Below are 57,671 nucleotides of genomic sequence, written 5' to 3'. Positions count from 1 at the left end.
CCGCCGCTGTCGAGGCCGTAGATGCTGAAATTATCGAAATAATAGCTGTCGCCGTTGAACGAGTTCGGGTCGAACAGCACGACCAGACTGTCGACCGCGTTCGAGGGTGTGCCGCCGTCGATGCGGTCGTCGAGTTCGAACTTCAGCCGCTGCCAGCCGGCCTCGGCGCCAACGTAGGCCGCGTACTTGGAGTGCCGGCCGGTGGGGTAATTGCTGGCCGTGGCCTGACTGCTGTCCTCCAGCTGCACCAGGATCTGTGTACCCGGCGCCGCCGTGGTGAACACATCCATATAGAACGCCTTGTTGCCGGACAGAAACGGCTCCGCATCCGGGATCGCATTGGTATCGGCGGCGATCACATCGTACTGGGCAGCCGCGGAACGGGTATACATGGCCACGGTGGTGGAGCCGTTGGTGGCATCCGCCTGCGGGTTGGCCGCGTCCTGCACGAAGCTGCCGTCGAAGGCGGTGTACACCAGCTCCCGGTTTGCCTCGAAATCATCCAGCACCGTCTCCGGCACCAGCGTCGGGGCGACATGGACCGGCAGGCTCAGGTCGCGGCTGCCGCAGTCGTCGGTGACGCTGACACCCAGCTCGCCGCCGCTGTCGCCCCACTGCACGGTTACGGTATCCGTACCCGCACCCGACAACAGGGTCGCGCCGGCTGGCAGCGTCCAACTGAAAACGGGATTGTTGCCGATGGCGCCGGCGACCGAGTAGCTGGCGATTTCGGCCTTCTCCACGATACGCTCGCCGGCAATGCTCGGCTGGCCGTAGTCGTAGACGCGCACATAGTCCACCTGCATCGTCTGCGGCAGCTGCGAATCGTCGACGGCGCCACCCAGTGAACCGCCCACCGCCAGATTCAGTAGGAAGTGGTACTGGTAGTTCTCGAAGGTCCAATAGGACGCATCGGTGAGGTCATTCGGCGTCAGCGTGCCGTAGAGCTGGTCGTCCACATACCAGCGCATCTCGTTCGGCTCCCACTCCACCGCATAGACATGGAAATCCGCCGACCAGGGCTCCGGCTGGCTCAGCAGGCGGTTGCCGGTGTGGGAATTGTTCGGGTAGGGCTCGCCGTAGTGCAGGGTGCCGAAGACATACTCGTCCGCCTGGCCGGTGGACTCCACGATGTCGATCTCGCCACTGATCGGCCAGCCCTCCGCCGGATCAGTCGGCAGCATCCAGAACGCCGACCACATGCCGGCCCCGTCGGGCAGCTTGATCCGCGCCTCGAAGCGGCCATTGGTCCACTCGCCGCCGTTGGGCATATTCGCCGTGCGCAGGCGCGCCGACGTATAGCCCTTGCTCTTGACCCGTTCCTTCCTCGCGGTAATGGTCAGCAGGCCATTGGCCACGGTGGCGTTTTCCGCCTGGTAATACTGCAACTCGTTGTTGCCCCAGCCACAGATTCCGTAGCTGCAGCCGTCACCCAGCATGGGTTCCCACTTTGTGGTATCCAAGGTGGTACCGTCGAAGTTGTCCTCCCAGACCGGCGCCGGGGACTGGCATTGTTGGCCGACCGCCGGCAGAGCCGCGGCCAGCGTCATCGCGCAGAGCACACCTTTATAGCTATTTTTATAATGCATTGTCGTTTTCCCTCATTGGTTGAGTCACGCGCGCAGGCGTGAGCCTCCAATCTACCAATTCGGGCAAGCGGATTTTTTCCCACTATCAGTCGGATACTGACATGGGACTATTGCCCGGGAACAGGATTCGATGAAGGTCGCGCCGGGTAGGAAAATCGGTTAGCGCTTAGACAGAAATAGAAATCGGCGAAATTGTCGTGCGCTCGGCCCAAGTCATCGGCAGCGGAAGGTGGCAGGCCGCTTCCTGGGCCGAAATAACCTGGATAAAGCGCGATGACCGGGAAAGGAATTGGAAGTTATTAGACCAGCTTTTGAGCAACATCTCACCCAAATTAGGACACCCACCCAAATAGCACCCAAATTAGAACACCCACCACCCAAATTAGGACACCCGCCCAAATAGCACCCAAATTAGAACACCCACCAAACAAGATCCCTTTCGCGCCAGTCCCAGGCACTGCTCGATGAAAGGGCTCTGGCTGCCTGCCTGGCCTATGTGGATCTAAATCCGATCCGCGCGAAAATAGCGGACACACCGGAAGCGTCGGACCACACCTCTATCCAGCGGCGCATCTCTGCGGCTAAAGGCGGCAAGCAGCCGGACCAACTCTTCCCTTTCGCCGGCAATCCTAGGAAATCCATGCCGGCGGGGCTGCCTTTCCGGTTGCAAGACTATCTGGAACTGGTGGACTGGAGCGGGCGCTGCCTGCGTGAGGACAAGCGCGGAGCCATCGAAAACACCCTGCCACCGATTCTCGACCGACTGCAGATAGACCCTCGGCACTGGCTCTACCTGAACCGCAACTTCCAAAGCCGCTTCAAGTCTCTGGTAGGCGCCGCTCACTCGGTGCGCAGTGCCTGTGAGCAGCTCGGCAAACGCTGGGTCCATGGAATTCTCGACTGCGAGCGTTACCTCTCACCGCCATCTTCTCCCTGAACTTTTATTTTTTCTGCAGAGTCATCGCCGGCCTGGCGCACAAATCTCTTTACGTCAAATACGACGTTTAGCGCTTCACTCCAATAAATCAAACGGTTTCCGCACCTCGGCAGCTTTCGTATAGCTATGCTGCTGCCTTCGAGTCAATTTCCTCTTACTTTCCCAATTTTTGGGTGTCCAGTTTTTGAGTTTCTCTGACCCCAATTATTTACAATTATCTAGTCATTCAAGTATATCTATGGAAATATTCTCCACAACATGAGAAAACATATCAAATCTTTCCTCTGAAAATTTCGACTCCCTTTTGTATCCATGACCAACCTTGTCAATACCAAGAACTGTAAAGAAAATGTAATTTCCTTCAAGAACAGTTTCATACCTTAACCCAAAAGACTGATCATGGTTAAACTCTGACAGCGTCCACTTTCGGTTATTGATTAGCATCATGCGGGAACTGACGATATTTTCTCCACCTATGCCCCCATCACCATCCCTATCGTTATACACTCCCATAGATAAGCTTGTCGCTGGCAAACTATAGGATCCAGCCCTGTAATCATAGTCCAAATAAATTAACGAACTGCTATCCCCCACCTCCCCCTTACTCAGATTTGTTCTAGTAAAGTTACCCTCCCATCCACCGGAAGGAAAATGTGCCTGAACTTGATACTTATCAAATATCGTGAATATTTTTCCTGGCCACTCCTCAACATTACGGTCAACAAAGCTAATCGTCCTAGAGCATCCCAGCAAAATAAGACATAGCGCAACCTGAAAAAAGCGAACAGCCATGTTGCTAAGGTGTCCAACCATAAGGTGCCTCATAGATTGAGTGCGGGCTGATGCTCGGCCCCATAAACAGTGTCGGGAACGCTACCGCCGACCCAATAATCTTTAACGGGTTCGCGGTTCCCCCTCCGATAATATTGGGAACGGCATCAAAGAAGTGCGCTTCCCAAACTCCAGGTGTGGCTCCTGCTATATTCGCGGCACGCTCCATAGCTGCTTTTGAAACCGCCGCACCATAAAAGTTGATGGTGGTTGAGTTTGACAGTGCACCGGGGATTGACTGTAGCGCGTTTGCAGTAATTATCCCCCCCTGGCTATGCGCAGCTACTGTCCGAAGGGTTTCCGAATTCCTCCTTAGTACTTCAGCTAAACCTTTAGACACTCTAGATTTCCCGATGTTTTTTCCGAGAAATGATTCAATAGTATCAATATGTCCACCACTTGTCGGATTGTGATATAAATGGAATTTACTTGGCCTGCCCAACTGACGCCATCCATTCCTAGCAGCCAGCTCCAAATCGTTGCTTTGCCCATTAACAAAGAGATCCTTTACTACCGTTTCATCAACGCTTACTGCTTTGATATTCAGTCCTTGGTTTTGTGGATTTTCCGTCACCTCATAGAGATCCCCACTATCGAGCTCCCAATCCTGTATTCCCAGAGAAACAACCTGCTGAAGTACGCCAGTTACCGCTCCAGAAAAGGCACCTTTAAATGCTCCTTTCAAGTTGCCCGATAAAATGGCTCCGCTCATAAAACCCGCTGCAGCACCAGATACTGCACCTGCCGCAATTGCACCCCCGGTAGTAAGAACGGATACTGTTTGGCCTCCAAGAGTCACTGCAGTTGTTGCCCACCCTCCTACTTGTGTCGCTGCCGTCCATGCAGCGCCTGCGGTATAGATACTAAGAATAACTGCAGCAACCGGCTTGACAATACTATCCCGATACTTACGCCAACTGCTGTAGCCACTCGGGTCCGTGTAGACCAACGGGTTGTTATGCACATAGGCATAGCGGTTATACCCCTGCACGCTGGTCACCCCATCAATGATCGGGTCGGCGCTCACGAACCGTGCCAAGGTCGGGTCGTAGACGCGGCCGTTCATATGGATAAGCCCGGTCTCGTCCAACATCTCGTGGCCGGTGTAACCTCGGTTGGTTCTCAGGTGGTTGAAGGTACCCACCTTGAGGGTACTGACGATGTTCTCGGGCGTGCCTAGCTGGGTCCAGGTGAACGGATTTCTTCGCTTGCCCCAGGCGTCGAAACTGAACACCTGCTTGAAGCCATTCTCCTCTGCCACCTGACCGCTGGCGGTGGTAATCACATCCAGAGAGCCCTGCAGGTCCTTGAGCAGGTACTGGGTACTGCGGGCGGTGACATTGTCACCTTGGTCGAGATCCATCTTCTCCACCACGACACCGGCGATGCTTCGGCGGTAGTAGGCCTTGACGAAGGCGCCGCCTGAGCTGCGCTGGATCACCTTCTCCACGCTGCCGACCTGCAGGGTGGTTATGGTACCGCTGCCGTTATCGTCCACGCGCTTGTAGCGGTTGCGGTCGGGGCCGTAGTAGAAGCGGGTGCTGTGCCCCCCCTTGCTGATCTCTGTAGGTTTGTCGAACACGGCGTAGCCGAGGCTTCTGCCACTGTCGTCGCCAATCAGGTTGCCGTTCAGGTCGTACCGGTAGCCAATGTCGCCGGTACTGGTATGGGTGACTGCGTGGGGGCGGCGGCTGCCGTAAGTGTAGGTACCGACACCGGTCTTGGTCTTGATATTGCCGTTATCGTAGTAGGTTACCTCCTGCGTGCTTTGCAGGCTGCCGTCCAGGTAGAGGCGGGCATAGCGCAGGCGGTTGAGGCCGTCATATTGGTAGGCCTCCTGCAGGTCCTTCTGGTAGCTGCCGTCGCCGCTCTGGTCTGTTTTCGACATCAGGTTGCCGATGGCATCCCAGTCATAGTGCAGCTTCTGCACCTGACCCACACCGGGAATGACGTCAGTGAGTATGTCCGTTAGCCGGTGGTTTTGGCTGTCATACTCATAGATGGTGGTGAGGCCGTTCCCGAGCTTGACTTCCTTCACTTGGCCGCGGACGTTCATGTCTTCGACCGTATAGTAGGGGCTGCCGGTTTCCAGATTTTTGATCTGACGCTTGTAACCGTAGGCGTTGTAGACGGTCTCGGTACCGTAGAGATAGCCTCCGCCCTGGGCTACCTGCTGGTTGGCCGCATCATAGGCCCTGTGTGCACGCGAATACTGGTCGTAGGTGATTTTTTCGTAGAAGTCGCCTTCGCTCTCGGTGAGAGCACCTATGGCCGTTGTGGTTTCTCCCAGGCGGCCATATCGGTCATGCTTGAACAGCTTGAGGTAGGTAATGTCCTCGACGTTCGGGCTGCAGCCGGCCTGGATGGGAACTTTGGCCTGGGCAACGGCGAGCAGTTTTCCGTCGAAGCGGTTCTCGGGTGAACAGGTAATATCCTGGTCGAAATACCAGCGGCTAAAGCTCTGCAGAGCGCCGCTCTGCGTCTGGCTGTCGAAGCCGGTGTAGTCTGCGCGGGTAACCATCCTGCCGAGCTTGTCGTAGCTCATGACCGTGCCCTGTCCCTTGGCATCCATCTGCCACTTCAGTTCGCCGAAACCAGTATAGCCATAGGTCCAAGTGCCCTTGTCCGGATCAACCAGCTTCGTCTTGCGCCCCAACAGATCGTGCTCGATGCTAGTCATCGAGGTCTGTTGACCGGCACTGTCCAGGACCTTGACGCTCTTCAGCTGGCCGTCCGAGTAATAGCTGTACTGCAGCTTGCCGCCGATATTGTCGGTAACTTCGGCGACCTCGCCGAGCACATTCTTCTTCGTGGTTTTACTCTGGCCACAGGTCGTAACAGTTTCATTGAGACCGCTGTATACAGTGCCGACATCGCACTGCCCGGAAGGCGCGTCCACCAGGGTGGTACGCCCCAGCCTGTCGTAGCTATAGACGATCCAGCGGGGGCTCTGGCTGGGTCCGTAGGGCTCGGACACTTTGTACACCCGCGACTGCTCATCGTATTGAGTATCCACATAGACCGGACTGCCGTGAAAATCCTGCGCCTGCTTGCGAATCTCACGCCCCAAGCGATCGTGGTAGACCACGGTTTCAGTCTGATCTATGCCTTTGGTAGTAACCTTGAAGTGAGAAGGCACGCCGGCCACGGTCACACAGCTTTCGCACAGTGCCTTGAGGGTGGTGTTGTGGCTGCCGGTTTCGTGATGCTCGAAGTAGACTTCGCCGAATTGACTACTGGCGCGGGTGGTTGATACCCCGCCCAGATCCAGGCTGATGAGTGGCTGACCATAGGCATCGGTTTCTATGACCTGAGCGGTGGTCTGATCCAGCGCATTCACCTGGCTGACAGGATAGCGTCCACGGCCATCGTAAATGGTTTTGGATGTGCGGCTGTTACCATCTGCATCGGTAACTGTGGTCTCAGTGCGGTTACCGAAGCGGTCGTGCTCATAATGGGTGTGTTGCTGCAAAGTGGTGCCCTTTTCCACCCATTCATCGGTGAGCAGACCTGTCTCCGGATCGTAAGCAAACTCCGCATGACGGGTGACTGCCGGAGAAGCCAAGCTGCCGAAGCGCTGCGTGACGACTGTGCTTTTCGTTAGGCGCGCCAGGTGCCAGCGACTATTGTCCACCACATTCTTGTAAATATTGGTCGTGGTCTTGCTCTGCAACTTTCTGCCATCAGCGTCGAAGTGTGTCACTATCACCTTGGAGACATTGCCATACTTGACGTCATTCTGGTCTCCAGATGAAGAATCATAAATGGTTTGGGTTTCCACGCGACCCAGATAGGTGCCATCGATATCGTACGATTTGTCGGTGGCCTTACTGATATAAGGCAACTTTGTCTTTCCATCGATCGGCTCCACAAATTCGAGCGTGTTGGTGGAGCAGCTGATCCGGGTAAGCCCCGAGCCATTGCAGGCCGCCGGCGTAGATATATTTGCAGCATTCGGCTCTATAACTTTTGCAGTCTCTACCGGCATACCGATATAGGGATAGTCTTGCCGATAAGTCGTCGTGGTCTTTACCTGGTTTTGCGGATCGTAACTGGTGATCTTTTCAAAGCCCAGGAAACCACGGCCACCTCCTTGAAGCCGCGCTCCTGTATAGTGGTAGTGTGCTTCCACAGTGTTGCTATCGTCATTAGCCGAAGGCGCGTCAGAGATCACTTTTTTCACCACATACATGGGTGAATAGATGTCGAATACCGGGGAGCCGCTGCCATACTCAAGTGCAGACGATCCTGTTCTACGTGTGTAGACATTCGCCGCAGAATCATTCAAGCGTGCGTATTGAATTTCTGTTTTTACGCCGAATCCATTGGTAATTCTGGTCAATATATCAACAGGATTATTTTTATGCCTGTTGTGGAATATGCGCAGATATTTGTCATTGTTACCCAGGTAGTCATCGCAATGATTTTCCCGTTCATCGGCGTTGGCACATATACCCACTAACTCCGGACGTCCATCGCCGCTGACATCCATTGTGTAATAAAAATGATCTGCCGCGCTGGCTCCGAGTACGAAATTCGTTGATATCGGCGAGCTAAATCCAGAGGTCTTATTCAATAACACTTTTAAACGATGATACTCATTGGTAACCTTATCATCAGCGTCAGGAAACAAGATATCCAGCAAGCCATCACCGTTCCAGTCGTACAACTGAAGCTTATCAGACTCTACGGGCAACATTTGGGAGTTAGCGAACCCGGTCCCCGTGAAATAGCTAACACTCCAGGCACCACTGCCACCGCTTTGGGATAGCCTATCAGTTAGTCCATCACCGTTGAGATCGACGAATCTTCGGTCAGAGTTATATTGATCATCAAACTCCTGAAGCGATGTAGAACCTGCTGACAGAAGTGTGTAGCTATTACCTCCGGCAGATAAATAGCTAGCCAGCAAGTTGTGTGTTACTTTCTGCCCGCTCGGACACGCACTGGGAGCATCGTTTACATTTTCAGTACAGGTCCATTCAATCAGGTAGATTGCCTGAAGGTCCGCTATACCATCGCCGTTGAAATCGGCAGTGACTGCGGTATCCCTCAACATTTCTGTAGTTTTTTCGTACAACACCCCAGGCTTCGATGTTGCCGGCGCCGGCAAACTAAGGGTCCTTGCACTACTCTTGAGTCTCAGCCCACCACCAGGCACCCGCTCCATGTCGTGAACTGTCACTCTTTTAATAAAATCCGGCAAGCCATCCGCGTTTAAGTCATACATCTGGCCTTTTTGATTGGCATCATAGGAAATCGAAGTAGGCATTTCCGTCGTGCTGAAACTGCTTCCAGATGAATAATTGACCGTCCAGTATCCCGCATCACCATCAGTGGGGACATGCAAAAAGTCGTCCTTGCCATCATCGTTGTAGTCGATCAAGTGCCACTCTTTACGTACATTGGAGCGCACACGAAGTTGATGAGACTGCAACGCTAAGCTGCCATTTTCCTGCCCTAGCGCTATACGGATATAACGTTTTCCGTTTCCATCTTTGCGTATGAACACCAGGTCGGCTCTACCATCGCCATTGATATCTCCCAGTTTTCCTCCCTCATACGCGGAGTGGAGCAGGCCTGTATCTATGGTATACGAGGAAAACCCCTCCCCCTCCAGATCAGCATAATCGAATCTGGTGGCCGGTCGGCAATTACTACTAACACACTCTTCTATACTGGCTAAGCGAAGGCGCCCGGTGCCACTGGTTTCATACTCCGGCACATAGCGGCGCAATTCGACACCTCCCGCCTTGGAAACAATCGAGATCAGACGGCGGGCCATGGACTTCTTGGCCCCGAAAGCGTAGCCGTATATCTTGTCTGAGCGATTGGTGTCGTAGTTGAACTCAATTACATTTGCAGTGCTGTCGTAGCCGTTGCCGGAGTAATGCACCCTTCTGATCAGGTGCTCACCGTTGTCCGCATCCTTGAGGTACTCGTACTCGATGTAATTGCCAGCACTGTCCACCTGTTTATCCAGGTGCCAAACGTTGATTGCGAATGAGTCCTCATTGAAGCCGTAGTAGGAAACTGAGCCATCCTTTCGGTAGACCTCGAAGCCCTTACCGGATCCTACGCTGGTAGAAACAAGCTTCACTCTTACGAATGAGTCGATGGAGGTTCGATACTGCGAACCCACTGCACCCTGGCTGCCGCTTACCAGTTTTAGACGCTGTCCATCCAGGCAATAACGATCAAAGGCACTTCCGTTTACTCCATCTTCTTCCTTGGTACGACGGCAAGCGCTGATCGCAGACAGACCGCTTATATTCCAGCCTATACCCAAAGGGCCGTTACCGCTCTCGCTACTGTAGTTAATAGACAGAGAGGGCACCGCGCCACCAGAGGCGGGACCGGTAACTATTGGGATGCTGTAGTTGGCGGACCCGGATTCGCTGACCTGGAAGTCTCCACTCACTACACCGACTCGATCCGAGGCCAAAACTTCAGCAGAGGCATTGAGTGGCGCGGTTTCCTGATGCGGAGAGATCTCCACCGCAACCGGCGGCTCAGAGACGGCCACCTGGACAACCTTTGATTCTGCAAAGCCTGAGCAAGTTGAATAGGAAGAAACCTGGTTACAGGCGCGCACCTTAAATGCATGGAAACCGTCGCTGAGGGTGAAGCTCCGCTTCAACTGCTGAAGATCCGTATGCGAAATCTTGTTGGCTTCGTTCCAGGTTACCGGGCCATCGACATCTTCTGCTGTGCCTGCCACTATCTCGTAGCGTTTAAAGCTTCCGCTCGCGGAATCCCAGCCAATGGCTACCGAACCAGTACGTGTGAAAAGCACCGAAGGCACAACCGACTCCGGAGCAACTGGCCGATGTGCCACAATGAGATTCATGGCACTGCTTGAGGTACAGCTTCTCAGATTACAAGCTTTTACTGTGTAGCTGTAGCTGCCGTCACTCCGCGCAGGGGTCGGCTTATAACTGTAAACAGTATTGGGGTTCTGGCTATCACTGATTAGTGTCTTGATCAGTACGCCATTCTCGCGGATCTCGTATTTGTAGACATGCTCCGACTTAAGGTCAGTCCACCTTAGAGTGAAGCTGCCATCGTCGTCGTTTGGAAGCTGCTCAAGAACTGGTGCCGAAGGGATCGGCTGATTCCATACAGCAACCGAGGCGATATTGCTCCAGTTCCCGCTGCAGCCAGCAGCGTTACAATTCCTAGTTCGGAGTTGCCAAGTGCCATTTGCTAGGCCGGTGACACTGAAGCCGCTGCTCGCTGCAGTTTGATAGCTGGTATCTGCCGGCCAGGAGCCGGTACTCAGGCGTTTTTGCCAACGTACTGTGTCAATGGGACCTGAGCCGCTAGAGGTGAGATCGGCTATGCCGTCATACGAGTTACTAGCAGTTATCGAAAGGCTGGGGCTGCCCGGCTTAAGCACTACATTAACGCTTGCGGGCCCCCTTATACCCACCGGATCAGGCTCAAAGCAACCACCATTGCTACCAGCTTGCAGGCACTCCCACCCCTGTAGCGTATAGCTATAGTTTCCGCTGGCCCCCACCGAATTAACGATTTGTCCAGCTGTACCGCCATAGCCCCAGCCGGAATCATATACTTTAGATCCATTGCGCATCAAAACAATGCGGTCGACGCCCCACGCCTTCCAAGCAACTTGCACTTGAGAGCTTCCGAGAGCCACCTGCGCGGACAAGGCAGGTACGGAAACACCGACTGTCTTGCCAGAAGACCAGCCGCTACAGGCGGTCACTCCACTATAGACATTGCAAGCCCGGACCTTGTAGGTATAGTTGCCATCGTCTGATTTGGAAAAATTCTTTCTGGTTCCGACCTGTGTCCAAGTCCCACTGCCAGCACCGCTTTCTTGGAGGGTGTAGTGGGCGGCACCGGAGACGGCACTCCAGCTTACAGCGTACCCTCCAGTAGAACTTGAAGGTGCTGTTAGCCCAGCTGGTGTCGCAGGCGCCCTGGAAACGATTACGTTTCCTGAAGTTTTGTAGCTTCCTATTATTCCATTTTCTACCGATGCCACCCGATACCTATACGTACCGGTACCCCGACCAGTGAGAGTTTTACTAGTGCTAGCGCCACTGTATACACTTGACCAGCCCCCTCCATTCTTCTGCTCTTGAAGTTGATAGCTGGCAGCGCCAGATACACCAGCCCAAGAAATCACCACGCTGCCATTGGTACTGGAAGACGGGACGGCAATGGAACCTGGCGTACGTATTACTGTAATAGTTTTGGCTGACGTATAGCTGCCACATCCACTATAGCAAGCTCTAACTCGGTAGTCATAAACACCCGTTGCCTTGCCAGATACTGATTTTGATCTCGCTGTCGAACTATGAATCTTCGACCAACTACCGCCATCTTTACGCTCTTGAAGTTCATAGCGACTAGGAGAGCCTGAAGCAGCCCCCCAGCTAATGCTGTAACTACCCGATGTGTTGCTTCCTGCAAGCGAGATTGATCCAGGCTTTGGAATATTTACGGAAACCGTAAAGCCACCATTGTTTTTCCATGGCGTACTCGGCTCTGGCTCGACACATCCACGGGGCCCCATTTGCAAACAGCCGCCTGTTTTTCTAGACCAATGCTGAACACTGTAGCTGCCTGAACCACTAACAGTGACTGTCCTAGAGCCCGCCGACGTCCCTACGCTGTAGGTGGCAATAAGGGACCCGCTTCGGATCACTCTAAGCTGGGCCTCATCATGATAAGAAGGAGCGCTTGTATAGGAAGCTGTGAACTTTCCTGTCGTATTACTGCTTGGCCCAGAGGCAGAACCCTGGGCAAAAACAGAGACAATGAGCAAAAAGCTCCCAAATACCAAAGCCCGAATCTGAAATTGCCGCTCCCTGGCCACTCTAGTCCCCACCTATCAATGGAAGTTTACGATTTGCTTTTTATGTTAGAAAAATACCGGGGCTGGAGATTAATCGGTGTTTGGCCGAACGAGAAGCTTTATGCCATTACAGGAGATTACACGCCTGACATAACTGCATAGCCTGTCAATAGCCTCGCTCAACCTGAGTAGAAATTAGACACGAAGGGAGCATTTTTAAGTATGACTCATTGTCTAACCACGCCCTTTGCGGAAGAGAAACGAATGACTATATGGTCTATCGCTCCACTGTAGCTCTGGCCACATCCAACATCCGATTCGCAAACCCCCACTCGTTATCAAACCAGATCAGTATTTTCACCAGCCTGCCGCCGGCCACGCGGGTCTGGCTGGCATCGACGATGCCGGAGCGGGCGTCGTGGTTGAAGTCGCAGGAGGCGAGGGGTTCTTCGGTGTAGCCAAGCACGCCGGAAAATCCGGTTTCGGCGGCGGATTTGAGCAGCGCGTTGATTTCGGCCTGGGTAACCGACTTGTTGAGCTGCACTGACAGATCGATTGCGGATACATTGACCGTGGGTACGCGCATGGCCTGGGCTTCGAACCTGCCGGCGAGCTCGGGCAGTATGCGCTCTATGCCGCGCGCGAGGCCGGTGTCTACCGGAATGATGGAGGTTACCGCGGAGCGGGTTTTTCTCAGGTCGGTGTGGTGGTAGGCGTCGTTTACCGGCTGGTCGTTCATCGCCGAGTGAATCGTCGTGATCACGCCGGCCTCGATACCGAAGGCCCTGTCCAGGGCCGCGATCACCGGCACGCTGCAGTTGGTGGTGCAGGAGGCGGCGGAAATTATTTTTTCCTCGCCGGTGAGGATATGGTCGTTGACGCCGTAGACGATGGTGGCGTCCACGTCGCTTTTTGCCGGCTGGGAGAAGAGCACTTTCTTTGCGCCGGCCTTCAGGTGCAGCTCGGCGCGCTCGCGCTCTGAAAAGCTGCCGGTGCACTCCAGTACTATATCGACGCTCTCCTTGGACCAGTTCAGGTCTTCCAGGCGCTGATGGTGGGTCACGGCAATGCGGTCGCCGTTGACGATCAGCGTGTCCCGCTCTACCGCCACTTCACCGGCGAAGCGGCCGTGCACCGAATCGTATTTGGTCAGGTGGGCGATGGTGGCGCAGTCGGCCAGCTCGTTGATCGCGACTATCTGCAGCTTGTCCCGCGCAGCGGATTCGTACAGGGCGCGCAGTACCGAGCGGCCTATGCGGCCGTAGCCGTTGATGGCGAGTCTTGTTGGCGTGGCAGTGGTCATTGCATGCCTGCTAAAGATGATGGGCACGGGCGCTGCGCGCCCTTTGCCCATCCTGCGAGTTCGCCTGCAAGCAGGCTCCTACGGGAAAGATCGGGGCTTACTTCAGCAGCGCCTTTACGGTCTCGGCCACATTGTCGGCGGTAAAGCCAAAGTACTTCATCAGCTCGCCGCCGGGGGCGGATTCGCCGAAGCTGCTCATGCCGACGATGGCGCCGTCGAAGCCGACGAACTTGTACCAGTAATCCCTGTGGCCTGCTTCCACCGCAACGCGGGTGCGCACATTCGACGGCAGCACCGACTCGCGGTAGGCCTCGTCCTGCTCCATAAAGACCTCGGCGCAGGGCATGGAGACCACGCGGACCTTTCTGTCTGCCAGCTGCGCCTTGGCCGCCATCGCCAGCTCCACTTCCGAGCCGGTGGCGATGATGATGGCCTCCGGGGTGCCTTCGCAGTCGGCCAGCACATAGCCGCCTTTCTCGATCGCCTTCAGTTGCGCGTCGTCGCGGGGCTGCGGTGCCAGGCCCTGGCGGCTGAACACCAGCGCGCTGGGGCCGTCTGTGCGGGCCACAGCCATCTTCCAGCTGACCGCAGACTCGGTCGCGTCACAGGGGCGCCAGGTGTGCAGGTTCGGCGTGGCGCGCAGCGCGGTCAGCTGCTCCACCGGCTGGTGGGTGGGGCCGTCTTCGCCGAGGCCAATGGAGTCGTGGGTGTAGACGAAGATCACGCGCTGCTTCATCAACGCGGCCATGCGCACGGCGTTGCGGGCGTATTCCATAAACATCAGGAAGGTCGCACCGTAGGGCACGAAGCCGCCGTGCAGGGCGATGCCGTTCATGATCGCGCTCATACCGAACTCGCGCACGCCGTAGTAGACGTAGTTGCCGGAGGCGTCATCGGCGGTCACGCCCCTGGAATCGGACCAGATGGTGAGGTTGGAGCCGGCCAGGTCGGCGGAGCCACCGAGGAACTCCGGCAGCAGCGGGCCGTAGGCGTTGAGCGCATTCTGGCTGGCCTTGCGGGAGGCGATCTTCTCGGCCTTTTGCTGGCACTCCCGGATGTACTCGTCGGCCTTGGCGAGGAAGTCCGCCGGCAGCTCGCCGTTCATGCGGCGCTCGAATTCCGCCGCCAGCTCCGGGAACGCCTCGCGGTAGTCGGCGAAGATATCCTTCCACTCCTCTTCCTGGGCCTCGCCCTTGGCGCGCGCGTTCCAGCCCTCATAGATGGCTTCGGGAATCTCGAAGGGCGCGTGGGGCCAGTTGATGGTCTCGCGCACCAGAGCGATTTCGTCCTCACCCAGGGGCGCGCCGTGGCACTCCTCGCGGCCCTGCTTGTTCGGGGAGCCGAAGCCGATCACCGTCTTGCAGCAGATGATGGTGGGCTTGTCGGTCTCGGCGCGGGCGGCCTCGATGGCCGCCTTGATGGCCGCCGGATCGTGGCCGTCCACACCGGGAATCACGTGCCAGCCGTAGGACTCGAAGCGCTTGGGCGTGTCGTCGGTGAACCAGCCCTGCACCTCGCCGTCGATGGAGATGCCGTTGTCGTCGTAGAAGGCGATCAGCTTGCCCAGGCCCAGGGTGCCGGCCAGGGAACAGGCCTCGTGGGAGATGCCCTCCATCAAGCAGCCGTCACCCATGAATACGTAGGTGTGGTGGTCGATCAGCTCGTAGCCGGGGCGGTTGAACTGGGCCGCCAGCACCTTCTCCGCCAGCGCCATGCCCACGGCATTGGTGATGCCCTGGCCCAGGGGGCCGGTGGTGGTCTCGACGCCCGGCGCATAGCCGTATTCCGGGTGCCCCGGGGTCTTGGAGTGCAGCTGGCGGAAGTTCTTCAGCTCGTCCATCGGCAGTTCGTAGCCGGACAGGTGCAGCAGCGAATAGAGCAGCATGGAGCCGTGGCCGTTGGACAGCACGAAGCGGTCGCGGTCGGCCCAGTTGGGGTTGGCCGGGTTGTGTTTCAGGTAGTCGTTCCACAGGACTTCGGCGATATCCGCCATGCCCATGGGGGCGCCCGGGTGGCCGCTGTTGGCTTTCTGGACGGCATCCATGGACAGGGCGCGAACGGCGTTGGCCAGCTCGGTGCGGGACGGGTTGCGGGAAGGCATAGGGCTCAACTCTCTGAAATCGATTTGGGGCCGGGCTGCTCCTGAAGATAGGCCACGGCGGCGAAAATGCGGCGCGCACAGGCGCAGCCACCAAAAAGGAGGCGTATTTTCCCGTAATCGGCCGCCGGGCGCAAAGGCAGAACGGACCATTGCCACTGACAGGCAACATCCGCCCGCGGTCAGCCGCGCCGGCGCCTGCATCAAAATCTTTTTATGCAGCTATATCAAAAAATTTTGATATAGAGGCAATCCACTGCTAGACTGCCGCCCATGCTTGAATCGCCGCAATCTCCACAGACCGCCGCCGACAGCCACGGCGACGATATAGCGCTGCTGGCCGCGCGCCTGAAGGCCGCCGGCGATCCGCTGCGCCTGGAGATATTGCGCCTGCTGAGCCAGGACTCCTACAGCGTGCTGGAGCTGTGCCGTATCTTCGAGCTGCGCCAGCCGGCGCTCTCCCACCACCTGAAGGTGCTGGCGCAGGCGGGCCTGGTCAGCAAGCGGCGCGAGGGCAATAACCTCTTCTACCGCCGCAGCAGTGACGACAACGGCCTGCAGCCGCTGTTCGCCGGCCTGGACCGGCTGCCGCTGCGCCCGCAGTTGGCGGAGGCCGTGGAACAGGTGGCGCGCGAGCGCGCCGAGGCGTCGCGGCGCTTCTTCGCCGATTACGGCAACCGCTTCCGCGAGCAGCAGGAGCTGATCGCCGGCTACGAGGTCTACGGCCCCCAGGTGGCGCAGCTGCTGAAGCCCGGCGCCGCGGCGCTGGAGGTCGGCCCCGGAGAGGGGGAGTTTCTGGCGGAGCTGGCGAGCCGCTTCGAGCGGGTCACGGCCCTGGACCTGTCTCGCACCATGCTCGAGCGCGCGCAGCAGTTTGCCCGCGCGCGGCGGCTGGAAAATATCGAGTTTATCTGCGGCGACACCCGCGAGGCGCGGCAGCGGCCCGAGAGCGCCGACAGCATCGTGGTGAATATGGTGCTGCACCACACCCCGGAGCCGGCACAGATCTTCGAGGATCTGCAGGCGGCGCTGAAACCCGGCGGCCAGCTGCTGGTGGCGGAGCTGCAGCAGCACCGCCAGGACTGGGCCCGCGAGGCCTGCGGCGACCTGTGGCTCGGCTTTGCGCCGGAACAGCTGAGCGACTGGGCCGGGGATGCCGGCCTGCAGAATGGGCGCAGCGTCTACAGCGCGCTGCGCAACGGATTCCAGATTCAGATCAGGGAGTTCATCAAACCCTGATCGAACGCTGTAGAAGCCTGCTTGCAGGCTTCTACAGACAACTTCGAACGAGATTTTTTTATTTTTGCCGCAGGCAAAAACAAGGAGACATTCACATGAGTGAATACAGACTGTTTACCTCGGAGTCCGTTTCCGAAGGACACCCGGACAAGATCGCCGACCAGATTTCCGACGCGGTGCTGGATGCGCTACTGGCGCGCGACAAGCAGGCGCGCGTGGCCTGCGAAACCCTGGTGAAGACCGGTATCGCCGTGATTGCCGGCGAGATCTCCACCACCGCCTGGGTGGACCTGGAGGAGCTGGTGCGCAAGGTGATCACCGATATCGGCTACACGTCTTCCGATGTCGGTTACGACGGCGAGACCTGCGGCGTGATCAACGTGATCGGCAAGCAGTCTGTGGATATCGCCCAGGGCGTCGACCGCGCCAAACCGGAAGACCAGGGCGCCGGCGACCAGGGCCTGATGTTCGGCTACGCCACCGACGAGACGCCGACCTTTATGCCCGCCCCCATCTATTACGCCCACCGCCTGGTGGAGCGCCAGGCGGAAGTGCGCAAGTCCGGCCTGCTGCCGTGGCTGCGCCCGGACGCCAAGAGCCAGGTCACCTTCCGCTACGACGAACACGGAAAGCCCTGCGCGATAGACGCGGTGGTGCTGTCCACCCAGCACAACCCGGACGTCAGCCAGGAGGACCTGCGCGAGGCGGTGCTGGAGCTGATCGTGCACCATGTGCTGCCGGCCGAGTGGCTGCACGCGGACACCAAATACCATATCAACCCCACCGGCAAATTCGTGATCGGCGGCCCGGTCGGCGACTGCGGCCTGACCGGGCGCAAGATCATCGTCGACACCTACGGCGGCTCCGCCCGCCACGGCGGCGGCGCCTTCTCCGGCAAGGACCCGTCCAAGGTGGACAGATCCGCGGCCTACGCCGGCCGCTATGTGGCCAAGAATATCGTCGCCGCCGGCCTCGCCAAGCGCTGCGAGATACAGGTTTCCTATGCCATCGGCGTGGCAGAGCCCACGTCTGTGTCCATCAACACCTTCGGCACCGGCGCCGTGAGTGAGGACAAGCTGATCGAGCTGGTGCGCGAGAACTTCGACCTGCGCCCCTACGCCATCTCCAAAGCGCTGGACCTGCTGCACCCGATGTACCAGCTGACCGCCGCCTACGGCCACTTCGGCCGCGAGCCCTTCCAGCACACCTACGAGTGGGTTGACAGCAACGGCGAGGCGCGCAGCGAGACCTTCACCGCCTTCCCCTGGGAGAAGACCGACAAGGCCGAGGCGCTGCGCCAGCAGGCGGGCCTGTAAATTCCGGAACTCGGGACCCACACGATTGTGCTGTAGGAGCCTGCCCCGCAGGCGAATGGCCACGGAGCTCCGCTCCCTTCGCCTGCAGGGCAGGCTCCTACAGGAAAAGAAACGAATTAATTTAGGTTGAACAATGAACCAGATGAGCACCGAATTCAAAGACTTCAAAGTAGCCGACATCAACCTGGCCGACTGGGGCCGCCGCGAGATAGAAATCGCCGAGGGCGAAATGCCGGCGCTGATGGCCCTGCGGGAAAAATATCGGGCCGAACAGCCGCTGGCCGGCGCGCGCATTATGGGCTGTATCCACATGACCATTCAGACTGCGGTGCTGATCGAAACTCTGGTCGCACTCGGCGCCCAGGTGCGCTGGTCCTCCTGTAACATCTTCTCCACCCAGGACCACGCCGCCGCGGCCATCGCCGCCAGCGGCATCCCGGTATTCGCCTGGAAGGGCGAAACCGAAGAGGAGTACGAGTGGTGTCTGGAGCGCACCGTGGGTGCCGACGTGGCCGGCTGGCAGCCGAACATGATTCTCGACGACGGCGGCGACCTGACCGAACTGCTGCACCGCAAATACCCGGAGATCCTCGACCAGTGCCACGGTATCAGCGAGGAGACCACCACCGGCGTGCACCGCCTGCAGGAAATGCTGCTGCGCGGCACCCTGAAAGTGCCGGCGATCAACGTCAACGATTCAGTCACCAAGAGCAAGAACGACAACAAATACGGCTGCCGCCACAGCCTCAACGACGCCATCAAGCGCGCCACCGACCACCTGCTGGCCGGCAAGAAGGCGCTGGTGATCGGCTACGGCGACGTGGGCAAGGGCTCCGCCGCCTCGCTGCGCCAGGAGGGCATGATCGTCCGGGTATCCGAAGTGGATCCCATCTGCGCGATGCAGGCGTGCATGGACGGCTTCGAGCTGGTGTCCCCGTATAAAGACGGCATCAACACCGGCGAAGCCTCCTGCATCAACAGGGAGCTGCTGGCCAACACCGACCTGATCGTCACCACCACCGGCAACACCAATGTCTGCGACGCGCATATGCTGAGCGCGCTGAAGAGCGGCGCCGTGGTGTGTAATATCGGCCACTTCGATAACGAGATAGACACCGCCTATATGCGCAAGCACTGGCAGTGGCAGGAAGTGAAGCCGCAGGTGCACAAGATTGTGCGCAATGCCGAGACCAACGATCACCTGCTGCTGTTGTCCGAGGGCCGCCTGGTGAACCTGGGCAACGCCACCGGCCACCCGAGCCGCATTATGGACGGTTCCTTCGCCAACCAGGTGCTGGCGCAGATCCACCTGTTCAAGGAAAAGTTCGCCGACCTGCCGGCGGATCAGAAGACTTCCGCGCTCTATGTAAAAGTGCTGCCGAAACAGCTGGACGAGGAAGTGGCGCGCTATATGGTCGAGGGCTTCGGCGGCGTGATCACGCGCATGACCGAGGAACAGGCCAGGTATATCGGCGTATCCGTAGACGGCCCCTACAAGCCGGAAAGTTACAAGTATTAATCTGCCCCGCCCTGGATTCCGCTGCCGGACTCGCTCCGGTGCCGGAATCCGGAAAACCGGGGACTGGAAGCAAGCACTATGACCAACCCGATTCGCATCAGCTTCGAATTCTTCCCGCCCAAGACCCCCGAGGGCCGGGAAAGGCTCTACAAGACCCGCGAGGCACTGCAGGTATTCAATCCGGCGTTCTTCTCCGTCACCTACGGCGCCGGCGGCACCACCCGCGAGACCACCGCGAATATCGTCACCGGCCTGCGCCGCGACGGTATCTCCATAGCACCGCACCTGTCCTTCGGCGGCGACAACGAGGAGACGATCCTCGGCCTGCTGAACCAGTACAGGGATGCGGGCGTCGACCGCATCGTCGCGCTGCGCGGCGATATGCCGTCCGGTATGGGCGCGGTGGCACAGCTGGTGTATGCGAACGAACTGGTCGCCTTTATCCGCCGCCACACCGGCGATCACTTCCACCTGGAAGTGGCCGCCTACCCGGAAATCCACCCGGAGGCGGAGAGCTACGACGACGATATCCGCTACCTCAAGGGCAAGTTCGAGGCCGGCGCCAACAGCGCGCTGACCCAGTACTTCTACAATCCGGATGCCTATTTCTACTTTATCGACCAGTGCGAAAAGGCCGGCATAGACGCCCCCATCTACCCGGGCATAATGCCGATCACCAACTACGCCAACCTGGCGCGCTTCTCCCGCAACTGCGGCGCCGAGATTCCGCGCTGGCTGCGACACCGTATGGAGAGCTACAGCGATCCGGAGGATATCCGCAAGCTGGGACTGGAAGTGGTTACGGATCTCTGTGAGACGCTGTTGGAAGGGGGGGCGCCGGGGTTGCATTTCTATACGATGAATCAGGTGGAGCCCAATACGACGATTCTCAAGAATCTCGGTCTCGATCAACAGGCCCAATAGCAAAGAAGCCCGGCAGTGCCGGGCTTCTTTTTCTACTCATGGAAGTTGAATTTACAGCGTATAGTTGACTCCCAGGTAGAAGTTGCGACCCAAGGTATTGTAGATGCCGGAATCGCCACCGGTACCGGAGAGCCCCACGGGTGGCTCTACGTCATCGATGTTGTTGACGCCGCCATAGATCTCGAACTCCTCGAATTTATAGCGCCCCTGCAGATCGTGGTAGCGAATGCTGGGCGTCTTGTAGGGGTCCTGCAGGTCCTTACGCTCGTCTGTTTCAATCAACAGCATATCGTCGATATAACGACTGCGCCAATTGATCTGCAGATCGCCTCGGTAGTAGGTGACGTTAGTGGTATAGCTGCGAATCGGATCGCCCAGCTCGCCGCGCTCCTCGTCAGGGTCATTCGGGTTGTCCTGGAACGGATAATCGTTGCGCTCCAACAACTCAGTACCGAGCAGGCTGAACTTCAGCGATCCCCAATCCGATTCAGTGGAAACGATATCGGCCAAATCAAAGCTGTAATCCAACTGGTAGTCGATACCGCGTGCCGTGAGACTCGCAATATTGAGCAACGGTGAAGTCAGTGATATCACCTCACCTGTGGAGTCCCGCGGCACCAGTGGGCAATAGATATTATTGATACTGGCGCTGTCGACGCAGCGCTCCAGAATCTCCTGAGCGGGGATACCGGAAATCGCGTCAGTAATCTCCATGTCCCAGTAATCAATAGATATCGCAAGACCCGGCGCAAAACGCGGTGTAATCGCCAGACCATAAGTGATGGTCTCGGCAGTCTCCTCCCTCAATTCTGGATTCCCGCCGCTGAGTCCGCTGATACGGGAGGAATCCTTCACCGAGTTGAAGTCCACAGGCACACCCAGTTCCGCACAGCGCGCTGCCCTCTGGGCGGGATCGGGCGCATCGTCGATCTTGTCAAAGCTACAGGGGTCGGTCCAAGTAAAGAAGTTTTCACCTAGCGGGGCGAACAGCTCATCGACATTAGGCGCGCGCACCGCCTCGGAACTGGTGGCACGGATGCGCACATCCTCGATTACGGCCCAATCGATGGAGGCCCCCCAGGTGGATGTCGCGCCGATGGTGCTGTAGTCAGAGAAGCGCGCAGAAGCGCCCAGGGTAAGGTTCTCTACCGCCGGCAAGCCCTCGACCAGAGGCGCGGAAAACTCGAAGAAAGCCTCGCTCACGTCGTAGTCACCCGAAGTTGGGGCCAGAGCGTTCATAAAGGTTTCGCCATCCTTAATGACCTGGTCGTAATCGACCTCGGACGTCTCCTCCCGGTATTCGATACCGAAAGCGGTGGCCAGTGCGCCTGCGGGCAGTTCGAAAAGCTCACCGGTAACACTCGCAGAGAAGACGGTCTGGGTCATCTTTTCCGTGGAGCCGGTATCCTGCAACATAAAGTAATCGATGGCTTCCTGGCTGTTGAGACCGAAACCGAAAAGATTGATCGGCTGACAGCCATTGGCACGGGCGCTTTCACTGCGACAGACGATTTCACCAGTAGCTGGATCCACGACTGCATCTACGGCCTCGAAAAAGCGTGCGTTGTGGCGGTTGTTCTTGTAGTCCACTTCGGCATCGTACTGGCCGTAAATCGCGGACACCTCATAGCTCCAGCTACCGGTAAGATCGCCCTCCACACCCAGCACATAGCGCTGTACCTCGCGTTCGGCGTCATTCCCACGCAGCCCAAGATCCGAGTGGAAACGGTGATACCAGAAGCTGTCCAGGCCGGCAGCATCCAGCTGCTGTTTCAGCTCCTCGGGTACGAAGGCATTGTCGGCAGAAATAGCCAGGCGGCCATTGTAGTCAAAGGAAGGCTGGCTAAAACTCTCGGCATTGTTGACGCTGTACTTGGCCTCGGCAAACAGGCGGGTACCGTCATTCAAGTCGTAATGGGCCTTGGCGAAATAGTTCTGGGATTCCAGCTCCGGATACAGCTGCGTGGAGCGAATAAAGTTCAGGCCATCACCGCCAATAGAGGTTGTTTCGCCGGCAGGGTGCTCGCCCGGGTTAAAGGGGACGAACTCGCCGTCGTTGGTGAAGGTATAGGGGCCACTGGGAAGGCTAGCAAACACCGGAGCAATCCAACTATCTGGATAACCAAAGACAGTAGAAATGGGATGAGCCCCCCAGATAACACCATTTTCGCTCAACAGGTTATTGGTGGTATTGAATACAAGAATCTCGTCGGGGATGCCGTCATCGCCGGTATCCTCCGGGTTGATCTGATAGCCGGGGCGGGCGGCAATCCACGGCCTGTCCTTACCGAACACCTCTGCAGTCTGGGAGTGCTGGACACTCATCGCGATGTTACCGCGTCCGTCGGCAAAGTTGCTGCCCCAGGTCACGCTGAACTCGCTGGCTTCGCCGCCACTCAGTTCCGGCTGCATATGGTGCAAGTTGACCTTAAGGCCCTCGAAGTCGTCGCGGGTAATAAAATTGACCACGCCGGTGACCGCGTCGGCCCCATAGATGGCAGATTGGCCGCCAGTCACCGTATCCACACGCAGCAGCAGATCTTCGGGGATGGTATTTACATCCACGGCAGATGTACCGACGGAGGAGCCTATGTGACGGCGACCGTCCTGCAGCACCAGAGTTCGAGCCGTGCCCATGCCACGCAGGTCCAGCAAGTTCAAACCCACGGTACCGATAAATCGGCCGGAGTTGTTATTGGAATAAGTAGAGCGCAGCGCCGGCAGCTCGTTCAGATAATCGCCAAGGCTAATATTACCGCTCAACTCTATATCTTCGGCACTCACCGAAGTGATCGGACTGGCAGTTTCCAGGTTTGCCCGCTTGATGCGTGAACCGGTAACGACAACCTCTTCCAGCGACTGGTTGTCATTAGCTGTCGGCCCCGCACTTTCGGGGCCTCCCTGCGCAAAAGTAACCGAAGCGCCCGCGGTCGCAAAGATAATAGCCGCGCTCAGGAAGTTCCTTTTGAACTTAAGCTCCATATAACCCTCCAAGGATTATTATTTTTACCTAATTCTTAATTACGCCTTACAGGCCTGTCTCCATACCACCCGCATTCCTGCAAAACATTCCGATAATAACGGGAACCAGGTTGCCTCTCGAGCGTTTACGGACAAATCACAAAAAATGAAAAGTCTATCTTTTTGCCGATGAATACCGCGCCAAATTGATTACAAATGTTACGGAATCTCGCATTATTCATCCTCGATTTCGCGCGAAGACACAATTTAAAATGCTGCCAGCCTGCACTTTCTCGGAGTTTCATGGTGTAAAGGACCACGCAATTCGAAAATATTCGACCAAACTACTCCCCTCTCCAAGCAAGTCCATCCAAGCCGGAGATACGTACGCCACCTTTCGCCGATACGGCGCCAGCGAACCATATTAAGAAGCCACTGCAGACCTCAAACGCCCCCGGGGTCCTTCACACCCTGTTTCCGGCGTTCGCCACAATGGCCAAAATTCGATCTGCTATATAAAAGATCCAATAACGACAGGAAGCCACGTATGGCCGACCACCCCCTAGTACCCGCCGAGCGCTCAATCCGCGAGCTGACCGTCAAGGCGCTGATTCTCGGCGCGCTGTTGTCCGCGGTGCTCGCCGCCGCCAATGCCTATATCGGCCTGCTGGTCGGCCTGACGGTTTCCGCCTCCATTCCCGCCGCGGCCGCTTCCATGGGCATTCTGCGGCTGTTCCGCCGCTCGACGATCCTGGAGAACAATATGGTGCAGACCGCCGCGTCGGCGGGGGAGTCGCTGGCGGCGGGGATTATCTTTACGCTGCCGGCGCTGGTGATGATGCACGCCTGGAGCGGCTATCACTGGAGCACCATGGCGATGATCGGGCTGCTCGGCGGGATTCTCGGCGTCGCCTTTACGATACCGCTGCGCCGCGCGCTGATCGTGGAGGCCGAGCTCGCCTTTCCCGAGGGCCAGGCCACGGCGCAGGTGCTGAAGACCGGCGGTATAGAGACGGACAAGGATCACCCTGAGTACAAGCCCAGCGCCGAGGCCAGGCGCGGTTTCAAGACGCTGCTGGCGGCGGCGAGCCTGGGGGGCGCCGTCAAACTGCTGGAGTCCGGCATCGGCCTGCTCGCCGGCGGTGTCGCCACGACCAAGAGCCTTCTCTCCGGCAAGTGGCTGTTCACCGGCGATATCACCCTGAGCCCGGCACTGCTGGGTGTGGGCTATATCGTCGGCCTGAATGTGGCCTGCCTGGTTTTTCTCGGCGGCGTTATCGGCACCCTGATCGGCGTGCCGCTGAACTGGCTGTTGAACGGCGACGAACTGATAGCCCAGACCGGCGTCAGCGGCAGTATGGCGGACTGGAGCGCCGGGGACTGGCAGAGCCTCGCCGGCGCCTCCTGGCAGCAGTGCCGGCGCATCGGCGTCGGCGCGATGATGGTGGGCGGCGTCTGGTCGCTGTTTATTCTCGCGCGGCCGCTGATGGACGGGGTCAGGGCCTCGATTCACGCGCACCGCATCTCCAAGACACCCGGTGGCGCTGCACTGCGCACCGAGCACGATATGCCGATTCCCTACGTGAGCCTGCTGGTGCTGCTGTCGGCGATACCGCTGTATTTTATTTTTTTGCACGCGCTGGACGGATTTCCGGGCGGCGCCTGGATAGCGGCGGTCATGTCCGCGCTGATGCTGGTATTGGGTTTCGTTTTCGCCTCGGTGGCCGGCTATATGGCGGGCCTTGTGGGCTCCAGCAACAACCCGATCAGCGGCGTCACCATCGCCACGGTCATCGTATCGGCGCTGATCCTGCTGCAGCTGATGGGCAACCAGGGGGTGGCCGGCAAGCTGGGGCCCATCGCGGTGATGTACCTGGCGGGCATGATCTGCTCCGCGGCGGCCATCGCCGGCGACAATATGCAGGATCTGAAGTGCGGCCATATCGTCGGCGCGACGCCCTGGCGCCAGCAGCTGTTCCAGATCGTCGGTGTGGTCGCCGCCGCCGGCACGATACCGCTGGTGCTGGATGTGTTGGACCGGGGCTACGGCATAGGGCGGGTGAGCCCGGTCAACCCGGAGGCGACGCCGCTGTCCGCGCCCCAGGCGAGCCTGATGCGCGACCTGTCCACCGGCATCTTCGGCGCCGGTATCGAGTGGACCTATATCTTTATCGGTTTCGGGCTGGCGGCACTGCTGATCGCGCTGGATGAGGTGCAGAAGAAGCGCGGTTCCAGCTTCCGCTTTCCGGTGCTCGCGGTGGCGGTGGGGGTCTATCTGCCGCTGGGTCTGTCGGTGCCGATTTTCTTCGGCGGCCTTCTGGCGCACTGGCAGCGCAAGCGGCGCCGGTCAGCGGAGCACGACGGCCGCGGCCTGCTGCTGGCTTCCGGACTGATCACCGGCGAGGCGCTGATGGGGGTCATAGTCGCGATACTGGCGGTGAGCCTGCCGGGGCAGGTGCCTTTTATCAGGGATTTTGCGCTGGCGCCCTGGCTGGGACTGGCGGGGCTGTTACTGTGTTTCTGGTATCTGGCCAGGGGCGCCAGGCCCAACGCCTAGGGCGGTTCGCGCCGCTGCGATTGCGGCGGGCGAACACGTGGTCGCCGCTACAGTTCGGCCAAGCGGCGCTGTAGAAATCTGATTTCGGGTTCCTGGCGCGCCAGGGCCAGTGCCTGTGTATAGGACGCCCTGGCACCGTCAAAATTGCCCAGGCGCCGGCACAGGTCGGCGCGCGCGGCGTGGGCCAGGTGGTAGTCGTCGAGTTCGCCGCCGGCGAGAATATCCTCCACCAGCCGCAGACCGGCCTCGGGGCCATCGCGCATCGCGACGGCTACGGCGCGGTTCAGGGCCACCACCGGGCCCGGGGCGAGCCGCTGCAGCACATCGTAGAGGCCGACGATCTCCCGCCAGTCGGTTTCGGCAGCGCTGGGGGCCTCGGCGTGCACGGCCGCGATCGCCGCCTGCAGGGCGTAGGGGCCGAAGCGCCGCGAGCGCAGTGCGCCCTCGACCAGTTGCACGCCTTCGGCAATCAGCGCCCTGTCCCACAGTTTGCGCTCCTGCTCCTCCAGCAGCACCAGTTCGCCGGCGGCGTCGGTGCGCGCGTCGCGGCGGGACTCGTTCAGCAGCATCAGCGCCAGCAGGCCCTGCACTTCCGCATCGGGGAGCAGGTCACACAGCAGGCGGCCGAGGCGAATGGCCTCGCCGCTGAGGCTCTCGCGGGTGAGCGCCTCGCCGGAAGAGGCGGAATAGCCCTCGTTGAACACCAGGTAGATGACCCGCAGCACGCCGTCGAGCCGCTCCGGCAGATCGCGTCGCCCGGGCACCCGGTAGGGAATGCCGGCGCTGCGGATCTTGTTCTTGGCCCGCACTATGCGCTGGGCGACGGTGGCGGGGGCGCTGAGGAAGGCGCTGGCGATTTCCTCGGTGGTGAGACCGCAGACTTCGCGCAGCGTGAGCGCCACGCGCGCGTCCATTGCCAGGGCCGGGTGACAGCAGGTGAAGATCAGGCGCAAGTGATCGTCCCCGACCCGGTCCTCGGCCCAATCGGCGGGATCGCCGCTGGCGGATTCCAGCTGTTGCGCCATATCCTCGGTGAGCGGGTCCTGGCGGGCCTGGCGGCGCAGCCGGTCTATGGCCTTGAAGCGGCCGGCGGAAACCAGCCAGGCGCGCGGGTTGTCCGGGATGCCCTCCTCCGGCCACTGTTTCAGCGCCGCGGCGAAGGCCTCGTGCAGTGCCTCCTCGGCCAGTTCGAAATCCCCCAGCAGGCGGATCAGTGTAGCCAGCACGCGGCGCGATTCCGCAGCGTAGATCGCCTCCAGTTTTTGCCGCACCTGGCCGGACTGGGATGACATCGGTATTCCGCCTCAAATCACTGAATTGTCGAAGCGGTTATTCAATCACCGGACGCCGGCGGAGAACAGAGTCCGCGCGCAAAAAAAAAATCTGCGGGGCGTCACCGCCTCCACAGATCGAAAAAATTTCGCCAACGGACTGAAGTTTATTGCGAGTTACGGCTGCGGCTTGTCGCAGTTGACCATCCAGGGCGTGCCGAAGCGATCGGTAAACATCGCGAATCTCTGTGCCCAGAAGGTCTCCGCCAGTGGCATGGCAATCTCGCCACCCTCGGACAGCGCCTCGTAGATGCGCTCCGCCTCCGCCGGAGTGTCGACGCCGATCGCGATATGGAAGCCCTGTGCCTGCTTAAAGCTCTTCGGCGCATCGGAGGCCATAAAAATCTGCTCGCCGACTTTCAGTTGCGCGTGCATCACCTGATCGCCCACCTCCGGCGGCATGTCCGCCTCCGGGGGCGCCTCGGCGAAGGTGTTCAGCGCGATTATCTCGCCGCCCAACACCCGCGCGTAAAATTCAAAGGCCTCTTTGCAGTTGCCGCTAAAGTTCAGATAGGGGGAAAAATGCATGGTGTATCTCACTGGTTGCTGTTGGCATTTTTACCGCGGCAGCGGCAGGGAAATGTGTTGATGGTTGATAAGCCAGCGGCCGTCGCGGCGCACCAGGCCGAAGGTCGCCCGCACCCGGTCGTCCAGCTCGCGTCCGTCTTTCAGGCGGCCCCGGCAGTGCAGCACGCCGTGTGCGAAGGCCACCCGCTCGCCGGCGTGGATTTTCAGGTCGGGAAATTCAAACAGCGGCGGTTCTGCAAACGGCGGCTGCCAGCTGTCCCAGTTGTCCCTGTAGGCCTGCAGGTCCGCGTACTGGAACGGCGGCAGTGCGTCGAAGATGCGGGCCGACGGGTCGTGGTTGCGCCAGATGGATGCCTTGTCGTTGTGGCGCACCGCATCCGCCCACTGCGCCAGCAATGCCCGAATCTGCTGTTGCGCGTCCGTTTCGCTCTCGGCTGACAGCATTGTGTTCCCCCTACCCCTGCAGATCGCGCACCGGGCGCACTTCCACGCTGCCGACGCGGGCGGCGGGAATACCGGCCGCTATCTCCAGCGCTTCGTCCAGGTTCTGCGCGTCCAGCAGATAGAAACCCGCCAGCTGCTCCTTGGTTTCGGCAAAGGGTCCGTCGGTAATCGTCACCCTGCCGCCGCGCATACGCACCGTGGTGGCACTGCTGACCGGCTCCAGCGCTTCCGCCGCGACCATGCGCCCGCTGGATGCGACCGACTCGGCGTAGGCCTGGCACTCGCTGTCTTCCGGACTGTCCGGCAGCGAATGCAGCTTGTCCTCCTCGCTGTACACAAGACACAGATATTTCATATTGATCTCCCTTTTTATGACGGCGTTTCCGGCGCGGGCCGGCGATAGGCGCCGAATCACGACAAAATGATGCTGCAACAAAGCCGCCGCGCGACCAATGGCCATATTCAGGTCCCGCGCCTCGATCAGCACCGCCTCGACAGGCGGCACCCTCCGACCAGTGGGGGGCTGCGGGTAGATCAGGCACAGGTATTTCACCGGGACCTCGCAGCGGCAGTTCGTATACCGGTTAGTCGAGGCCGGTCTGCGGATTTCGACAGGGTCGGGAAAGTTTTTTTACTCCGGCGGGAGAGCGGCCGGGTTCGTGAACACGAGAAGCTGTTTCATAACGCAGCGAGCGGGTGACTGGTGGTGGCCGCCGGAGCGGAGGCACCGCAGTGTACAAGTAGTACATGAGGATGCCGAGCACCGCCGGACGCCGCCAGGCGCCCGCGTAGTAGCTATGAAACAGCTTCTAAGGCGATGTGGCGGCGGGCTGGCCTTCGAAGTTCAGGACGCGGACCACCAGGCGGCGGTTCTTCTGCTGCCCCGCGGGGGTGCCGTTGTCGGCGATGGGATCGCTGTCGCCATACCCTTCCGCCTGCACCCTGTCCCCGGCGATACCGCGCTCGAGCAGGAAACTGCGCACCCAGTCGGCGCGCCACCGGGATAGTTTCAGATTCTTCTCCGGGTCACCCTCGTTGTCGGTATGCCCTTCGATCGCGATCTGCAGCTCGGGGAAATCCCGCATGATCACCAGCAGCGCCTCCAGGTCGCCGATGGTATCCATGCGCGGCGCAAAGCCGCCGGGCTCGAACTCCAGTTGCAGCACGAACTCGCCGCCCCCCTCCCGCGGCGCGCCGCGCAGATAGCGCACCAGCTCGTCGGCAAAGGGCGCGGCCGCGCGCGCGGCCTGCTCGCCTTCGCTGTCTTTCACTTCGCTGAGCGGGTCCAGCGTGTATTTCTTGTGCGGATCGTAACAGCCGGCCAGGGCCAGGGCGGCGCCCAGCAGCAGGGCCGCCAGAGACGGAGAATAACAGCAGCGGGGGCTGCGCATGGCGGTACTTCCGGGTGGCTGGCGTCGGCAGAATTCTAGTGTCGCCGGCGCCCATTCCCACGGGAACGGAAACTACAGGAAGTCCAGCACCGCCATCAGATCGCCGACCACGCGCGCACCGGCGCTTTCCAGCTGTGGCTTGCGCACCGGGTGCCTGCTGTAGCCGACCACCGGCATGCCGGCGCTGACCGCGGCCCGCACGCCGGCGATGGAGTCCTCCACCACCAGGCAGCGCTGCGGCGCCACCCCCATGGTCTGCGCCGCGTGCAGGAACAGATCCGGGTGGGGCTTGCCGCGCGGCACATCGTCGGCGCTGAAGATGCGCCCGTCGAAATACTCGTAGAGCCCGGTCTTGTTCAGGGTCAGCTGCATCTTCTCGTGGGAGCCGGACGAGGCGACGCAGCTTCGCAGGTTGATCTGCAGCAGGTGGTCGAGCAGATCGCCGATGCCGGCCACCGGTTGCAGTTCGCTGTGGAAGGCCTCGCGGATGCGTCGCTCGGTGTTGTGGAAATAGTGCTCCGGCAAGGGGCCGCCGTAGCGGGTCTCGATTTCCAGGATGCAGTCCTTCGCCGGGCGGCCGCTGAACTGCTCGTCGAGCTCCTCGGCGCTGGTTTCCATGCCGAGCTTGCCCATCTCCTCGGCGAGGATACGGCAGACGATACTCTCGCTGTCCACCAGCACGCCGTCGCAGTCGAAAATCACCAATTCAGTAGCATGCATGGCGCGATTCTTCTCAACTCGCGGATATAAGCAACAGCCCGAGCAGCACGCCGACGGCGCCGCTGAAACGCAGGAAATTCTCGTTGCCCTGGGCGATTCTCAGAGCCAGCGCCTTGCTGCGCTCGAAGCCGATATGCAGCATATAGGCGCCGGCCAGCACCAGCAGTACCCCGAGGGCGTTGAAGAGGATATTCCACGCGCGGGTGTCGGCGATCAGCAGCAGTATCAGACCGATCGCGATACGCGCCCAGGCGGAAACCGCGTAGCCGGTTTCGTTCAGGCGCTCGCTGATGGAGCGCGCCAGCTGCGGTTGCACGATGATGGCGACGGACAGGGCGATAATCGCCAGACCCAGCAGCCAGAGTATCAGTTTGACCATTTCGTTCTCCCTGAAGTGGTTTAGTGTTGGGGCGGACATTTGCCAAGGCCGCTACAGGTCACCCCACTGGAACTGCAGTAGCGACAGCGCGGCCACCGGTGCCGTCTCGGTGCGCAGCACCCGCGGGCCCAGGCGCAGGGGCACAAATTCCCGCGCCATCGCCGCGTCTATTTCCGCCTCGGACAGGCCGCCCTCGGGCCCGACCAGCAACAGCGCCGAGCGGGGTACACCGCGCGTCCTCTCAAGCTGGCGCAGATCCGACTCGGTGCGGTGGTGCAGCACCAGTTTCAATTCGCTCTCCGCCCGCTCCAGATACTGAGCCAGCTTTAGCGGTTCGGCAATAGCCGGCAGCAGGTTGCGCTGGCACTGCTCACAGGCGCTGGCGGCTATCTGGCGCCAGTGGCCGAGTTTTTTCTGCAGCCGCGGGCCTGTGAGTTTCACTTCGCAGCGCTCTGTAAACAGCGGCTGAATATCCGTCACACCCAGTTCGGTGGCCTTCTGAATCACCCAGTCGAAGCGGTCGCCGCGGGAAATGCCGATCGCGAGGGTCAGTGCCAGCGGCGACTGGCGGTTTTCCGCAGCGAAAGCCCCCAGATGCACCCGCGCCCTTTTCCCCGCCTCGATCAGTTCTGCGGCGTATTCGCCGCCGCTGCCGTCGAAGAGCACCAGCGGGCGGCCGGGCGTGAGGCGCAGCACCTTGACCAGGTGGCGGGAGGCGGCCTCGTCCAGTTCTATTTCATCGCGGCCGGCCAGTGGTTCGGGAGAGTAGATACGCGGGATGCGCATGGACGGGACAATCCTATAAAGCTGGATACAAAAAAGCCGACGTTGAGTCGGCATTGCATTAGTTTAGGCATTTTGCGCACCGCTGCGCAACGCGCAGCTTCCTACCGGGCCCTCTCCCGCAAGCGGGAGAGGGCAACAAGAGGCGTCAGGCCTTTTCCAGGGAGACCAGTATTTCCGCCTCGCCGCCCTTGCGGCCGCCCACCTTCTGGCGCAGCACTTCGATCACCTTGTACAGGTTCGGCACCAGAATCAGCGTCACCGCGGTGGCGAAGAGCACACCGAAGGCAAGGCTGATCACCATCGGGATCAGGAACTGGGCCTGGATAGAGCGCTCGAACATAATCGGCACCAGGCCGATAAAGGTGGTGATGGAGGTGAGGATGATCGGGCGGAAACGGTCTCTGCCCGCCTGTATCACCGCGTCCATAATGGCCATACCCTGGGCGCGCAGCTGATTGATGCGGTCCATCAGCACCAGGTTGTCGTTTACCACCACACCGGCCGCGGCCAGGAAGCCGAGCATGGACATGATGCTGATGTCGTAGCCCATCAGCAGGTGGCCGACAATGGCACCGAAGAAGCCGAAGGGCACCGCGGTCAGGATCAGCAGCGGCTGCGAGTAGGAGCGGAAGGCGATCGCCAACAGCGCATAGATGGTAAACAGCGACAACACGAAGAAGGCGACGATGGCACCGTTGAATTCCTCCTCTTCCTGCATTTCACCGGCGGTCTTCAGGGAGAACCCGGGGAAGCGCTTCTCCCACTCGGGCACCTGCTCGTCGCGCAGCTGCTTGAGGATTTCATGCGCATTGACCGAGCCCGGGGTCAGCTCGGCGGTGATCTGCACTGTGCGTTCGCGGTCGGTGCGGCGGATGGTGGTGTAGCCGGGCACATAGACGGCATCCGCCACGGCGCTGAATGGAATCTCGCCCTGGCTGGTACGGATGCGGATGCGGTCCATCTGCTCCTCGCTGGCGCGCTCCTCCTCGGGGTAGCGCACCATCACGCGCACATCCTCGCGCCCGCGGGGAATACGCTGCACCTCTTCACCGTAGAAACCCTGGCGCACCTGCTTGGCCACATCCGCCAGGGTGATTCCCAGATTGGTGGCATGGGGCTTCAGCTGGATTTCGATATCCTTGCGCGCACTGGTCAGGTTGTCACGCACATCGTAGACACCGGCGTAGTTGTCCAGCGCCGCCTTCACCGCGTCGGCGGCGGCGCGCAGCTCGTCCATATCGCCGGAGGCGGTGCTCAGGTTCAGGGACATGCCGGCGCTGTCCTCGCCAATAGTGGCGGAGATGTTCATCTCCTCGACACTGGCGGGCAGTTCGCCAATATATTCACGCCAGCGCAACGCCAGCTGTTCGGAGGTAACATCGCGCAACTCGCCGTCGGTCAACTGCAGCAGCACATAGATATTGCCGCGCCACAGGAACACCATGGTGTTCTTCACGAAGGGCTCGCCGTTGTTCAGCGCCAGCATCTCCTCGTCTTCCGCGAGTTTTTTACCGGCGCGCTCGAACTGCTCCATGACCCGCTTGGCCTCCTCGAAGGATTCGCCCGGCGCCATGACGGTATTCAGCTCCAGCAGATCGGAGGGTACCTTGGGCGAGAAAGAGGAGCCGATATAACCGCCTTTGAATACCGCGAAGGAAAGCAGCAGCGACATCAGAAAGATCATCACCGTCGCGCGGCTGTTGCCGAGGGATTTCTCCAACAGCGGCATATAGTATTTGTCGCCCGCCATCTTCATGGCGCCGGCAAACTTGCCGCGCAGCGTCTGCAGCTTCACCCCCAGGCCGGACGTGGCCTTCTTTTCCGGCTTCAGGGTCACCAGGTGTGCCGGCAGAATCAGCAGCGATTCGATCAGCGAGAAGGACAGCGCCAACAGCACCACCACCGGCAGGGACAGCATCATCTGCGCGGTGACGCCCGGCAGGAACAGCATCGGGATAAAGAACACCATGGTGGAAACCACGGCGAAGAGTACCGGTGAGGAAACCTGCTTCACGCCCTCCTCCGCCGCGGCCAGGCCCGTCACGCCGCGGTCGTGGGCCGCGTGCACCGCCTCGCCGACGATGATCGCATCGTCGACGACGATCCCCAGGATCAACAGGAAGGCGAACAGCGACAGCATGTTCAGAGTCACGCCGGTCACCGGCAGCAGCCACAGGGCGCCCATAAAGGCAGTGGCGATGCCCACGGTCACCCAGACCGCCAGCGCCGGGCGCAGGAACAGCATCAGCAGCACGAACACCAGCACCAGGCCGCCGAGGGCGTTGCCGGCCAGCAGGTTCATGCGCCCCTCGTAGGCCTTGGAGAAATCGAACCAGATATCGAACTCCATGCCCGGCGGCAGCTGCTCGCGGGCCTCGGCCATAAATTCCTTGATCGCGTCGGCGGTGGCCACCACGTCCAGCGGCTCGCCCTGCAGCACGCGCAGGTTCATGGCCGGATTGCCGTTGAAGCGGATTACCGAGCCCTCCTCCTCGAAGCCGTCCTCGATCTCGGCCACGTCGCCGAGCAGCAGCTGGGTACCGTCGGCGCGGCTCACCAGCGGAATGCGCGCGAAGTCGTCGGCGGTGTAGGCCTGGCCGCGGGTCTGCACCTGGATGTCGCCGCGGTCGGAGCGCACCATGCCCGCGGGCAGGTCCAGGGATGAGCGGCGCACCGCATTGGCGACATCGTCGAAACTCAGGTTGTAGCGGCGCAGGTCCAGTTCCGAGACTTCGATGGAGACCTCGTCGGCGCGGTCACCCCACACCTCCACCTGGCGCACGCCGGGGAGCAGCAGCAGCTTGTCGCGCAGATCCAGCGCCGTGTCCTTCAGCTGACGCGGGGACACCGGGCCGCCGATGGCGATATGCATGATCTGGGTGGACCACTCCTCCAGCGACACCACCGGGCGCTCGATATCCGCCGGAAAGGTGTTGATGGAGTCCACCTGCACCTTGATATCGTTCAGCAGGCGCAGCTCATCGTAGCCGTCCACCGCCTCCACCCGCACGGTGCTGTGGCTGCGTCGGGAGAAGGAGGTCACCTCCTTGATGCCCTTGACGTCGGAGATGGCCTGCTCCACCCGCAGGGTGACCTGCTGCTCCACTTCCGCCGGGCCCGCACCCGGGTAGCTGATATCGACGCGCACTATGCCCGGGTTGATGGCCGGGAAGACCTCGCGGCCGATCTGGAAAATGCCAAACAGCCCGCCGATGATGATCATGACCATCAGCAGGTTGGCGGCCTTGCTGTTGCGTACGAACCAGGAAATGATGCCCTGCATAATCAGCGCGCCCCCCGCTTGCTGGCACCGGCGCTGACGGTGTCGATCGCCGCGCCGGTATCGCCCTCCTCACTGATCTGCAGGCCGGCGGGCTTTTCGTTCAGCGGATTGGCGGTGATCACCATGCCCTCGCGGGAATAGCCGAGGCTGGACACTATCACGCGCTCGCCGGGGGTTATATCCCCGCGCAGCCAGACTTCCTCATCCACCGCCTGCAGCAGCTCGACGTCCTTGAACGCCAGCTTGTTCTCCGCGTCCAGCACCAGCAGGTGATCGCCCTCGTGCAGGGCCTGGCGCGGCAGCACGAGAACGTCATCGAAGGTCTTGCCGGCGATATCCGCCTCGACGAAGAGGCCGTTCACCAGCGGCACCTCGCCCTTGTAGGGCTCCTGCACCTGGGCCACCGCGTAGACGAAGCGGCTGTTCGGATCGATGCTGGCTTCGGTGCGCACTATCTCGCCGCGCCACTCGCGCTGTTTGCCGGCGACCTGCGCGGCCAGGCGCACCGCCGGGCCATTCTCGATCGCCTGCCCCAGGGGCAGGTCCAGCAGCGACAGCTGGCGGTCGGTCAGCGGCAGGCGCACCTCTGCGATACCGGTGCTGTGAATCTTGGCCAGGCGGGTGCCGGGGGTCACATACTGGCCCAGGTCGACGAAGGTCTCCACCACGCGCCCGGCGAAGGGCGCCTTCACCGAGGTGCGCTCCAGATCCAGCCGGGCCTGGTCGCGGTCGGCGCGGGCCGCGGCCACTGCGGCCTCGGCGGCCGCCAGCTGCGGTTTGCGCAGAAAGAGGGCGTTGGCGGCCTCACTGCCCAGATCGCGCCACTCGCGCTTGGCCTGCTTGGCGCGGCCCTGTTCCTGCGCCAGAGTGGACCTGGCGTTGGCCAGCTGCGCCTCGGCGCGGGTCAGCTGGTGGGCGTAGTCCGCCGACTCTATCTGCACCAGCGCGTCGCCGGCGGCGAAGAAGCCGCCGGGCACGAAGGCGTCGTCGACGCTTTCGATCACGCCGCCGACCCGCGCCACCACCTCTATCTCGTGGCGCGCGCGCACCGTACCCTGGCTCGGCACCAGCAGGGTGCGACGGCCGGGCTCAGCGTAGAGCACATCGGCCACCGGCGGCACCGCCGCCTCGGCAACTTTTTCCTCAGGTTTCGGCGCCATTACCGACACCAGAACCATCGCGGACACCCCCGCGACAATAACGATCGCCAAAAGCTTGTTCTTTTTGGAAATTTTCACAAGTACCCTCAACCCGCTAGTGACCAGTGATTGGTCAAAAAGTAACTAGTTGCGCATTCTACTGGAGTTCGACGGCAGAGGGGGCCATTTTGGATGCAGGCCGTCGCAACTGGCTGCGATTTACCGCAAACCTTCCTCGCCGCGCGCGCCTCGCGCATAATGCCCCACCGAATTTGCCGCGTGGGCGCCCGGCAACGGTCGCGCCCACAGAAAGAAGAGCCCGCAGTACGGATGTAAAAATAAGATGCTGGATATCAACGCCCGAATCGCCGAAGAACTCAATGTACGCCCGCAGCAGGTGGCCGCCGCGGTGGCGCTGCTGGACGAGGGCGCGACAGTGCCGTTTATCTCCCGCTACCGCAAGGAGGTCACCGGCGCCCTGGACGACACCCAGCTGCGCACCCTGGAGGAGCGGCTGCGCTACCTGCGCGAACTGGAGGAGCGCCGCGCAACCATCCTCAAGAGTATCGACGAGCAGGACAAGCTGACCCCGGAACTGCAACAGCAGATAGAGGCCGCCGACACCAAGAACCGCCTCGAAGACCTCTACCTGCCCTACAAGCCCAAGCGCCGTACCAAGGGCCAGATAGCCATAGAGGCCGGTCTGGAACCACTGGCCGATGCGCTGTTCGGCAATCCGGCGCTGAACCCGGAGGAAGAGGCGCAGAAATACCTGAATACCGACAGCGAGGACGCGTCCCTGCACGTCAAGGACATCAAGGCGGCCCTCGACGGGGCCAAATTTATCCTGATGGAGCGCTTCGCCGAGGACGCCGAGCTGCTCGGCAAGCTGCGCGACTTCCTCAAGCGCGACGGCCAGGTCAAATCCAAGGTGCTGGACGGCAAGGAGGAGGAAGGGGCCAAGTTCCGCGACTACTTCGAGTACTCCGAAGACTGGGCCAAGGTGCCCTCCCACCGCGCGCTGGCGATCTTCCGCGGCCGCAACGAGGGCGTGCTGGCCATCGGCCTGGGGCTGGAGGGCGACGAGGAGCGCGCACCGACCCAGGCCCACCCCTGCGAGGCGATGATCGCCAGACACTTCGAGATTTCCGACCAGGGCCGCCCGGCGGACAAGTGGCTGAACGAGGTGGTGCGCTGGACCTGGCGCATCAAGCTGCTGACCAGCCTCGAAACCGACCTGCTCGGCGAACTGCGCGAGCGCGCCGAGGAGGAGGCCATCAAGGTCTTCTCCCGCAACCTGAAGGACCTGCTGCTGGCCGCGCCCGCCGGCCAGAAGGCCACCATCGGCCTGGACCCGGGCCTGCGCACCGGCGTCAAGGTGGCCGTGGTCGACGCCACCGGCAAGCTGCTGGACCACACCGCCATCTTTCCCAACCCGCCGCAGAACCGCACCCGGGAATCCGCCGCGGTCATCGCCGCCCTGTGCGAGAAATACGACGTGAGCCTGATCGCGATCGGCAACGGTACCGCCAGCCGCGAGACCGACAAGTTCGTCGGCGACACCATCAAGCAGTACAAACTGAAAGCGCAGAAGGTCATGGTCAACGAGGCCGGCGCCTCGGTTTACTCCGCATCCGAATTCGCCGCGCGGGAATTCCCGGACCTGGACGTGACCATCCGCGGCGCCATCTCCATCGCACGCCGTCTACAGGACCCTCTGGCCGAACTGGTGAAGATAGAGCCGAAATCCATCGGCGTCGGCCAGTATCAGCACGACGTGTCCCAGACCCAGCTGGCGCGCTCCCTGGATGCGGTGGTGGAGGACTGTGTGAACGGCGTCGGCGCCGAGCTGAATTCCGCCTCGGCGCCGCTGCTGGCTCGTGTGTCCGGCCTGACCGCGTCCATCGCCAACAATATCGTCAGCTACCGCGACCAGCACGGCGCCTTCAAAAACCGCGAACAGCTGAAGGAAGTGCCGCGCCTCGGCCCCAAGGCCTTCGAGCAGGCCGCCGGCTTCCTGCGCATCAACAACGGCGAGAACCCGCTGGACAAGTCCGGCGTACACCCGGAGGCCTATGTGGTGGTGCGGCGCATCGCCGAGAAGAACGGCCGCGAGATCAACAGCCTGATCGGCGACTCCACCTTCCTGCGCTCCCTGAACCCGGCGGACTACACGGACGAAAAATTCGGTGTGCCGACGGTGACCGATATCATCGCCGAACTGGAAAAGCCCGGCCGCGACCCGCGCCCGGAATTCCGCACCGCCAGGTTCGAGGACGGTGTCGAGGAGATCAAGGACTTGCGCCCGGGCATGGTGCTCGAGGGCACAGTCACCAACGTCACCAATTTCGGCGCCTTCGTGGATATCGGCGTACACCAGGACGGCCTGGTACATATCTCCGCGCTGTCGGAAAAGTTCGTCAAGGACCCGCACGAAGTGGTCAAGGCCGGCGATATCGTCAAGGTCAAGGTCATGGAAGTGGACGTGGCACGCAAGCGCATCGGCCTGTCCATGCGTCTGTCCGACGAACCCGGCGAGCAGGGCAGCGGCGGCGTCAAGAAGGGCGACCACCGCGAGAGCCGCCAGGCGCAGCGGCACAACAACAGGAACCGCCAACAGCAGGGCGGCGGGCGCGGCAGTATGGGCGACCTGCTGATGGCCGCGATGAAAAACAAGAAGTAAACACGGGAAGGGCGATCAACTGACCGCCCTTTCAGAGTGTCGATAAACCCCTCCCGTCGCTCTAAGCAGGGGCTGTGGCGGCAAAGCACTCGGACGGGTATTTCCAAACGCTGTAAATATATCCCTGTACGCTCCGACGGCGACGCCCCTGTCGCCGTCGGTTCGAAATACCCGTCCTAGCACCTTGCCTTCGATTCCGGTTTCCGGACTTTGTCAGCGGCCTGTGTAGCGGTCAACTGATCACTCTTTTCTCTAAGGAACCTCTGAATAACTCCGCGATACCTCTGGCTTGCAGAGCGGTTCACAATCAAGGCGCGGCTTCGCAGGAATGTGTAGACCTTTCAAGAAGCCGCAACGCAGAGTGTGGATCGCTCTGCAAGCCCCGCAGGGCGGGCCCTGAAGGCCGCATCTGCGGCGTTGCAGCTCTTGCAAAGGGCCGGGCCATTCGCGGCGAGCTGCGCCTAACAGCGGCAGCCTTCAGGGCCCGCAGAGGCATTGCGGAATTATTCAGAGGTTCCCTAGCATCAATTTTTTAATGGAATAGGCGCTTATCCGGTGCGCAGGTAAACCTTATCCACTCTCCGGTTTCGGGATGGACAAGAGCAAGCTCCGCCGCATGCAACAGCAGTCGCGGCGCCCCCGCCAGGGCCTGCGGGTGGGCGTAGAAGGGGTCGCCGAGTATCGGGTGGCCTATCGCCTGCAGGTGCACCCGCAGCTGGTGCGAGCGGCCGGTCACCGGTTTCAGTCGGAGCAGGCTGCAGCCGGCGGACGACGAAATCTTTTCCCAGCGGGTCAGGGACGGCTTGCCCAGCTCGAAATCCACTTTCTGCCGCGGCCGGTTGGGCCAGTCGCAGATCAGCGGCAGATCGATTTCCCCGGAATCGCCCTCCGGCTCCCCCCACACCCTGGCCAGATAGGTTTTTTCCACCTGCCGATTGTGAAACAGCGCGCTGAGCTTGCGGTGTATGGCCGGGTTGCGCGCCATAATGATCAGGCCGGAGGTGTCCATATCCAGCCGGTGCACGATCGAGGCGCCCGGGTAGCGCTCCTGTGCACGGCTGGCCAGGCTGTCGCGGTGCGCCGGGTCGCGCCCGGGCACGCTCAACAGGCCGCTGGGCTTGTCCAGCACCAGCAGCGCGTCATCGACGTAAACGACCGACAAATACGGCTCAGTGGGCGGACGGTATTCCCGCAACGTCTCTCTCCGACTACAAAATCTGTGAAAAAGTGTGGCTTTTGTGCCGCGATCATACTATCGGCAACCGCGGAAGTATCTAGAAGCTGTTTCATAACTACTACACGGGCGCCTGGCGGCGTCCGGCGGTGCTCGGCATCCTCATGTACTACTTGTACACTGCGGTGCCTCCGCTCCGGCGGCCACCACCAGTCACCCGCTCGCTACGTTATGAAACAGCCTCTACTTCAAAGAGGGCGCCAGCGCGCGGTCGCGCCGGCGCGGTGCGGCCAGAATGCGCTTCAGCAGCGGCAGGCCCTTGCGCCAGCCGAGAATACTCTGCGCGGTGACGACACCGCCGATCATGGCGCCGGCCACGCCGCAGCTCATGATGTCCTGGCCGGTCAGGTAGAGGCCCTTGATACGGCTCTGCGGCCGCAGCCAGGCCTGCTCGAAGCGGCTCGGATCGTGCTCCAGGCCGTAGATCTCGCCGCGCGGGTAGAAGCAGAAGTAGTCTGTCGACAGCGGCGTGGACAGCTCGCAGTAGTCTATCTGCCCGCGCAGGTGCGGGAAGTGCCTGTAAAGATGCTCCAGCAGCCGCTCGCTGAACTTTTCCTTCAGGGCCTCGTAGTCCGCGCCGCGCTTGCCCCAGGGCTGGTCCCGCCAGGCCTCAAACCACTCGTATTTCGCCGGCGCGACTATCTCGATGGTGGCGCGGCCCGGGTAGCGCCGGGTGAAGCTCGGGTCTTTGGCGGACGGGAAGGAGATATAAACAAGCGGGATTTCCTGCTCGCTGTCGGCGAGGAATTTCTGCATATCGCCTTCGTAATCCGCACTCGGGTAGAGCCAGTAGTTGGTCTTCGGCAGCCCCAGCTCCTCGGCGGTTTTTCGCAAGCCGATATACAGACACAGATGCGCCATCGAACGCTGCACATGCTGCAGGTCGCGGCTGTAGCCGGCGCGCTCGCTGGCGCCCTGTGGCAACAGCCTCTCGAAGGTATTGAAAACACCGGCGTTGGAAATGACCAGCGGCGCCTCTATCTCGGTGCCGTCGGCCATGCGCAGCCCGCGCACGCGATTGCCGTCGAGCAGGATGGTCTCCACCTTCGCATAGGTGAACACCTCGCCGCCGCCCGCCTGAATCTGCGGGATGATCGTCTCCGCGATCCGGCTGGCGCCGCCCACCGGGTAGTAGCCGCCGTAGAGGTAGTGCTTGGCGACCAGTGCGTGGATGATGAAGCTGCCGGTCTTGGGCGTCATGCCGTTGTCGCCCCACTGGCCGGTCAGCGCCGCAATCAGCTGTTCGTTGTCGGTCAGCTCGCGCAGTACTTCATCGGTGGTCTTGTTCAGCCAGGCGGGCTCGCGCAGCTTGCGCCACCAGCGGATGGCCGGGCCGCACCAGCGCGGTAGCAGCTTCTCCATTGTCCTCAGCGGCATAGCCCGGGCCACAGCGCCCACCCGGCGCAGGTAGGCCTCGATGGTTTGCCGCTCACCGGGGAAGCGCCGTGCCAGCTCGTCGACGAACTCGTCGCGTCCGGCGCGCAGATCGTACTGCTCGCCGCCGATACAGATACGGTCGTAGGTCTCGTCCATCGGCGCCCATTTCAGTTTGCCGGCGGAGAGGAAGTCGAACAGTTTGCGGGTCACCGTCGGGTGCTCGCCGACGTCGCCGATATAGTGCACCCCCACATCCCACTCGTAGCCGTTGCGGTCGTAGGCGTGGGTGAAACCGCCGGCGGTGTAGTGCTGCTCCAGCACCAGCACCTTTTTGCCCGCGGTGCTGAGCATCGCCGCGGTGGCCAAGCCGCCGATACCGGAACCTATCACCAACGCGTCGTAGGGTCCCTCGAGGCGACCGGGTCTGTAGCGCCGACCGATACGAAGACGGCTGGGTTTGGGCGTACTGGGCGGGGATTCTGCTGACTGGACCATAGCGGCCTCTCGATTATGGCTGTTGTTATCCCTCCACCTTAGCGTTGCGGGATCAGTTATGCAACAAGTTGCATAACTAAAACGCGCTGCGCGCGCAGGCGCCCATCCTGGAAGAACTGATCCATGAATAACATAGGGATAAAAAGCACGTCATAGGGCGCGGCTACAGCCTGGTGTGCGAGTACTGCGGCCACGCATAGGCCGGGAAATGCACGAGGCGTCGCAGGTACTGCACTACGGCCGCCCGAATAGCGCCCCCGCAGAAAGAGGGCATGACCTTTACCATAGAGCCGATAATCAACCAGGGCAGCCGTAAAAAGACGGCTGGACCGTCGTCACCAGGGACGGAAAGCTGTCTGCCCAGTGGGAGCACGCGGTACTGGTGACCGGCGAAATCCTGCCCCTCAGGGAGGAGGAGCTGGAACCACCCGCCGCCGGGCGATCGCCGGGCCGCTCACACCTTCGTGCGGTTGGGATGCTGCCGTCAGACACTGCGAATCCGGTAGAGCCAAATATTCGCACCGGATATGTCTTGAGAAAGCGGACCGGGTCGGCCATCAGGGCGTCGCAAGCGTTTTGCGGCGTTATGGGCATGGATTTTTCCACCAATGTGGTCATTAAAGGGAGGGGCAGCGAGAAGGACTGCTGCAATTGGATGGCGGTCGATCATCAAGCTTACTATGGAATTAACCAAGCTTTTCAGCAGTCGGTTAACCCGGCGATAAATATTGCCGGATTAATCGAGGCACAAGGATGTGCCGCCGCCAGCCGCAGGCTGGCGCCAGCCCGCCAAATACCAGCAGATTCACATATCTGCGCCAGTATTTAACCGCCGGGTTAACGGATAGCCCGGCCATGGATGGCCGGGTGGCAAATTAAACACTTAAGTGCTTGATTTGTCGTGGAGGGTTTACGGACCGGGCTGCAAAAACCGAGGGTGTTTTTTTCCACGACCTGTCAGGGAGCGCTTTCCGCAGGAGCCTCCTTGTGCCCCCGCTTAACGCGCATCTTACCGGTCACCGCCCAGGCCAGCAGCGCCACCCACGCGACCCAGGAAAGTCCCGCGGGCACATTGGCCGCGGCGATTTTGCCCAGGTGACGGCGGTTCAGAAATATCGCGAGAATGCTGGGCAGAAACCAGACGGCGAGAAAAAACACCGCAAACAGGATCCCCCTGGCCAGCCCCATACTGTCAAAGGCCTCGATAAAAATCGTCACTGTCTGATCGAAATCGGTAAACATAAATTGCTTCCTTCAAATCGCGGTTGTTACGACTTCTACAGTCCGGGGCCGCGTCTATTCCTTACAGGCTTTTTCGTTTTGCTCGCGCAACTGCGCCAGCTCCTGCTCCTCGCGCCCGGCGCGCAACCACACAAACAGGCTCCACGCCACCAGCAGCGCGGCAGCAGCCAGAATCCACCACAATGCGCGGTTTGAATCCAGTGCAAACGGCGGCTGCAGCCAGCCGAGGGTCGCGGCCAACTGCCATAGGGCAAAGATCACCAGCTCAACCAGAAACAGCAGCCACGCAAAGCGGATCCCCCTGCGTTTGCGCTGCAGCCGCAGTATCGCGAGATCCAGATAGGCCTGAGTCGACTCCTCCGGCGGGCACCAGAGGCCCTGGCGGTTGGCGGCGGAAAAGTGCAACGCCCAGGCCACCAGCGCGAAGACGATCAGGGTCCGCAGCAGTACGTCCGGCAGCGCGCTGTCCAGCGCAACCGCGACCGCATAGGTACACAGGGCAACAGCTACCAGCCACTCGAACAGGGTGTAGATGCGCATGCGCCGCTCCTGCCCGCGCACTCGGCGGCGTATCTCATCGGGCACCGGTGCCGCCGCGGGCTGTTCGCGCCACAAATTTTCCAGAGCCTGCCAGTCTCGATGCTGTTCTGTATTCACGCTTATCTCTCCACCAGGCGTTCATTCAGCCGCTCGCGCGCGCGGTTGAGGCGTACGGCCACATTGGATTCACTGATACCGAGCACTTCGGCGATTTCCGCATAGCTGAGCCCCTCGAGGCGCAGGGTCAGCGTCTGGCGCAGGCCCAACGGCAGCTTCTGCACCGCCTGCAGCAGCCGCTCGGAATCGCGCTGGGCTGCCAGCTGTTCCTCGGGTCCGGGGCGTTCATCCTCGAGCGCTTCCAGCTCTTCGCTGCCTCCGTGGGTGGCGCGGCGGCGTGCCAGTTCGGTGACGCTGCGGTTGTGGGCGATGCGGTAGATAAAGGTCTTGTGGCTGGCTTCGCCGCGGAAGGACGGCAGCGCGCGCCACACCGCCAGCCAGATATCCTGCACCAGATCGTCGCGCTCGGCGCTGTTGCGCACATAGCTGCCGGCGACCCGGGCGATGCCCGGGCCGTGGTCGGCGATCAGCTGTTGGAATAGTTGTTCGCGCGGATGCACCGGCTTCTCCACTCTGTTTGGGGATACTGTATCGGTGCACGGAAAAAGCTTACAAGAAAATTTTGTCCTCTCCCGCAAGCGGGAGAGGGAAACCGGGGATGCGGCTAGAAGTTGCAACGCATCTCGGCGCCGTAGCTTCTCGGCTCTGAGATGGAGGTGTAGGGAGTTCCGAACACCTCCAGAGTACGACCGTTCAGGGCTTGTCGTCCTCACCCACGCCGCCGATTTCATGGAAACTGGCCAGGTAGCCGGGCTCCAGTTGGCCGGTGTTTTCCGCGTAGATATCGTCCAGATGCAGATTCATCGAACCCGTCGGAATCGCCGGCGCCCAGTCCAGAGCCAGGGTGTAGGCGGTACTGATCGAGGACTTGTCCCTGTCTTGCTGCAGCTCGCCCTCGGCGTCGCAGAAGGGATTCCACAGGGACTCCTCGTCCCGCACCGTGGTCACCAGTCCCAGGCGCAGCGTGTCCAGTGGCAGCCAGTCGACGGTGACCTCTATGCCGTTGAACTACTGGTCGCCATTGATCACCCGCAGCAGGGCATTGGTAGAGCCCGGCGGCTTGCTCTCGACACTGCGCTGGCGGTTATCGACAGTCATATCGAAATAGCTGACCTACAGGCGCAACAAATCGTCGGATAGGTCGCCCTTTACACCCAGCTCGATATTGTCCACCTCTTCCGACTCTATCAGCGTGCCGGCGGTGAGCAGGTTCAGCGAGTCGAAGCCCCGGACTTGTAGCCGCAGGAACAGGATAGGAAGGCCATGGCCGAATCGCTGAAATGGTACTGGCCGACGATGCGGCCGGTGGTCACGTTCCACTCCTCGCTGGCCCTGCGCCCCCGGCCCATGCTGTAGCCGTCCTCAGCGGAAAATATTACCTCCTTAAATCACCCCGGGTTTGTCGGAGGAATTTGATTTAAGTCATGCCACCGGGCAAGCTCGGCAGGGTCTGCTCGAGTGTCGATACGCGTAGCTGAAGATGAATGCCACCAAGCAGCGACAGCTTGGCGTGCGCAGAAGCCGGTGACGTAGGAACTGGCATCAGCCTGGAACGCGACTCACTCTGCTTACCCCGCCAGTAGGTTAAGGTGCTGAGCTTGAGGTTGCTCTTCCCGCAGTAGGCTGCTGGAGACATCCCGATGGCTTGCCAGTCATTGAGGTGCTACTGCCAGAAAACAGATTTTCTTTGGGTCGTCATTTGGATTTCCTGATCGTTAAAAATCAGGAGCATACCCGCAAGGAGCGTTTACTTTTGATGGGGTTTATGGAGCACTTACGACAGGGAATCGGGCGCGCAGGTTCAGCAGACCTGCGAACTGGCGAGGACCGCGGGCATTTCTTTAGCCTTCGTGCCGGCAGACAATGAGGACCGGCACGCCATGGATTTCTACCGGGCCATAGGTGGCCAGGCCTAGCCTTTTACCTTCTTGAACTTCGACCTCTAGCAGGCTGTTGAAAAATACTTTTTCAACAGCCTGCTAGACATACAAACTGTTAGACACTCCTGTTGTGAACCAGGCACCCTGCGCAATGTCCACTTTGCGTATAATGCCGCCCGCCCCATTTATCAGACACGGATGTATCCCCAATCGCGCCGCCCGATGTGATCGAGACGGATCTTATGCGGCCCGTTATTCCACCCTCTAGTGGAATCCGGATCATCCTCTGTACGTCACATTGTTAAGTATTTATTTTAAGTCCCCGAGTAACAGAGGAAACAATGATCATTAACCTTTTTTCAAAAAGGCCTGCCCTTATTCTTACCTTGATCCTGCTGACAGGGTGTGGCGGTGGAAGCGGTTCCTCCAGCGATAAGTCGAAGGAAGACCCGGGTGGCGATACAGTCAGGGTTCCGGTATCTGTCGACCTCCCTCCAGATATCACCATTTATAACGGCGAGGTGCTAAACCTGACCAGTAGTGTGAGCGGCGGCGGCGAACTCACTTACCAATGGCAGCAGCTATCCGGCCGCACCGTCTCCTTCACCGATAGCGATGCATTGACCACCTGTGTCATATACACACCGGGCATGGAAACAGAGACACTCGAGTTCCGCTTAACCGCGCGCAACGACTTCTCCAGCGATAGCGATACCGTGACGGTCACCATCGTCGATCGCATTCACGAAGCGGCAAAAATCGGTGATCCCGCTCTGCTACCGGAAAACGTAAGTGAGCTGGAGCAGCGCATCCAGGACAGGGTCGCTTTAGCTGAAGGAGAACTCGCCGCCTTGCACAGTGAGATCTTTGGTGAAGACGCCATTATCTTCGACCCCGGCAAACACTCTAGGTTCTTCTTCCTCAACAGCCTGACCAGCGCCAAAGAGGTAATTAATGGCAACAAGGGCCACACCTTCGTCACTGCGACAGACGCCGACGGTCAGCGCACGGTTGCGGTGGGCACCAATGTGATCGTTGAGCTCGACAATGGCTACCATATGGCATTTGCGCCACACATGGTCAAGCTGATCGACTGGCTGCTGGCGCCCCACGGCCTGGACACGGCGGGCGGTGACGAAGTCAGGGTCGCCCTGATGCTGATGGGCGGCGGCAATATGGACAGCACCGAGCGCTGGCTGCGGGGGGAATACACCGGTGTTACTGTAAAGCGCTGTTCCGACGAAGCCCAATTGAGCGCCTGCCTGGCCGATGCCCATTTAATTGTCACCGGCACCAGCGACACCATGGCGGAAACCTCGGTGACCGCGGCGCTGGAACAGGCCGCGAGCAACCGGCAGTCGCTGCTGTACACACACAATAACTACTGGAACTCCACTGCGCTGACCAACCCCATACTCACTTACTTTGGCGTACAGACGCAGGCGCCGGGAAGCCCAGGAAACTTCTTTAGCGAGGACGCGGCCAACTGGCGCTCGGCGGAGGAAATGCGCTCGGGCGCCAGTGTCTTGGCCGACATCTCCGGCATCGCCTCCCGCTTTCAACATAACAATTTCAGCTTTGCTGTTTCCGACTGTGATGACAACGACGGTGACTGCGGTAACCTGCCGGCCTTCGCCAGTGAGTTTCTCGATATAGCCGAGACATTGCAGGGCATCGTAAGGGGCTTTGATGAGAGTGCGAAAGATATTTTCTCCGCCGAGGGTGAATATGCCATAGAGAGACTGTTGATACTGCTGGGCGACAAATATCGTCAATCCGTGACCTTCCCTATGTCCAAGGCAACGACCGACACCCTCGCCTACCTGAGGAGCTACTTTGCCGACCACCTGGTTTACAGCAGCCGCCGCTACAACCCGGTACCGGAGGACTTGGGCAACTTCAGCCGCACCGATTTTAGCCACGTCACGCCAACCAGCAAAAGGGTGGAGATCACAAGCCGCAAATGGTTTAGGGCCGCCGGCGTTTATGCGCTTCCTGGAAGGACCGTCTCCGTGACCCGCACCGATGACAACAGCGCGAAGGCCGCAACGATTTTCATTAATACCCAGCGGCCGGGCTCAACACAGCATATGGACCCGAACAACGGCTACAACCGCCCCAAGTTTTTGCGCTCACACCAGGTGCCTATCTCCGCGGGAGAGACCATCGAGCTGACGTCACCCTACGGCGGCCCCGTGCAAATCGGTTTCGAGGATACAGGCACGGAGATGACCTTTGAGTTCTCGAATATCGGCCTGCACCCTTACTGGAAACCGGGTGATGACAATGCGGGCTTCTCTGCCGCACTTGCATCCAACCATTACGACTGGGCCGAAATGGCCACGGAACATTTCGAGATACACTCTTCGGCGAGCAAGATGCAAGAGACGCTGTCGGGCCGCTGGAGCACACCGAGCGGGATCGAATACTTTATCACCAAGTATCACCACAATTACCACAAGGTGTTGTCCGGCTACCGGGGGGAAAACATTGATATCGTCGATGAGATTCACGATTTCGCCGCGACGAACGGCTATGAAATTCCGGTCTATGATAGCGTTCAGCATATCAATGCCGACCAGCCGACCTGTGGATACGGGTGTTCAGGCAATCCCTATGATGCCGGCTGGGCCTTCAGCGTCCTAGGACACGGAGATCTTCACGAAGTGGGGCACAACTTTGAGAGCGGACGCTTTAAATTTAACGGTTTCGAGGGGCATTCAACCACCAACTTCTACTCTTACTATGTGAAGTCCCGCGCACGCGATGAAGACGGCGTTGACCACAGCTGCCAGGCGCTGCCCTTTGACGGTATAGCGGCAGATCTTCAAACCGCCCAGGGTAAACCAGATCCCGCCGCTTATATGGCGTCACTGGGTTACAGCCAATGGAATTACGGCGTGGCACTGGTTATTGAGATGATGATGCACGCCGAAGAAAAAGGCGCGCTGAACAACGGCTGGCACCTGATTCCTAGACTGCACCTTCTGGAAAGAGCCTATGAAACGGCGGACGACAACGACGCCGACTGGGAGGCCGCCAGGGCGAGCCTGGGCTTCTCCAGCTACACCCGCAGCGAAGCCCGGAGTATCGACAACAACGACTGGCTGCTGATTGCCGCCAGTTACAGCACCGGGTTGGATTACCGTCCCTTCCTCGACTTGCTGGGACTGTCCTACAGCGCCAAGGCCGCTGCGCAGGTCGCATCCTTTGCGTACCCGGAAGTCGAGCGCGCTTTTTATGTGCCGGCAAGCAACAGTGGCTACTGCGACACCTTAACGGGACATGAAAAGCAGAGCTTCTAGAAAGGAGACTCTCTAAGAAGCCGGGCCGCAACCAGGCGGCCCGGCCCTCTTCGAAACCGCCGAACCCCTGCCCCCGCTATTCCATCACTCCATTGGCAATCTGAAACCCTATCCGCGCCGCCGTGCGCGCCGCGTGGTCCTCGATATCGAAATAGGGATTGAACTCGGCCATATCCGCCAGGCAGACCTTGTTCGAATCCAGCACCGTATCCAACAGCGGCTCAAACAGTTCCAGCGGCACACCGCGGCCGGCGGGTGCGCTGACTGCGGGCATTACCGCGGCGGGCAGTACGTCCAGACACACGGTCAGGTAGACGAAGTCCACGCCGTCGATAAATTCGCGCATCTGTGCCTGCACATTTTCCAGGTTCCAGCTGGTGATCTCGCGGTCGCGGATCACCTTGACCCCCAGCTCTTCGGCGCGGTTGTACAGCGCCGGGGTGTTGGCGCTGTCGGCGGCGCCGACGCAGAGGTAGTTGAACGGGCGGCCGTTGATCTCGCACTGTTCGGCGATCTGATAAAAGGGCGTGCCGGAGGAGCCCTTGGGCGCGGGCACGCGCAGATCCAGGTGGGCGTCGAAGTTGATGATGCCGAGGGTCTTGTCGCGCTGCTGCTCGCGCATCCAGCGCGCTATGCCCTGGTAGCTGCCGTAGGCGATCTCGTGGCCGCCGCCGAGCACCAGCGGGAAGTGGCCGCAACTGAGCAGCTCGGTAATGCGCGCGCCGAGCAGGGACTGGGCGGATTCCAGGTCTTCTTTTTCCACTTTCACATTGCCGGCGTCGTACAGCGGCGCGTCGAAGGTGGCGGGCAGGTTGGCCATGGCCAGGCGCAGTATGCGCGGCCCCTTGGCGGCGCCGATACGGCCCTTGTTGCGGCGAACGCCCTCGTCGGAGGCAAAGCCGAGAATCGCGAGGCCCGGGGCGCTGTCCAGCAGCAGCGGCGAGATGCGCTGGTGCCAGCGCTCGCCGGCGCGGCCGTCTTCGCTATCGGTGCGGCCACTCCACAGGCGCATATCAGCCAGCTGTAACATCTCTGCCTCCGAAGTAAATCTGGGACGGATTCAGTGCGCCCACTTCGTAGGCCAGCTGGTCCGGGGTATCCATCGGCCACAACACCATATCGGCGCGCAGGCCCGGGCGCAGCACGCCGCGGGAGCAGCAGAGCCCCAGCGCGCGCGCCGCCGAGCGGGTCACGCCGGCGAGGGCCTCGGCCGGGGTCAGGCCGAACAGGTTGCAGCCCATATTCATCATCAGGCGCAGGGACGCGAGCGGGCAGCTGCCCGGGTTCAGATCGGTGGACAGGGCCATGGACACGCCGGATGCGCGCAGCTTTTCCACCGGCGGCGCCTGGGTCTCGCGCAGCGTATAGAAGGCGCCGGGCAACAGCACCGCGACAGTGCCGCTGGCGGCCATGGCCGCCACATCGGCGTCGGTGATGTACTCGATATGGTCGACCGAAAGCGCGCTGGCTTTCGCGGCCATAGCGGTGGCGCCGGTGCGCGCCAGCTGCTCCGCGTGCACCTTTACCGGCAGATCGAGTTTCTTCGCACAGTCGATCACCCGCTGACACTGCTCGACAGAGAAGGCGATGGATTCGCAGAACATATCCACCGCATCGGCCAGCTGCTCCTTGGCTACCGCCGGCAGAATTTCCTCGCACACCAGGTCGATATATTCGTCCGGGCGGCCGTCGTATTCCGGCGGCAGCGCGTGGGCAGCCAGACAGGTGGTGACGATTTCCACCGGGTGGTGCTGGCCCAGGCGGCGCGCGGTGCGCAGCTGTTTCAGCTCGGTGTCCAGATCCAGGCCGTAGCCGGATTTGATCTCCACCGTGGTCACGCCCTCGGCCATCAGCGCCTTCAGGCGCGGCTCTGCGGCGCGGTACAGCTGCTCGGCGCTGGCCGCGCGGGTGGCGCGCACGGTGGACACTATGCCGCCGCCGGACCGCGCCACCTCCTCGTAGCTCTCGCCACCGAGGCGGCGGGCGAATTCCGACGCGCGGTGACCGCCGTAGACCAGGTGGGTGTGGCAATCGATCAGGCCCGGCGTCAGCCACTGGCCCTCGCCGTCGAGGGTCTTGTCCGGCGCGCAGTCCGGCAGCTCCCGGCGCGGCCCCAGCCACACGATCCTGCCCCCGGTCACCGCCACCGCGGCGTCTTCCACCGCGCCGTAGCCGCCGGGGAGCGACGGATCCATAGTGGCGGCGTGGACGTTGGTAATCAGCAAATCACAGCGTTCTGTCATAGATGCTCTTTCCCGGCGCTCGCACAGGACGGCCCCTTGCGGTGTCGGCGCGGCGCGGATTTCCTTTTTGTAACGATAGACGCTCGGTTATGTGGACGAGCGGTTCTCAAAATTCGGCTCCTACAGGCACTCTCGCAGCCAACACTCTGGCTTGACAGCGATCCTCGAGGCGACGATAGTTGCCACAACCTTGTATATACAACCATATACAAGCTGAAGTCGCACTTTACCGAAGTCCATGAATACTGCAAGAGAACCCAATACCGGCGAACCCCGCTACGCGGCCATCAAGCGCCATATCCGCCGCCAGATCGAGACGGGGGCCTGGCCGGTGCATTTCCGCGTGCCGTCTGAAAACGATCTCGCCCGGAAGTTCAGCGTCAGCCGCATGACCGCGCGCCGCGCGCTGAGCGAGCTGACCGACGAGGGGGTGCTGATGCGCTCCCAGGGGCTCGGTACCTTCGTCGCCGAGCCGGTGCCGGCGGGCTCGCTGCTGGAGGTGCGCAATATCGCCGACGAGATCTCCGCCCGCGGCCACAGTTATAGCAACCGCATTCTATTGTTGCAGGAGTGCGAGGCCGCGGCCGATGTGGCCCGCGCCCTCGACATCCCGGAGGGCGCGCGCGTCTTCCACTCGATCATAGTGCACTGCGACAACGGTCTGCCGATCCAGTGGGAGGAGCGCTTCACCAACCCCGCGCTGGCACCGGACTATCTGCAGCAGGATTTCAGCGCAACCACGCCCAACGCCTACCTGTCCCGGGTGGCGCCGCTCGTCGAAGCGGACACCACGGTGGAGGCGATAGCCGCGGATACGGCCATCGGCGCAGCGCTGGACATAGAAGCGGGCAGCGCCTGCCTGCAGATCTGGCGGCGCACCAAGAGCAGCGCCGGCACCGTGAGCTTTGCGCGGCTGGTGCACCCGGGCAACCGCTATCGCCTCGGCGCCCAGCTCCGATTTTAGAAATTCGCGGTAGGAGCGGCCGCTCCTACAAAAACTGCAACTGACGCCTTCGAGAAAAAATTTGCGAGGAACTTATGACCGACAAACGCCACGACCCGAGCCGCAAGATCGCCGCGCCCACCGGCACCCAGCTGAACGCCAAGAGCTGGCTCACCGAGGCGCCGCTGCGCATGCTGATGAACAACCTGCACCCGGACGTGGCCGAGCGCCCGGAAGATCTCGTCGTCTACGGCGGTATCGGCCGCGCCGCGCGCGACTGGGCCTGCTACGACAAGATCGTCGAGGTGCTGAAACGCCTCGAGGACGACGAGACGCTGCTGGTGCAGTCCGGCAAGCCGGTGGGCGTGTTCAAGACCCACGCCGACGCGCCGCGGGTGCTGATCGCCAACTCCAACCTGGTGCCCCACTGGGCCAACTGGGAGCACTTCAACGAGCTGGATAAGAAGGGCCTGATGATGTACGGCCAGATGACCGCCGGCTCCTGGATCTATATCGGTTCCCAGGGCATTGTGCAGGGCACCTACGAGACCTTTGCCGCGGTGGCGCGCCAGCATTTCGACGGCGAATCCAAAGGCCGCTGGATTCTGACCGGCGGCCTCGGCGGTATGGGCGGCGCCCAGCCGCTGGCGGCGACCATGGCCGGTTTCAGCATGATCGCGGTGGAGTGCGACGAGACCCGTATCGACTTCCGCCTGCGCACCGGCTATCTGGACAGGAAGGCCAAGAGCCTCGACGAGGCGCTGCAGATTGTCGAAGCGGCGCAAGAGAAAGGCGAGGCAATTTCCGTCGGCCTGCTCGGCAACTGCGCGGATATTTTCCCGGAAATCGTCGCGCGCAATATCCTGCCGGACGCGGTCACCGACCAGACCTCCGCGCACGATCCGCTGAACGGCTACCTGCCGAAGGGCTGGACCCTGGAGCAGGCCGCCGAGATGCGCCAAAAAGACCCGGCACTGGTGGTCAAGGAGGCGAAGAAATCCATGGCCATCCAGGTCGAGGCGATGCTGACACTACAGAAGCGCGGCGCCGCGACCCTGGACTACGGCAACAACATCCGCCAGATGGCCTTCGAGGAGGGTGTTAAGAACGCCTTCGATTTCCCCGGTTTCGTACCCGCCTATATACGCCCGCTCTTCTGCGAGGGCATAGGCCCCTTCCGCTGGGCGGCGCTGTCCGGCAACCCGGAGGATATCTACAAGACAGACGCCAAGGTGAAAGAGCTGATTCCGGACAACCCGCAGCTGCACAACTGGCTCGACATGGCCCGCGAGCGCATCCAGTTCCAGGGTCTGCCGGCGCGCATCTGCTGGGTGGGCCTGAAGGACCGCGCGCGCCTGGCGCTGGCCTTCAACGAGATGGTCGCCAGCGGCGAGCTGGAAGCGCCGGTGGTGATCGGCCGCGACCACCTGGACTCGGGTTCGGTGGCCAGCCCCAACCGCGAGACGGAATCCATGCTGGACGGCTCCGACGCCGTGTCCGACTGGCCGCTGCTGAACGCGCTGCTGAACACCGCCTCCGGCGCCACCTGGGTGTCCCTGCACCACGGCGGCGGCGTCGGCATGGGCTTTTCCCAGCACGCCGGTGTCGTGATCGTCTGTGACGGCACCGAAGCGGCGCGCAAACGCATCGAGCGCGTGCTGTGGAACGACCCGGCTACCGGCGTGATGCGCCACGCGGATGCGGGCTACGAAATTGCGAAGCAATGCGCACGGGAGCAGGGCCTGGACCTGCCGATGCTGAAAGACTGATTCTGAGTATTTTCCCCTGTAGGAGCGGCCCATGGCCGCGCTTGGCCTTTGCCAAGCGGAAAAATCTATCGCGGCCATGGGCCGCTCCTACAGGTGAGCCACGAACGAACACAATATTTGAGTGAGAGTTTTATGTACCGACTGGAAATCGATCCCGGCCAGCTGAGCCTCGCGCAGCTGCGCCGCGTCGCGCGTGAGCCGGTGACACTGTCGCTGGCGAAGGACGCCTACCCTGCCATAGAGGCCGCGGCCAAAACAGTCGCGCAGGTGCTGAGCGAGGGCCGCACCGTCTACGGCATCAACACCGGCTTCGGCCTGCTGGCGAACACGCGCATCGAAAAGAAAGATCTGGAAAACCTGCAGCGCGCGATAGTGCTAAGCCACGCCGCCGGCACCGGCAACTTTATGGATGAGGCCACGGTGCGCCTGCTGATGGTGCTGAAAATCAACTCCCTCGCGCGCGGTTTTTCCGGCGTGCGCCCGGAGCTGATCGAGGCGCTGATTGCACTGGTCAACGCCGAGGTTTTCCCGGCGATTCCGGAGAAGGGTTCCGTCGGCGCCTCCGGCGACCTGGCGCCGCTGGCGCATATGAGCGTGGTGCTGCTGGGCGAGGGCGAGGTGTTTATCGGCGGCGAGCGCAAGCCGGCCATCGATGGCCTGAATAAGGCCGGCCTGGAACCGATGACCCTGGCGCCGAAAGAGGGCCTGGCGCTGCTGAACGGCACCCAGGCCTCCACCGCCTTCGCGCTGCTGGGCCTGTTCGCGGCCGAGGACCTGTTCGCCGGCGGCCTGGTCACCGGCGCCCTGTCCCTGGAGGCGGCCAAGGGTTCGCGCCGCCCGTTCGACGACCGCATCCACGCGGCGCGCGGTCAGAAGGCGCAGCGCGAGGTGGCGGCCGCCTACCGCGATCTGCTCGGTGACAGCAGCCAGATCGGCGACTCGCACCAGTTCTGCGAAAAAGTGCAGGATCCCTATTCTCTGCGCTGCCAGCCCCAGGTGATGGGCGCCTGCCTGCAGCAGATCCGCTTCGCCGCCGAGGTGCTGCTGGCGGAGGCCAACGGTGTATCCGACAACCCGCTGGTATTCACCGACGAGGAGAATCCGCAAAACTCCGACATCATCTCCGGTGGCAACTTCCACGCCGAGCCGGTGGCCATGGCCGCCGACAACCTGGCCCTGGCGCTGGCGGAAATCGGCGCGCTGTCGGAGCGGCGCATGGCGCTGCTGATCGACACCAACCTGTCCGGCCTGCCGCCCTTCCTGGTGGAAAACGGCGGCGTCAACTCCGGCTTTATGATCGCCCAGGTGACCTCGGCGGCACTGGCCAGCGAGAACAAGACCTTCGCCCACCCGGCCAGCGTCGACTCGCTGCCCACCTCCGCCAACCAGGAGGACCATGTGTCCATGGCCACCTTCGCCGGCCGCCGCCTGCGGGATATGGCCGAAAACACCTGCGGCATACTCGCGGTGGAGCTGCTGGCCGCCTGCCAGGGTCTGGACTTCCGCGCACCGCTGAAGACCACGGCAAAACTGGAAGAGGCCAAGGGCAAGCTGCGCGAGCGGGTGACCTTCTACGACAAGGACCGCTACTTCGCGCCGGATATCGAAGAGGCCAAACAGCTGCTGGCCGGCGCGGACTATCTGCGGTTTGTTGATCCGCAGCTACTGCCCAGCACCCACTGAGACTTTCCCTCCCGCGCAAAAAGGCGCCGCTTTTACGCGGCGCCTTTTCTTTTTCAGCCCCGCACCGGGACAAAAAATCCCCGCAAGGAGGAAATTTGCGCCAAGCCTGCTAGGCTGATTAGTAGACGTTTTATCCGCCAACCGGCGCGGAGGTCTCAATGAAACGGCTGCCCGAGAGGCTGCTGCTGTCCGGCGCATGCTGCGCGCTGGTGGCCGCGGCCGCCCTGTCGCTGCCGGCCTGCAACGGCAGCGGCTACACCGCCCGCAGCACCACGGTGAGCGGCAGAGCCTACTACCGGGTCGGTGGCCCCTACTATCACTGCCACCCCAACGGCGTCTGCCACAATGCGCGCCACCCCAACTACTACTGGAGCGGCGGCTACTACCGCCCCAGACCGCCCTACTACTACTACCCGCCGGTGAGACCGAGACCAAGGCCTTACTGACCGGCATCGTCTAATCCCAACCCCAGGCGAGCGACATGCAAGTGCCGCAGGGAATGCCTCAACCAATGGAGCATCCCACTACCGGAGAATGCGTTATGAACAGAGCAGTTAAAACCGGGCTTATCGCCGTCACGGTCTGCACCGCCCTGACCCTTGGCGCCTGTGTGACCGACGGCTACTACGGGAGCAGCTACTACTCCAGCTATCCCTACGTCTACCCATCCAGCAGCGTATCCTTCTACTACTCGTCACCGCGCTACTACCGCTACCGGTACCACCCGCGCTACCGCTACTACCGCTATGGCCGCCCCTATTACTACGGCCGCCCCTACTATCGCGGCTATCGCGGCCACTACCGCTACCGCGGCCGCCCCTATTACAACCGCCCCGGTTACCGTCCGGGCCGCCCCGGATACCGCCCGGGACGTCCGGGATACCATCGCCCCGCGCGCCCCAGCGGTGGACGTCATCGCCCGGCTTACCGGCGCTAGTTTCTAACGCGCACACGGCCCCGCCGCGACCGGCACAGAAATTGTTCCGAGCGCGGCGGGGCCACTATTTTTTCGAAGCGCCGATCCCTCTCATACCTTGGTCATACAGACCGCCCAATCCGCCGCTGATAGGATCTTCAAAACAATAAACGGGCATACCCTGCGACGCCGGCGAACGCCGCCTCAGGGTCTGACAGATACAGCCGCGGGAGTTGTCTGTGCAGCGGGAAAAAAAACAACCAGTATTGATCACCGGCTCCACCAGTGGCATAGGCCTCGCCATAGCGCACACCATGGCCGGGGCCGGCCACGCAGTGATGTTGCACGGCCTGGTGGCGCCCGAGCGGGGCCAGCAGCTGCGGCAACAGTTTTGCGAAACCTACCAGGTGGCGTGCGGCTTCAGCAGTGCGGACATCGCATCCGAGTCCGGCTGTGCACAGCTGCTGCGGGAGACCCGCGAGGCGCTCGGCAATCCCGGGGTGCTGGTCAACAACGCCGGCGTGCAATATACCGCTGAGGCGCAGGAGTTCCCCGCCGAGCAGTGGCACAGGATCCTGGCGATCAACCTGAGCGCCGCCTTTTTTCTCGCCCGTGATCTGCTGCCTGGCATGCGCGCCAATCGCTGGGGGCGCATCGTCAACATCGCCTCGGTACACGGCCTGGTGGCATCGGAACAAAAGGCCGCCTACTGCGCCGCCAAGCACGGCCTGATGGGGCTCACCAAAGTGCTGGCGCTGGAAAATGCCGAATACGGGATCACCGCCAACGCCATCTGCCCGGGCTGGGTGGAGACGCCGCTGATCCAGCCGCAGATAGAGGCCATCGCGCGGCGCGACGGTGTGGATTTCGAGTCGGCGCGCGCGCGGCTGATCGGAGCCAAACAACCGATAGCGGAAGCGACACAGCCCGAGGCCATCGGCGAGCTGGTCCTCTACCTGTGCGGCGACTTCGCCCGCACCATTACCGGCGCCTCCCTGCCGGTGGACGGCGGCTGGAGCGCACAGTAAGATTTCCACACCCGCACGGGGAGCCCGGGAATCCGCCGCGCACACGCCGCGCTTGTCGGGGCACCCCGCACTATGCCGATCGAAGGGGTGTGAAGTGAATTACCGACTGCTGAT

Annotated in this window: 40 protein-coding genes, 2 other RNA genes and 2 pseudogenes (2 of these 44 cut by a window edge); 17 read left to right on the top strand and 27 right to left on the bottom strand. The window is 61.0% G+C overall.

From position 1 onward, the window contains the following. Positions 1–1,589: the 5' portion of a PKD domain-containing protein gene (locus ACXAF3_RS09435; RefSeq protein WP_475112044.1), read on the bottom strand. Its footprint begins 571 nt before the window's first position; only the first 1,589 of its 2,160 coding nucleotides appear in the window; it begins with the start codon at positions 1,587–1,589; its stop codon lies off the left edge, out of view. 496 nt (positions 1,590–2,085) lie between these two features. On the opposite strand from ACXAF3_RS09435, the gene ACXAF3_RS09430 reads away from it, so the two are divergent. Further along, the gene (locus tag ACXAF3_RS09430) at positions 2,086–2,526 is read left to right on the top strand and encodes a hypothetical protein (RefSeq protein WP_475112043.1); all 441 of its coding nucleotides are present in this window, start codon (positions 2,086–2,088) and stop codon (positions 2,524–2,526) included. 222 nt (positions 2,527–2,748) lie between these two features. On the opposite strand, the gene ACXAF3_RS09425 is transcribed toward ACXAF3_RS09430, so the two are convergent. From ACXAF3_RS09425 to tkt, 4 genes are all read right to left on the bottom strand, one after another. Continuing rightward, on the bottom strand, positions 2,749–3,339 hold the full coding sequence (locus ACXAF3_RS09425) for a hypothetical protein (RefSeq protein ID WP_475112042.1): 591 nt from the start codon (positions 3,337–3,339) through the stop codon (positions 2,749–2,751). Next, positions 3,323–10,996 (bottom strand): RHS repeat-associated core domain-containing protein, encoded by a 7,674-nt coding sequence (locus tag ACXAF3_RS09420; RefSeq protein ID WP_475112041.1) that lies wholly within the window; start codon positions 10,994–10,996, stop codon positions 3,323–3,325. Before ACXAF3_RS09420 ends, ACXAF3_RS09425 begins: the two co-directional genes overlap by 17 nt. A 1,465-nt stretch (positions 10,997–12,461) precedes the next feature. Then, positions 12,462–13,487, bottom strand: coding sequence for a type I glyceraldehyde-3-phosphate dehydrogenase (gene gap / locus ACXAF3_RS09415; protein WP_475112040.1), 1,026 nt, complete (start codon positions 13,485–13,487; stop codon positions 12,462–12,464). Between the two features lie 97 nt (positions 13,488–13,584). Further along, complete coding sequence (gene tkt, locus ACXAF3_RS09410; protein ID WP_475112039.1) at positions 13,585–15,588, bottom strand: transketolase; 2,004 nt, start codon at positions 15,586–15,588, stop codon at positions 13,585–13,587. A gap of 270 nt (positions 15,589–15,858) precedes the next feature. Between tkt and ACXAF3_RS09405 the strand changes: the two genes are divergently transcribed. From ACXAF3_RS09405 to metF, 4 genes are all read left to right on the top strand, one after another. Further along, on the top strand, positions 15,859–16,824 hold the full coding sequence (locus tag ACXAF3_RS09405) for a metalloregulator ArsR/SmtB family transcription factor (RefSeq protein ID WP_475112038.1): 966 nt from the start codon (positions 15,859–15,861) through the stop codon (positions 16,822–16,824). Between the two features lie 95 nt (positions 16,825–16,919). Continuing rightward, positions 16,920–18,140: a methionine adenosyltransferase gene (gene metK, locus ACXAF3_RS09400; RefSeq protein ID WP_475112037.1), complete on the top strand. Its 1,221-nt coding sequence runs from the start codon at positions 16,920–16,922 to the stop codon at positions 18,138–18,140. A gap of 133 nt (positions 18,141–18,273) precedes the next feature. Then, positions 18,274–19,659 carry an adenosylhomocysteinase gene (gene ahcY / locus ACXAF3_RS09395; protein WP_475112036.1) on the top strand — a complete coding sequence of 462 codons (1,386 nt, stop codon included), beginning with the start codon at positions 18,274–18,276 and terminating at the stop codon, positions 19,657–19,659. A 78-nt stretch (positions 19,660–19,737) separates the two neighbouring features. Further along, positions 19,738–20,583, top strand: coding sequence for a methylenetetrahydrofolate reductase [NAD(P)H] (metF, locus tag ACXAF3_RS09390; RefSeq protein ID WP_475112035.1), 846 nt, complete (start codon positions 19,738–19,740; stop codon positions 20,581–20,583). A 51-nt stretch (positions 20,584–20,634) separates the two neighbouring features. On the opposite strand, the gene ACXAF3_RS09385 is transcribed toward metF, so the two are convergent. Beyond that, complete coding sequence (locus tag ACXAF3_RS09385; RefSeq protein ID WP_475112034.1) at positions 20,635–23,565, bottom strand: TonB-dependent receptor plug domain-containing protein; 2,931 nt, start codon at positions 23,563–23,565, stop codon at positions 20,635–20,637. A gap of 526 nt (positions 23,566–24,091) precedes the next feature. On the opposite strand from ACXAF3_RS09385, the gene ACXAF3_RS09380 reads away from it, so the two are divergent. Continuing rightward, positions 24,092–26,101 (top strand): OPT family oligopeptide transporter, encoded by a 2,010-nt coding sequence (locus ACXAF3_RS09380; RefSeq protein WP_475112033.1) that lies wholly within the window; start codon positions 24,092–24,094, stop codon positions 26,099–26,101. Between the two features lie 47 nt (positions 26,102–26,148). Here the strand turns inward: ACXAF3_RS09380 and ACXAF3_RS09375 are convergent, their stop codons facing one another. From ACXAF3_RS09375 to ACXAF3_RS09325, 11 genes are all read right to left on the bottom strand, one after another. Beyond that, positions 26,149–27,393, bottom strand: coding sequence for an RNA polymerase sigma factor (locus tag ACXAF3_RS09375; RefSeq protein WP_475112032.1), 1,245 nt, complete (start codon positions 27,391–27,393; stop codon positions 26,149–26,151). A 156-nt stretch (positions 27,394–27,549) separates the two neighbouring features. Beyond that, positions 27,550–27,960, bottom strand: coding sequence for a VOC family protein (locus ACXAF3_RS09370; RefSeq protein WP_475112031.1), 411 nt, complete (start codon positions 27,958–27,960; stop codon positions 27,550–27,552). Between the two features lie 30 nt (positions 27,961–27,990). Then, positions 27,991–28,404, bottom strand: a complete 414-nt coding sequence (locus ACXAF3_RS09365; protein ID WP_475112030.1) for a YybH family protein — start codon at positions 28,402–28,404, stop codon at positions 27,991–27,993. A 10-nt stretch (positions 28,405–28,414) separates the two neighbouring features. Next, complete coding sequence (locus tag ACXAF3_RS09360) at positions 28,415–28,957, bottom strand: YciI family protein (RefSeq protein ID WP_475112029.1); 543 nt, start codon at positions 28,955–28,957, stop codon at positions 28,415–28,417. 118 nt (positions 28,958–29,075) lie between these two features. Beyond that, positions 29,076–29,153: non-coding RNA, sX9 sRNA (locus tag ACXAF3_RS09355), on the bottom strand. A 60-nt stretch (positions 29,154–29,213) separates the two neighbouring features. Next, entirely contained in the window at positions 29,214–29,795 is a 582-nt protein-coding gene (locus tag ACXAF3_RS09350) for an OmpA family protein (RefSeq protein WP_475112028.1), read from the bottom strand. 72 nt (positions 29,796–29,867) lie between these two features. Continuing rightward, a complete protein-coding gene (locus ACXAF3_RS09345) occupies positions 29,868–30,515 on the bottom strand; it encodes an HAD family hydrolase (RefSeq protein WP_475112027.1) in 648 nt (215 codons plus the stop codon). A 13-nt stretch (positions 30,516–30,528) separates the two neighbouring features. Beyond that, positions 30,529–30,894, bottom strand: a complete 366-nt coding sequence (locus ACXAF3_RS09340; RefSeq protein WP_475112026.1) for a hypothetical protein — start codon at positions 30,892–30,894, stop codon at positions 30,529–30,531. Between the two features lie 51 nt (positions 30,895–30,945). Then, on the bottom strand, positions 30,946–31,680 hold the full coding sequence (locus tag ACXAF3_RS09335) for a 16S rRNA (uracil(1498)-N(3))-methyltransferase (protein WP_475112025.1): 735 nt from the start codon (positions 31,678–31,680) through the stop codon (positions 30,946–30,948). A gap of 145 nt (positions 31,681–31,825) precedes the next feature. Continuing rightward, positions 31,826–34,963, bottom strand: coding sequence for an efflux RND transporter permease subunit (locus ACXAF3_RS09330; protein ID WP_475112024.1), 3,138 nt, complete (start codon positions 34,961–34,963; stop codon positions 31,826–31,828). A gap of 2 nt (positions 34,964–34,965) precedes the next feature. Further along, positions 34,966–36,174 (bottom strand): efflux RND transporter periplasmic adaptor subunit, encoded by a 1,209-nt coding sequence (locus tag ACXAF3_RS09325; RefSeq protein ID WP_475112023.1) that lies wholly within the window; start codon positions 36,172–36,174, stop codon positions 34,966–34,968. Positions 36,175–36,445: 271 nt separating this feature from the next. On the opposite strand from ACXAF3_RS09325, the gene ACXAF3_RS09320 reads away from it, so the two are divergent. After that, positions 36,446–38,785: a Tex family protein gene (locus ACXAF3_RS09320; protein ID WP_475112022.1), complete on the top strand. Its 2,340-nt coding sequence runs from the start codon at positions 36,446–36,448 to the stop codon at positions 38,783–38,785. A gap of 532 nt (positions 38,786–39,317) precedes the next feature. Here ACXAF3_RS09320 and ACXAF3_RS09315 read toward each other — a convergent pair. Further along, complete coding sequence (locus tag ACXAF3_RS09315) at positions 39,318–39,947, bottom strand: pseudouridine synthase (RefSeq protein ID WP_475112021.1); 630 nt, start codon at positions 39,945–39,947, stop codon at positions 39,318–39,320. 176 nt (positions 39,948–40,123) lie between these two features. Here ACXAF3_RS09315 and ACXAF3_RS09310 point away from each other — a divergent pair. Further along, positions 40,124–40,201, top strand: a non-coding RNA gene (locus ACXAF3_RS09310) — sX9 sRNA. Between the two features lies 1 nt (position 40,202). On the opposite strand, the gene ACXAF3_RS09305 is transcribed toward ACXAF3_RS09310, so the two are convergent. Continuing rightward, positions 40,203–41,891 carry a phytoene desaturase family protein gene (locus tag ACXAF3_RS09305; RefSeq protein WP_475112020.1) on the bottom strand — a complete coding sequence of 563 codons (1,689 nt, stop codon included), beginning with the start codon at positions 41,889–41,891 and terminating at the stop codon, positions 40,203–40,205. A 161-nt stretch (positions 41,892–42,052) separates the two neighbouring features. Here ACXAF3_RS09305 and ACXAF3_RS09300 point away from each other — a divergent pair. Beyond that, positions 42,053–42,312: pseudogene (locus tag ACXAF3_RS09300) on the top strand (M24 family metallopeptidase); the annotation flags it as partial. 536 nt (positions 42,313–42,848) lie between these two features. Here the strand turns inward: ACXAF3_RS09300 and ACXAF3_RS09295 are convergent. The 6 genes and pseudogenes from ACXAF3_RS09295 to tnpA all read right to left on the bottom strand — a co-directional run. After that, positions 42,849–43,133 (bottom strand): superinfection immunity protein, encoded by a 285-nt coding sequence (locus ACXAF3_RS09295; protein WP_475112019.1) that lies wholly within the window; start codon positions 43,131–43,133, stop codon positions 42,849–42,851. A gap of 54 nt (positions 43,134–43,187) precedes the next feature. Then, positions 43,188–43,790 carry a hypothetical protein gene (locus tag ACXAF3_RS09290; RefSeq protein WP_475112018.1) on the bottom strand — a complete coding sequence of 201 codons (603 nt, stop codon included), beginning with the start codon at positions 43,788–43,790 and terminating at the stop codon, positions 43,188–43,190. 2 nt (positions 43,791–43,792) lie between these two features. Further along, positions 43,793–44,290 (bottom strand): RNA polymerase sigma factor, encoded by a 498-nt coding sequence (locus ACXAF3_RS09285; protein WP_475112017.1) that lies wholly within the window; start codon positions 44,288–44,290, stop codon positions 43,793–43,795. Between the two features lie 193 nt (positions 44,291–44,483). Further along, positions 44,484–44,738: a hypothetical protein gene (locus ACXAF3_RS09280; protein ID WP_475112016.1), complete on the bottom strand. Its 255-nt coding sequence runs from the start codon at positions 44,736–44,738 to the stop codon at positions 44,484–44,486. Between the two features lie 263 nt (positions 44,739–45,001). Beyond that, positions 45,002–45,139: a hypothetical protein gene (locus ACXAF3_RS09275; protein ID WP_475112015.1), complete on the bottom strand. Its 138-nt coding sequence runs from the start codon at positions 45,137–45,139 to the stop codon at positions 45,002–45,004. 68 nt (positions 45,140–45,207) lie between these two features. Then, positions 45,208–45,441, bottom strand: a pseudogene (tnpA, locus tag ACXAF3_RS09270) (IS66 family insertion sequence element accessory protein TnpA); the annotation flags it as partial. Positions 45,442–46,011: 570 nt separating this feature from the next. Here tnpA and ACXAF3_RS09265 point away from each other — a divergent pair. After that, positions 46,012–48,975, top strand: coding sequence for an ImpA family metalloprotease (locus tag ACXAF3_RS09265; RefSeq protein WP_475112014.1), 2,964 nt, complete (start codon positions 46,012–46,014; stop codon positions 48,973–48,975). 76 nt (positions 48,976–49,051) lie between these two features. Here the strand turns inward: ACXAF3_RS09265 and hutG are convergent, their stop codons facing one another. Both hutG and hutI read right to left on the bottom strand, forming a co-directional pair. Continuing rightward, positions 49,052–50,005 carry a formimidoylglutamase gene (gene hutG, locus ACXAF3_RS09260; protein WP_475112013.1) on the bottom strand — a complete coding sequence of 318 codons (954 nt, stop codon included), beginning with the start codon at positions 50,003–50,005 and terminating at the stop codon, positions 49,052–49,054. Then, entirely contained in the window at positions 49,989–51,218 is a 1,230-nt protein-coding gene (hutI, locus tag ACXAF3_RS09255; RefSeq protein WP_475112012.1) for an imidazolonepropionase, read from the bottom strand. The genes hutG and hutI overlap by 17 nt, the downstream gene beginning before the upstream one ends. Before the next feature lie 238 nt (positions 51,219–51,456). Between hutI and hutC the strand changes: the two genes are divergently transcribed. The 7 genes from hutC to ACXAF3_RS09220 all read left to right on the top strand — a co-directional run. After that, positions 51,457–52,182, top strand: a complete 726-nt coding sequence (gene hutC, locus ACXAF3_RS09250) for a histidine utilization repressor (RefSeq protein WP_475112011.1) — start codon at positions 51,457–51,459, stop codon at positions 52,180–52,182. A gap of 74 nt (positions 52,183–52,256) precedes the next feature. After that, entirely contained in the window at positions 52,257–53,930 is a 1,674-nt protein-coding gene (gene hutU / locus ACXAF3_RS09245) for a urocanate hydratase (RefSeq protein ID WP_475112010.1), read from the top strand. A gap of 132 nt (positions 53,931–54,062) precedes the next feature. Next, the gene (gene hutH, locus ACXAF3_RS09240) at positions 54,063–55,613 is read left to right on the top strand and encodes a histidine ammonia-lyase (protein WP_475112009.1); all 1,551 of its coding nucleotides are present in this window, start codon (positions 54,063–54,065) and stop codon (positions 55,611–55,613) included. Positions 55,614–55,771: 158 nt separating this feature from the next. Next, positions 55,772–56,059, top strand: coding sequence for a hypothetical protein (locus tag ACXAF3_RS09235; protein WP_475112008.1), 288 nt, complete (start codon positions 55,772–55,774; stop codon positions 56,057–56,059). Between the two features lie 95 nt (positions 56,060–56,154). Then, a complete protein-coding gene (locus tag ACXAF3_RS09230) occupies positions 56,155–56,550 on the top strand; it encodes a hypothetical protein (protein WP_475112007.1) in 396 nt (131 codons plus the stop codon). 218 nt (positions 56,551–56,768) lie between these two features. After that, positions 56,769–57,557, top strand: coding sequence for a 3-hydroxybutyrate dehydrogenase (locus ACXAF3_RS09225; protein ID WP_475112006.1), 789 nt, complete (start codon positions 56,769–56,771; stop codon positions 57,555–57,557). 94 nt (positions 57,558–57,651) lie between these two features. Next, positions 57,652–57,671: the 5' portion of a response regulator transcription factor gene (locus tag ACXAF3_RS09220; RefSeq protein WP_475112005.1), read on the top strand. 598 nt of this gene lie beyond the right edge of the window; only the first 20 of its 618 coding nucleotides appear in the window; the start codon lies at positions 57,652–57,654; its stop codon lies off the right edge, out of view.

This window comes from Microbulbifer sp. ABF4_143, from assembly GCF_056160225.1.
This window is presented reverse-complemented; position numbering and strand designations above follow the sequence as displayed.

Bases quoted from the DNA above. Each gene is read 5' to 3' on its own strand.
- ACXAF3_RS09365 (WP_475112030.1), bottom strand. From the start codon at position 28,404: ATGCTGTCAGCCGAGAGCGAAACGGACGCGCAACAGCAGATTCGGGCA.
- ACXAF3_RS09320 (WP_475112022.1), top strand. From the start codon at position 36,446: ATGCTGGATATCAACGCCCGAATCGCCGAAGAACTCAATGTACGCCCG.
- ACXAF3_RS09375 (WP_475112032.1), bottom strand. From the start codon at position 27,393: ATGTCATCCCAGTCCGGCCAGGTGCGGCAAAAACTGGAGGCGATCTAC.
- ACXAF3_RS09305 (WP_475112020.1), bottom strand. From the start codon at position 41,891: ATGGTCCAGTCAGCAGAATCCCCGCCCAGTACGCCCAAACCCAGCCGT.
- hutI (WP_475112012.1), bottom strand. From the start codon at position 51,218: ATGACAGAACGCTGTGATTTGCTGATTACCAACGTCCACGCCGCCACT.
- ACXAF3_RS09330 (WP_475112024.1), bottom strand. From the start codon at position 34,963: ATGCAGGGCATCATTTCCTGGTTCGTACGCAACAGCAAGGCCGCCAAC.
- hutH (WP_475112009.1), top strand. From the start codon at position 54,063: ATGTACCGACTGGAAATCGATCCCGGCCAGCTGAGCCTCGCGCAGCTG.
- ACXAF3_RS09385 (WP_475112034.1), bottom strand. From the start codon at position 23,565: ATGGAGCTTAAGTTCAAAAGGAACTTCCTGAGCGCGGCTATTATCTTT.
- metK (WP_475112037.1), top strand. From the start codon at position 16,920: ATGAGTGAATACAGACTGTTTACCTCGGAGTCCGTTTCCGAAGGACAC.
- metF (WP_475112035.1), top strand. From the start codon at position 19,738: ATGACCAACCCGATTCGCATCAGCTTCGAATTCTTCCCGCCCAAGACC.
- hutU (WP_475112010.1), top strand. From the start codon at position 52,257: ATGACCGACAAACGCCACGACCCGAGCCGCAAGATCGCCGCGCCCACC.
- ACXAF3_RS09380 (WP_475112033.1), top strand. From the start codon at position 24,092: ATGGCCGACCACCCCCTAGTACCCGCCGAGCGCTCAATCCGCGAGCTG.
- ACXAF3_RS09340 (WP_475112026.1), bottom strand. From the start codon at position 30,894: ATGGTCAAACTGATACTCTGGCTGCTGGGTCTGGCGATTATCGCCCTG.
- ACXAF3_RS09230 (WP_475112007.1), top strand. From the start codon at position 56,155: ATGAACAGAGCAGTTAAAACCGGGCTTATCGCCGTCACGGTCTGCACC.
- ACXAF3_RS09370 (WP_475112031.1), bottom strand. From the start codon at position 27,960: ATGCATTTTTCCCCCTATCTGAACTTTAGCGGCAACTGCAAAGAGGCC.
- ACXAF3_RS09235 (WP_475112008.1), top strand. From the start codon at position 55,772: ATGAAACGGCTGCCCGAGAGGCTGCTGCTGTCCGGCGCATGCTGCGCG.
- ACXAF3_RS09405 (WP_475112038.1), top strand. From the start codon at position 15,859: ATGCTTGAATCGCCGCAATCTCCACAGACCGCCGCCGACAGCCACGGC.
- ACXAF3_RS09265 (WP_475112014.1), top strand. From the start codon at position 46,012: ATGATCATTAACCTTTTTTCAAAAAGGCCTGCCCTTATTCTTACCTTG.
- ahcY (WP_475112036.1), top strand. From the start codon at position 18,274: ATGAACCAGATGAGCACCGAATTCAAAGACTTCAAAGTAGCCGACATC.
- gap (WP_475112040.1), bottom strand. From the start codon at position 13,487: ATGACCACTGCCACGCCAACAAGACTCGCCATCAACGGCTACGGCCGC.
- hutG (WP_475112013.1), bottom strand. From the start codon at position 50,005: ATGTTACAGCTGGCTGATATGCGCCTGTGGAGTGGCCGCACCGATAGC.
- ACXAF3_RS09295 (WP_475112019.1), bottom strand. From the start codon at position 43,133: ATGTTTACCGATTTCGATCAGACAGTGACGATTTTTATCGAGGCCTTT.
- ACXAF3_RS09425 (WP_475112042.1), bottom strand. From the start codon at position 3,339: ATGGTTGGACACCTTAGCAACATGGCTGTTCGCTTTTTTCAGGTTGCG.
- hutC (WP_475112011.1), top strand. From the start codon at position 51,457: ATGAATACTGCAAGAGAACCCAATACCGGCGAACCCCGCTACGCGGCC.
- ACXAF3_RS09335 (WP_475112025.1), bottom strand. From the start codon at position 31,680: ATGCGCATCCCGCGTATCTACTCTCCCGAACCACTGGCCGGCCGCGAT.
- ACXAF3_RS09345 (WP_475112027.1), bottom strand. From the start codon at position 30,515: ATGCATGCTACTGAATTGGTGATTTTCGACTGCGACGGCGTGCTGGTG.
- ACXAF3_RS09275 (WP_475112015.1), bottom strand. From the start codon at position 45,139: ATGGGCCGGGGGCGCAGGGCCAGCGAGGAGTGGAACGTGACCACCGGC.
- ACXAF3_RS09350 (WP_475112028.1), bottom strand. From the start codon at position 29,795: ATGCGCAGCCCCCGCTGCTGTTATTCTCCGTCTCTGGCGGCCCTGCTG.
- tkt (WP_475112039.1), bottom strand. From the start codon at position 15,588: ATGCCTTCCCGCAACCCGTCCCGCACCGAGCTGGCCAACGCCGTTCGC.